The organism is Pseudidiomarina sp. (genome assembly GCF_033722695.1).
Lineage (GTDB): Bacteria > Pseudomonadota > Gammaproteobacteria > Enterobacterales > Alteromonadaceae > Pseudidiomarina.
Genome location: NZ_JAWVYM010000001.1, coordinates 115343 through 173013, shown reverse-complemented (window position 1 = coordinate 173013; position 57671 = coordinate 115343). Strand labels below are relative to the sequence as shown.

Annotated in this window: 53 protein-coding genes (2 of these 53 running past the window's edge); 18 read left to right on the top strand and 35 right to left on the bottom strand. The window is 52.1% G+C overall.

All coding sequences use genetic code 11. The annotated features are described in order from the left end of the window. The 5 genes from R3196_RS00830 to ttcA form a co-directional block, all read left to right on the top strand. Nucleotides 1–1400, top strand: the 3' portion of a protein-coding gene (locus R3196_RS00830) for a heavy metal translocating P-type ATPase (RefSeq protein WP_318934708.1). The gene continues 1033 nt to the left of window position 1, outside the view; 1400 of the gene's 2433 nt are visible here — the last part of the coding sequence; its start codon lies beyond the left edge, outside the window; its stop codon occupies nucleotides 1398–1400. After that, nucleotides 1400–1600, top strand: a complete 201-nt coding sequence (gene ccoS, locus R3196_RS00825) for a cbb3-type cytochrome oxidase assembly protein CcoS (RefSeq protein ID WP_318934707.1) — start codon at nucleotides 1400–1402, stop codon at nucleotides 1598–1600. Before R3196_RS00830 ends, ccoS begins: the two co-directional genes overlap by 1 nt. Beyond that, nucleotides 1590–2249 carry a sulfite exporter TauE/SafE family protein gene (locus R3196_RS00820; RefSeq protein WP_318934706.1) on the top strand — a complete coding sequence of 220 codons (660 nt, stop codon included), beginning with the start codon at nucleotides 1590–1592 and terminating at the stop codon, nucleotides 2247–2249. The genes ccoS and R3196_RS00820 overlap by 11 nt, the downstream gene beginning before the upstream one ends. Nucleotides 2250–2334: 85 nt before the next feature. Beyond that, on the top strand, nucleotides 2335–3264 hold the full coding sequence (gene uspE, locus R3196_RS00815) for a universal stress protein UspE (RefSeq protein WP_318934705.1): 930 nt from the start codon (nucleotides 2335–2337) through the stop codon (nucleotides 3262–3264). 37 nt (nucleotides 3265–3301) lie between these two features. Beyond that, nucleotides 3302–4225, top strand: a complete 924-nt coding sequence (gene ttcA, locus R3196_RS00810; RefSeq protein ID WP_318934704.1) for a tRNA 2-thiocytidine(32) synthetase TtcA — start codon at nucleotides 3302–3304, stop codon at nucleotides 4223–4225. Here the strand turns inward: ttcA and R3196_RS00805 are convergent. Both R3196_RS00805 and R3196_RS00800 read right to left on the bottom strand, forming a co-directional pair. Next, nucleotides 4200–5036 (bottom strand): glucosaminidase domain-containing protein, encoded by an 837-nt coding sequence (locus tag R3196_RS00805; RefSeq protein ID WP_318934703.1) that lies wholly within the window; start codon nucleotides 5034–5036, stop codon nucleotides 4200–4202. The genes ttcA and R3196_RS00805 overlap by 26 nt on opposite strands. Before the next feature lie 29 nt (nucleotides 5037–5065). Then, nucleotides 5066–5866, bottom strand: a complete 801-nt coding sequence (locus tag R3196_RS00800) for a hypothetical protein (RefSeq protein WP_318934702.1) — start codon at nucleotides 5864–5866, stop codon at nucleotides 5066–5068. Nucleotides 5867–6158: 292 nt separating this feature from the next. On the opposite strand from R3196_RS00800, the gene R3196_RS00795 reads away from it, so the two are divergent. The 5 genes from R3196_RS00795 to R3196_RS00775 are packed head-to-tail and all read left to right on the top strand — an operon-like array spanning nucleotide 6159 to nucleotide 11017. Next, complete coding sequence (locus R3196_RS00795; RefSeq protein ID WP_413242887.1) at nucleotides 6159–6695, top strand: pseudouridine synthase; 537 nt, start codon at nucleotides 6159–6161, stop codon at nucleotides 6693–6695. A gap of 56 nt (nucleotides 6696–6751) precedes the next feature. Continuing rightward, entirely contained in the window at nucleotides 6752–7867 is a 1116-nt protein-coding gene (mnmA, locus tag R3196_RS00790; protein WP_318934700.1) for a tRNA 2-thiouridine(34) synthase MnmA, read from the top strand. Continuing rightward, entirely contained in the window at nucleotides 7864–8508 is a 645-nt protein-coding gene (gene hflD / locus R3196_RS00785) for a high frequency lysogenization protein HflD (RefSeq protein ID WP_318934699.1), read from the top strand. Before mnmA ends, hflD begins: the two co-directional genes overlap by 4 nt. After that, nucleotides 8508–9881, top strand: a complete 1374-nt coding sequence (purB, locus tag R3196_RS00780) for an adenylosuccinate lyase (RefSeq protein WP_318934742.1) — start codon at nucleotides 8508–8510, stop codon at nucleotides 9879–9881. The genes hflD and purB overlap by 1 nt, the downstream gene beginning before the upstream one ends. Beyond that, nucleotides 9878–11017, top strand: coding sequence for a cupin domain-containing protein (locus tag R3196_RS00775; RefSeq protein ID WP_318934698.1), 1140 nt, complete (start codon nucleotides 9878–9880; stop codon nucleotides 11015–11017). Before purB ends, R3196_RS00775 begins: the two co-directional genes overlap by 4 nt. Nucleotides 11018–11032: 15 nt before the next feature. Here the strand turns inward: R3196_RS00775 and R3196_RS00770 are convergent, their stop codons facing one another. Beyond that, on the bottom strand, nucleotides 11033–11464 hold the full coding sequence (locus tag R3196_RS00770) for a DUF4826 family protein (RefSeq protein WP_318934697.1): 432 nt from the start codon (nucleotides 11462–11464) through the stop codon (nucleotides 11033–11035). 220 nt (nucleotides 11465–11684) lie between these two features. On the opposite strand from R3196_RS00770, the gene R3196_RS00765 reads away from it, so the two are divergent. After that, complete coding sequence (locus R3196_RS00765; RefSeq protein ID WP_318934741.1) at nucleotides 11685–12731, top strand: Glu/Leu/Phe/Val dehydrogenase dimerization domain-containing protein; 1047 nt, start codon at nucleotides 11685–11687, stop codon at nucleotides 12729–12731. A 2-nt stretch (nucleotides 12732–12733) separates the two neighbouring features. On the opposite strand, the gene R3196_RS00760 is transcribed toward R3196_RS00765, so the two are convergent. Then, a complete protein-coding gene (locus R3196_RS00760) occupies nucleotides 12734–15793 on the bottom strand; it encodes an FAD-binding and (Fe-S)-binding domain-containing protein (protein WP_318934696.1) in 3060 nt (1019 codons plus the stop codon). Nucleotides 15794–15800: 7 nt separating this feature from the next. After that, nucleotides 15801–18170, bottom strand: a complete 2370-nt coding sequence (gene ppsA / locus R3196_RS00755; RefSeq protein ID WP_318934740.1) for a phosphoenolpyruvate synthase — start codon at nucleotides 18168–18170, stop codon at nucleotides 15801–15803. Nucleotides 18171–18320: 150 nt separating this feature from the next. On the opposite strand from ppsA, the gene R3196_RS00750 reads away from it, so the two are divergent. Next, nucleotides 18321–19145 carry a pyruvate, water dikinase regulatory protein gene (locus R3196_RS00750; protein ID WP_318934695.1) on the top strand — a complete coding sequence of 275 codons (825 nt, stop codon included), beginning with the start codon at nucleotides 18321–18323 and terminating at the stop codon, nucleotides 19143–19145. Between the two features lie 39 nt (nucleotides 19146–19184). Here the strand turns inward: R3196_RS00750 and R3196_RS00745 are convergent, their stop codons facing one another. The 7 genes from R3196_RS00745 to bioB all read right to left on the bottom strand — a co-directional run bounded on the left by R3196_RS00745 (nucleotide 19185) and on the right by bioB (nucleotide 26145). Further along, nucleotides 19185–19985, bottom strand: a complete 801-nt coding sequence (locus R3196_RS00745) for a DUF1338 domain-containing protein (RefSeq protein ID WP_318934694.1) — start codon at nucleotides 19983–19985, stop codon at nucleotides 19185–19187. Between the two features lie 28 nt (nucleotides 19986–20013). Beyond that, on the bottom strand, nucleotides 20014–21372 hold the full coding sequence (locus R3196_RS00740) for a class II 3-deoxy-7-phosphoheptulonate synthase (protein WP_318934693.1): 1359 nt from the start codon (nucleotides 21370–21372) through the stop codon (nucleotides 20014–20016). Nucleotides 21373–21419: 47 nt separating this feature from the next. Continuing rightward, nucleotides 21420–22295: a protease HtpX gene (gene htpX / locus R3196_RS00735; protein WP_318934739.1), complete on the bottom strand. Its 876-nt coding sequence runs from the start codon at nucleotides 22293–22295 to the stop codon at nucleotides 21420–21422. 98 nt (nucleotides 22296–22393) lie between these two features. Further along, nucleotides 22394–23107 (bottom strand): dethiobiotin synthase, encoded by a 714-nt coding sequence (bioD, locus tag R3196_RS00730; protein WP_318934692.1) that lies wholly within the window; start codon nucleotides 23105–23107, stop codon nucleotides 22394–22396. 12 nt (nucleotides 23108–23119) lie between these two features. Then, nucleotides 23120–23914, bottom strand: a complete 795-nt coding sequence (locus tag R3196_RS00725; RefSeq protein WP_318934691.1) for a methyltransferase domain-containing protein — start codon at nucleotides 23912–23914, stop codon at nucleotides 23120–23122. Between the two features lies 1 nt (nucleotide 23915). Further along, nucleotides 23916–25091: an 8-amino-7-oxononanoate synthase gene (locus R3196_RS00720; RefSeq protein WP_318934690.1), complete on the bottom strand. Its 1176-nt coding sequence runs from the start codon at nucleotides 25089–25091 to the stop codon at nucleotides 23916–23918. Between the two features lie 10 nt (nucleotides 25092–25101). After that, the gene (bioB, locus tag R3196_RS00715; protein ID WP_318934689.1) at nucleotides 25102–26145 is read right to left on the bottom strand and encodes a biotin synthase BioB; all 1044 of its coding nucleotides are present in this window, start codon (nucleotides 26143–26145) and stop codon (nucleotides 25102–25104) included. A gap of 137 nt (nucleotides 26146–26282) precedes the next feature. Between bioB and bioA the strand changes: the two genes are divergently transcribed. Continuing rightward, a complete protein-coding gene (bioA, locus tag R3196_RS00710; RefSeq protein WP_318934688.1) occupies nucleotides 26283–27575 on the top strand; it encodes an adenosylmethionine--8-amino-7-oxononanoate transaminase in 1293 nt (430 codons plus the stop codon). An 82-nt stretch (nucleotides 27576–27657) separates the two neighbouring features. Further along, nucleotides 27658–29058, top strand: coding sequence for an asparagine--tRNA ligase (asnS, locus tag R3196_RS00705; RefSeq protein WP_318934687.1), 1401 nt, complete (start codon nucleotides 27658–27660; stop codon nucleotides 29056–29058). A 7-nt stretch (nucleotides 29059–29065) separates the two neighbouring features. Here the strand turns inward: asnS and R3196_RS00700 are convergent, their stop codons facing one another. Next, entirely contained in the window at nucleotides 29066–29611 is a 546-nt protein-coding gene (locus R3196_RS00700; RefSeq protein ID WP_318934686.1) for a nitroreductase family protein, read from the bottom strand. 153 nt (nucleotides 29612–29764) lie between these two features. Between R3196_RS00700 and sppA the strand changes: the two genes are divergently transcribed. From sppA to R3196_RS00685, 3 genes are read left to right on the top strand one after another with little or no spacing between them, the layout of a single operon-like run. After that, a complete protein-coding gene (sppA, locus tag R3196_RS00695; protein ID WP_318934685.1) occupies nucleotides 29765–31615 on the top strand; it encodes a signal peptide peptidase SppA in 1851 nt (616 codons plus the stop codon). A gap of 18 nt (nucleotides 31616–31633) precedes the next feature. Further along, nucleotides 31634–32644, top strand: coding sequence for an asparaginase (gene ansA / locus R3196_RS00690; protein WP_318934684.1), 1011 nt, complete (start codon nucleotides 31634–31636; stop codon nucleotides 32642–32644). A 30-nt stretch (nucleotides 32645–32674) separates the two neighbouring features. Further along, nucleotides 32675–34018, top strand: coding sequence for a sodium-dependent transporter (locus tag R3196_RS00685; RefSeq protein ID WP_318934683.1), 1344 nt, complete (start codon nucleotides 32675–32677; stop codon nucleotides 34016–34018). Between the two features lie 54 nt (nucleotides 34019–34072). Here R3196_RS00685 and R3196_RS00680 read toward each other — a convergent pair whose 3' ends face one another. The 19 genes from R3196_RS00680 to R3196_RS00590 form a co-directional block, all read right to left on the bottom strand. Then, nucleotides 34073–35557: a bifunctional 2-methylcitrate dehydratase/aconitate hydratase gene (locus tag R3196_RS00680; RefSeq protein ID WP_318934682.1), complete on the bottom strand. Its 1485-nt coding sequence runs from the start codon at nucleotides 35555–35557 to the stop codon at nucleotides 34073–34075. A gap of 30 nt (nucleotides 35558–35587) precedes the next feature. After that, complete coding sequence (gene prpC, locus R3196_RS00675; protein ID WP_318934681.1) at nucleotides 35588–36715, bottom strand: 2-methylcitrate synthase; 1128 nt, start codon at nucleotides 36713–36715, stop codon at nucleotides 35588–35590. Between the two features lie 254 nt (nucleotides 36716–36969). After that, on the bottom strand, nucleotides 36970–37749 hold the full coding sequence (locus R3196_RS00670) for a TatD family hydrolase (RefSeq protein WP_318934680.1): 780 nt from the start codon (nucleotides 37747–37749) through the stop codon (nucleotides 36970–36972). A gap of 33 nt (nucleotides 37750–37782) precedes the next feature. Continuing rightward, nucleotides 37783–38109: a PilZ domain-containing protein gene (locus R3196_RS00665; RefSeq protein WP_318934679.1), complete on the bottom strand. Its 327-nt coding sequence runs from the start codon at nucleotides 38107–38109 to the stop codon at nucleotides 37783–37785. Nucleotide 38110: 1 nt separating this feature from the next. Then, nucleotides 38111–39064, bottom strand: coding sequence for a hypothetical protein (locus tag R3196_RS00660; RefSeq protein WP_413242886.1), 954 nt, complete (start codon nucleotides 39062–39064; stop codon nucleotides 38111–38113). 28 nt (nucleotides 39065–39092) lie between these two features. Continuing rightward, nucleotides 39093–39713, bottom strand: a complete 621-nt coding sequence (tmk, locus tag R3196_RS00655; protein ID WP_318934677.1) for a dTMP kinase — start codon at nucleotides 39711–39713, stop codon at nucleotides 39093–39095. Then, on the bottom strand, nucleotides 39710–40726 hold the full coding sequence (gene mltG, locus R3196_RS00650) for an endolytic transglycosylase MltG (protein WP_318934676.1): 1017 nt from the start codon (nucleotides 40724–40726) through the stop codon (nucleotides 39710–39712). Before mltG ends, tmk begins: the two co-directional genes overlap by 4 nt. Continuing rightward, nucleotides 40702–41493 (bottom strand): aminodeoxychorismate lyase, encoded by a 792-nt coding sequence (gene pabC, locus R3196_RS00645; protein WP_318934675.1) that lies wholly within the window; start codon nucleotides 41491–41493, stop codon nucleotides 40702–40704. The genes mltG and pabC overlap by 25 nt, the downstream gene beginning before the upstream one ends. Before the next feature lie 49 nt (nucleotides 41494–41542). Continuing rightward, entirely contained in the window at nucleotides 41543–41782 is a 240-nt protein-coding gene (gene acpP, locus R3196_RS00640; RefSeq protein ID WP_034774275.1) for an acyl carrier protein, read from the bottom strand. A gap of 132 nt (nucleotides 41783–41914) precedes the next feature. Continuing rightward, nucleotides 41915–42655: a 3-oxoacyl-ACP reductase FabG gene (gene fabG / locus R3196_RS00635; protein ID WP_318934674.1), complete on the bottom strand. Its 741-nt coding sequence runs from the start codon at nucleotides 42653–42655 to the stop codon at nucleotides 41915–41917. Next, complete coding sequence (fabD, locus tag R3196_RS00630) at nucleotides 42652–43575, bottom strand: ACP S-malonyltransferase (protein WP_318934673.1); 924 nt, start codon at nucleotides 43573–43575, stop codon at nucleotides 42652–42654. The genes fabG and fabD overlap by 4 nt, the downstream gene beginning before the upstream one ends. 13 nt (nucleotides 43576–43588) lie before the next feature. After that, on the bottom strand, nucleotides 43589–44548 hold the full coding sequence (locus R3196_RS00625) for a beta-ketoacyl-ACP synthase III (protein WP_318934672.1): 960 nt from the start codon (nucleotides 44546–44548) through the stop codon (nucleotides 43589–43591). A 9-nt stretch (nucleotides 44549–44557) separates the two neighbouring features. Continuing rightward, nucleotides 44558–45583: a phosphate acyltransferase PlsX gene (gene plsX / locus R3196_RS00620; RefSeq protein WP_318934671.1), complete on the bottom strand. Its 1026-nt coding sequence runs from the start codon at nucleotides 45581–45583 to the stop codon at nucleotides 44558–44560. A gap of 22 nt (nucleotides 45584–45605) precedes the next feature. Then, the gene (gene rpmF, locus R3196_RS00615) at nucleotides 45606–45776 is read right to left on the bottom strand and encodes a 50S ribosomal protein L32 (protein WP_084694024.1); all 171 of its coding nucleotides are present in this window, start codon (nucleotides 45774–45776) and stop codon (nucleotides 45606–45608) included. Between the two features lie 19 nt (nucleotides 45777–45795). Next, nucleotides 45796–46320: a 23S rRNA accumulation protein YceD gene (gene yceD / locus R3196_RS00610; RefSeq protein ID WP_318934670.1), complete on the bottom strand. Its 525-nt coding sequence runs from the start codon at nucleotides 46318–46320 to the stop codon at nucleotides 45796–45798. A gap of 68 nt (nucleotides 46321–46388) precedes the next feature. Next, nucleotides 46389–46994, bottom strand: a complete 606-nt coding sequence (locus R3196_RS00605; protein ID WP_318934669.1) for a Maf family protein — start codon at nucleotides 46992–46994, stop codon at nucleotides 46389–46391. Nucleotides 46995–47009: 15 nt separating this feature from the next. Next, nucleotides 47010–47651, bottom strand: a complete 642-nt coding sequence (locus R3196_RS00600) for an HAD-IA family hydrolase (RefSeq protein ID WP_318934668.1) — start codon at nucleotides 47649–47651, stop codon at nucleotides 47010–47012. Further along, nucleotides 47648–48610: a 23S rRNA pseudouridine(955/2504/2580) synthase RluC gene (gene rluC, locus R3196_RS00595; RefSeq protein WP_318934667.1), complete on the bottom strand. Its 963-nt coding sequence runs from the start codon at nucleotides 48608–48610 to the stop codon at nucleotides 47648–47650. The genes R3196_RS00600 and rluC overlap by 4 nt, the downstream gene beginning before the upstream one ends. A gap of 43 nt (nucleotides 48611–48653) precedes the next feature. Continuing rightward, complete coding sequence (locus tag R3196_RS00590; protein ID WP_318934666.1) at nucleotides 48654–50396, bottom strand: hypothetical protein; 1743 nt, start codon at nucleotides 50394–50396, stop codon at nucleotides 48654–48656. 531 nt (nucleotides 50397–50927) lie between these two features. Between R3196_RS00590 and rne the strand changes: the two genes are divergently transcribed. Beyond that, nucleotides 50928–53903: a ribonuclease E gene (gene rne, locus R3196_RS00585; protein WP_318934665.1), complete on the top strand. Its 2976-nt coding sequence runs from the start codon at nucleotides 50928–50930 to the stop codon at nucleotides 53901–53903. Nucleotides 53904–53966: 63 nt separating this feature from the next. Here rne and R3196_RS00580 read toward each other — a convergent pair whose 3' ends face one another. The 3 genes from R3196_RS00580 to R3196_RS00570 form a co-directional block, all read right to left on the bottom strand. After that, nucleotides 53967–56453, bottom strand: coding sequence for a S9 family peptidase (locus R3196_RS00580; protein WP_318934664.1), 2487 nt, complete (start codon nucleotides 56451–56453; stop codon nucleotides 53967–53969). Between the two features lie 133 nt (nucleotides 56454–56586). Next, complete coding sequence (gene maiA / locus R3196_RS00575; RefSeq protein ID WP_318934663.1) at nucleotides 56587–57228, bottom strand: maleylacetoacetate isomerase; 642 nt, start codon at nucleotides 57226–57228, stop codon at nucleotides 56587–56589. An 11-nt stretch (nucleotides 57229–57239) separates the two neighbouring features. After that, a protein-coding gene (locus R3196_RS00570) for a fumarylacetoacetate hydrolase family protein (protein WP_318934662.1) crosses the window boundary here: on the bottom strand, nucleotides 57240–57671 show its end. 591 nt of this gene lie beyond the right edge of the window; only the last 432 of its 1023 coding nucleotides appear in the window; its start codon lies beyond the right edge, outside the window; the stop codon is at nucleotides 57240–57242.

The following is a 57671-nucleotide window of genomic DNA, read 5'->3' as shown; positions in this document are numbered from 1 at the left end:
TCATCCGGGTCGCCCCCGGCGCCACCTTGCCCGCCGACGGTATTTTGCTGGATCATTCCGCGACTTTAAATGAAGCTATACTGACCGGCGAAAGCCGGCCGGTACAAAAACCTGCCGGCACTACTGTTTTAGCCGGTAGCATTAACCAACAGCAGCCGCTGCGGATTGAAGTGACCGCAGCCCAACAGGAAACCGTGCTGGCCAGTATCGTAGCGCTCAAAGATCTGGCGCTGTCGCGCAAACCGCGTCTTGCGCAGGCGGCGGAAAAGCTCGCCAGCACCTTTGTTATCCGGCTGCTTATCGTCGCCGCGATAACCTTCCTGGTGTGGTCCTTTATTGATCCGCAGCAGGCCTTCTGGGTTACTCTGGCAGTACTGGTAGCAACCTGCCCCTGCGCCTTAGCACTAGCCGCGCCCACCGCGGTAACAGGGGCTATCCATAATCTTAATACCCGCGGCGTGGTTCTGCGTAATGCCGACGTGCTCAATATCATTCAGGACATCAAAACCGTATTCGTTGATAAAACCGGTACCCTGACCACCGGGGAGTTCTCGCTCCAGCATGAACATATTATCAGCGGCCGCTTCAGCGAGGACACCATCCGGGCGCTGGTACAGGCCCTGGAACATCACTCAGAGCATCCGCTGGCACAGCCGCTGCGGCAACTGACCGCCACCCCTGCCAATGTAAGTGCTGTGGTGAACCATACGGGTCAGGGTCTGAGTGGAGTCTGGGCGCAAGACAACGAATCGCTTAACGTTCGGATCGGCAGCTTGTCGTTTATCCGCCAATGGCATCCTGAATTTACGCCAGCGACTGCGGCAAGCCAGATTTTTGTAGCCACAGAACAGGATTTGCTGGCGGAATATCATGTCGGCGATCAAATTCGCAGCGACGCCAGGGCCAGTATTGAGCAGTTGCAACAGGCGGGTATTGAAGTGGTTATGCTAACTGGTGACCGCGCCGAACTGGCGCAGCCGGTGGCTGAGCAGCTGGGTATTAGCAAAGTCTATGCCGATAGTCTGCCGGATACCAAGCTCAGTGTGGTCAGCGCTGCCCAACAGCAACATCCGGTAATGATGATCGGCGATGGCATTAACGATGGTCCGGTACTTGCTCAGGCAGATATTTCGATCACCTTTGGCCACGCTGCCGATTTAGCCCGGGTTACTGCGGACGTCATGCTGATGCGCAATAATTTTGGCGCCGTGCTCGAATTCCGGCAGGTTGCACTTCGTAGTCGCGGTATCCTGCGCCAGAACATCATCTGGGCATTAGTCTACAATATCGGTATTCTTCCCGTTGCCATGGCCGGTTTTGTTACTCCTTATATCGCAGCTATCGGCATGTCGCTCAGTTCACTGATTGTGCTGGCTAACTCGTTGAGGTTATACCGCTGATGGACAGTCTCTATATCCTGATCCCTATCGCTGTATTGTTTGTCATCATCGCTATTGGTGTGTTCTTTTGGGCGGTCCGTAGCGATCAGTTTGAAGATCTTGAGCGTCAGGGCATGAACGTGCTACTCGACGATGATGACCCAAAAGAAAGCCCGGGCAAAGAACCAGCGCAACGCAAGCGGGATACTGATGTCGATTGATGCCCTGGCTGCTCTGCTGATGGGACTGGCCGGATCAGGCCACTGCCTGATGATGTGTGGCGGCCTGGCCGGCGCATTGGGTCAGCAAGCTTCCGTACCACGACTACTCATTTATAACCTTGGCCGGATAGGCTCCTACACCATCGCTGGTGCCTTGATCGGCGCTGCGGCCGCCAACATTACTCAGGTCACTCCTGATGGCTTCATTTACCTGCGCCTGCTGGCCGCGCTGCTGTTGTTCTGCCTGGGCCTGTATTTTGGTGGCTGGTGGCTGGGCCTGCAGCGCATCGAGCGGCTCGGCCGACCGCTATGGCGGGCCATACAACCGCTTGCGGTTAAGTTCCGCTCAACCCGCAGCCTACCCGCCACCGCGGTCGCTGGTATGCTCTGGGGCTGGCTTCCCTGTGGTCTGGTCTACAGCGCGCTCAGCTGGGCGGCGGTGAGTGGTTCAGCCTTCAATGGCGCGCTTTATATGGCATTATTCGGGCTGGGTACCCTGCCCGCGATGTTCGCTTTTGGCTGGTTCAGCCGGGCCCTGCAAAGTTTTCTCCAAGCCCGCGGGTTTCGCCAGTTGATGGGCTGCTTTCTGATTGTTTATGCTCTCTGGGTGGCGCTGATCGCGATACGGCAGCTGCCACTACTTTCCTGACGCTTTTTTCCCACATGCAATAGTTATCACTTTGTCCGGGAATTAGCTAGACTGGATTAACAGGCTAGTCATTAACGAGGTTGATATGGGTTGCGTGAATAAAATTCTGGCTGTGCTCGACGCTGACAGTCAACAACAAAAAGCTCTGAACCGGGCGCTGCACCTGGCTCGACTCAGCGGAGCCAAGCTGACTCTGTTGCTTTCAATTTATGACTTTTCCTATGAGATGACCACCATGCTGGCCGCTGAAGAGCGCGATACCATGCGGGACAGTCTGATCAACGACCGCAAGGTATGGATCGAAGATTTACTGGAAGACTACAATACCCGCGATATTGGTATCGAAATCGAGGTGATCTGGCATAACCGCCCTTTTGAGGCCATTATCGAAACCGCGATCAAGGGCGACTACGATGTCATTATCAAAGCCACGCATCAGCGAGAAGGTATCGCCAACCTGTTTTTCACCCCTACCGACTGGCATCTGCTGCGCAAAGCACCTTGTCTGGTATTACTGGTGAAGGAGCATGACTGGCCTGAACATGGAAAAGTCCTTGCCGCAATTCATACCACCGGCGAGCAGGAACACCATCAGTCATTGAACCAGCGCATCACCGAAGCTGCTCAGCAATTTGCTGGCTGGCTCCAGAGTGATGTCCACCTGGTTAATGCTTACCCCGGTGCGCCAGTCACCATTGCGGCCGAAATCCCCGAATTTGACACCGGCAGTTACCGCGAGTCACTTAAAGAAAGTCATCAGCAGGCATTGGCAGAGCACGGTGTGAAATTTTCCATCCCGGCCGAAAATCAGCATGTTCATGAAGGACTACCCGAACAGGTTGTGCCTGAACTTGCAGAAGAGCTTGATGCCGAACTGGTGGTGCTGGGAACTATCGGCCGTACCGGCTTCAGCGCCGCACTGTTGGGCAATACCGCCGAGCACGTTATTGAGCGCCTGAACTGCGATCTGCTGGCGGTAAAACCAGAGGGATTTCAGTCTCCGGTTAAGGTATAATCGCCGCGTTTTTTTTGTAGACGGTATTCATAACATTATGACAGTTCAGAATTCTGCTTTTATTAAGCTGCAAAAACGCCTGCGCCACCATGCCGGTCAGGCTATCCAGGACTTCGGCATGATTGAAGATGGTGACAAGGTCATGGTCTGTCTGTCGGGCGGAAAAGATAGCTATACCATGCTTGATATCCTTCGGCAGTTGCAGCAGCGAGCTCCGATCCGGTTTGAACTGGTAGCGGTGAATCTTGATCAGAAACAACCTGGCTTTCCGGAGCATATATTGCCCGAGTATCTCAGCGCTCAGGGTGTGGATTTCCGCATAATCGAGGAAGATACCTATAGCATCGTTAAGGACAAAATCCCCGAAGGCAAGACCACTTGCTCGCTGTGTTCACGGCTGCGTCGGGGTATCCTGTATCGGGTCGCCAGCGAGCTTGGCGCCACAAAAATAGCCCTTGGGCATCATCGCGATGACATGCTCGAAACCCTGATGCTGAACATGTTTTATGGTGGCAAAATCAAATCCATGCCACCTAAACTAGCAAGCGACGATGGCCAGCATGTGGTGATCCGTCCCCTCGCCTATGCCCGCGAGAAAGATATTATCAACTACTCCGAACACGCTGGTTTTCCCATTATTCCATGCAATCTCTGTGGCTCACAGGAGAACCTGCAACGGAAAATGATTAAAGAGATGCTTAACCAGTGGGAACAACAGTACCCGGGCCGTATTGAGAGTATGCTGACGGCGCTACAGAACGTTGTTCCGTCCCACCTGGCCGACAATAAGTTATTTGATTTTAAAGCAGTGAAAGCAGAAGGGATTGCCAATAACGAAGGAGATACTGCTTTTGACCACAGTATCCCCACGGACTTTGTCAGCTATCAGCACCGCACTACCGAAACTGACTCAGAACACATCAGCGCTAACGGCGTTATTCAGGTGGTGAATCTGGGGTAGCCTCAATAACATCAACAATGATTGGCCGGTTTACCCGAATCATTGCATTAAGTTCTTCGATATACTCTTCACCTCGCTCAGAATAACTTAGCAGGCCGGCGGTTAAGTCCACGGCCCGCAGTTCTGACGCCGCTGCCCGCCGCTGCTCCCGCAACAGCCGCAACTGCAAATAAGCTGGATGCGTATTGATGTTGCGCAAATAACTGCGTACTGATGCGTTGACTGAATTAAAGCGACGAACCTCATGATTCGCGCCTTCGTTACGGCTTTCCGGCACCAGACCACAGCCTTCCGAGAAGCACCACTGACCAAAGAAATTCAATGCATCAAGCGCAAACCGTGAGGTCCCCCAGGCCGATTCGTTGGCTGCCTGTACCAGTACCAATGTCTCCGGAACCACGTCGACGCGTCTGAACAACACGCGGAACATTTCAGAGTTTTCCGCCAGATCAAATTTAGCACGATAACGCAACGCGAGCTGACTGAGCCATTCCGTTTGCTCAGGCGACAAAGGCAAGCCTTCGCTCCAGCGCTCGGAAAGTTCCGCCAGCTTGCGACGTTCCTGCTTTATCCGGGCGTTTTCTGCCTGCACTAAGGGCGCGAGAAAACTAAAGAATGCTTCTTTTTTTTCCCGAACATCAGTGTATTCGCTGAAGTCCGGAACTTCGGTGATCACCGGCATTTGCATCGGGCCCGGAGTGAGCTGATCAGCCTGAATTTGCTCATCGGTGCGCAGGTCAAGCGAAACAGGCCACCATACTATCGCCGCCACAGCTACCGCGACTATTGCAAAAAAAAGTACGCGCAACATAGGTTCTCCTAATTTAGTGAGCGTATACGTTAATCATCATTAAGATCTCGTTCTGAGCTCTCATCAGACGCGCTACTATTTGATACTAAGGGGTTTCTTTTTACGCCGATCAGCGTGTTATAGATCACGCCAGTCACATTAAAAGTCAGTGGCAAGGTAAATATCAGCCCGAGCAATAAAGGCAACATACTAATGAGCACAATCAGCAACAGAATAAAATAAATCGCGAAAACCGGCAGCATTTGTTTGTTGATGATGATAAACGAAGCCAAACAGGCGCGGTGAGGAACCATGTTGCGGTCGAGCACCAGCGGCACCGCCAAAATGAAAGATAACTGGATATAGATACCGACAGCGAAAATGACTGCCATACTCAGTGCTTGTGAAATAACCCCCAGCATCAGGGCTAACACCACAACTACTGTCAGCAGTATGGAGGGATAGAATGTTGCCAGAATAACTTGCGGAGCACGGCTAAGTGCCCGGCCAAAATCAGCAAAGTCCGGCTTGATATCGCCAGCGTTTAGTATACCAAGATAAATCAGAATACCGCTGAAAGGCGCAACAACGAACAACGAAATAAAAGAACGCAGCACAACATTAACGGGGTCGGGATCAGTTTGCTCAAGCGGAAACCAGTTATCCAGAAGCATTGAAAGAAGACTATTCACCACGAACAAAATCGCCAGCCCGACCAGCATCACAGGCAGCGCCCGCAAAGTGATTTCCCAGCTTCGCTGCAACACTTCCCCAACCGGTAGTTTGATTTCACCACGCAGCGCTTTACTGAAATCCCCTGCTTCCAGAACGACTTTTTCCTTATCACTCATCCTTGTTGTTCTCCGCCAGTTAATAAAACCCTTCAATGCTATTAGTCTAGCATTATCAGGCGGCGCTTCGAAATCACAATATGCGACTACGGGGCCACAGTACTGGCAGTGGCAGACTTATGTGGTAATGACTGATTAATAACGCGATAATGACCAACCAGAACCGGTCTTCTAACCAGTTAGTCAGGACGTCACCATGACAACAAAATCCGCTAGTCCCGGGCGACCTTTTCGTCGCCGTTCGCGCAAGCCGGAAACCGAATCTCGTCCGCGCCCGGCTAACCCTCGTTTAATCCTGCTTAATAAGCCTTACGGCGTGCTGTCACAGTTCTCCGGGGACGCTGATGAAGCAACCCTGAAAGGCTTAGTGCCATATAACGACATTTATCCGGCCGGCCGCCTTGATAAAGACAGCGAAGGCTTGCTGGTATTAACCAACGATGGCGTTATTCAGCATAAGATTAGCGATCCCCGCCATAAATTACCCAAAATGTACTGGGTTCAGGTGGAAGGCATTCCCGATGAGGCCGCACTTACCGCGCTTCGCACCGGCGTTGAGCTGAACGACGGAATCACCCGGCCGGGGGAAGCTTTCCTTATGGACGAACCTGCAAATCTTTGGCCCCGCAACCCACCAGTACGGGAACGGCAGACAGTACCGGATACCTGGTTATGCCTGAAGATAAAAGAAGGCAGAAACCGGCAAGTGCGACGCATGACGGCGGCGGTCGGTTACCCTACCTTACGTCTGATCCGTGCCGGCGTCGGCCCATGGCTGCTGCGCTCTCTGCAACCGGGCGAGTGGCGCGAAGAGCCCCCGGTGTGGTAAAATCCGCGGCCATTAACTAAATCCAGATTTTTGTCAGAAGAGACTCATTTTTGCCCATGCCGAATACCGCTAAAAAAGTTATCGTCGGGATGTCCGGCGGCGTTGATTCGTCTGTGTCAGCCTACCTGTTATTGCAGCAAGGCTACCAGGTCGAAGGCCTGTTTATGAAGAACTGGGAAGAAGACGACACCGCCGAATACTGTGCTGCCGCAACTGACCTTGCCGACGCCGAGGCTGTTTGTGCCAAGCTGGGCATTGACTTACATACAGTGAATTTTGCGGCCGAGTACTGGGATAATGTGTTTGAGTATTTTCTTGACGAGTATCGGGCTGGCCGCACCCCGAACCCCGATATCATGTGCAACAAAGAAATTAAGTTCAAAGCCTTTCTGGAGTTTGCCGCAGAAGCTTTAGGGGCTGACTATATCGCTACCGGCCACTATGTCCGCCGTCGTGAGCAGGCTGGCAAGTTCCAGTTATTACGGGGCCTGGATGCCAATAAAGATCAGAGCTATTTTCTTTACACCCTGGCTCATCGTCATATCGCGCAAACCCTGTTTCCGGTCGGCGAACTCGAAAAGCCAGAAGTGCGCCGCATTGCTGAAGAGCAAGGACTGGTGACCGCTGATAAAAAAGATTCAACGGGCATTTGCTTTATCGGTGAGCGCAAATTCAAAGATTTTCTGCAGCAGTACCTACCAGCCCGCCCCGGAATCATTGAATCCGTTGACGGCCAGCAGTTAGGTGAGCATGAAGGCCTGATGTATCACACCCTTGGCCAGCGCAAAGGGCTGCATATTGGCGGCCTGGCTGATGCCAGTGACGATCCCTGGTATGTGGTCGATAAAGATGTCGCACGAAATGTGCTGGTGGTTGCCCAGGGCAAAGACCACCCTCGCCTGTATTCCGATGGCCTTATCGCCGGACAGCTGCATTGGGTTGACCGCGCAGGCCCTCAAGCGCCGTTGCGTTGTGTAGTGAAAACCCGTTATCGCCAGCAAGACATCCCCTGCCTGCTGACACCTCAGGCGAACGGTCAATGCCGGGTTGATTTTGACGACCCGGTGGCGGCAGTTACACCTGGCCAGTCAGCCGTCTTTTATGACGGCGAGGTCTGTCTGGGCGGCGGTATTATTGAGCAACGCCTGAGCGATCACGAGGTGTTGCTTTGAACCAACTGCAACAACGCATATTAGCTCTGGCAGCAGTAGCACTGGCCGCTGCCGCTGTGAAGCAAATCGCACGCGAAGGCAGCCTGCGCAATGCGGCTCATAGCCGCGTGCTTTTTAGCAGTGTACTGAATCAGAATCCCGCAAACTTTACTGACGTATATAATGACCTGCCGGCATTATGCTGGGGGCTTGAGCAGCTGCTCGACCAAATTGGCGCAAGCAAACAAAAAGATGTTGAAATAACCCGCTATATGATTGGCCTGCTGGCTCTTGAGCGTCGCCTCAGCAAACGCCCTGCCGTGCTGGAACAGCTGGGCCAGCGGCTTAATAAACTAAACCGGCAGCAGTCAGAGTTCAGTTTCAGCCAGGATACCATTATTGCCGGCATGGCAGGAGTATACAGCGATCTGATATCGCCACTTGGTCAGCCTATCCAAATAAATGGCAAGCCTGATTACCTGCAACAACCAGCTATACAGAATCAAATCCGCGCGCTGTTACTAGCGGGGATACGTAATGTTGTCTTATGGCGACAGCTAGGCGGTAAACGCCGTCATTTTATATTTTCCCGGCAGCGTATGGTAAGCACTGCCCAACAGTTATTGCGCAACCTGCGTGAGCAATCGGAGCCTGAATTATGATGAACCTGACCTCTCTTACCGCCTTATCTCCCGTTGATGGCCGTTATGGCAGTAAAACAGCCAGCCTGCGCCCGATATTCAGTGAATATGGTTTGATCCGGAATCGGGTAATTGTAGAAGTAAGATGGTTACAACTATTGGCCGCCACGCCCGAAATCAGTGAAGTGCCGGCATTCAGCGATACCGCAAATGAAGCCCTGGAAGCTATCATTAATGATTTCAGTGAAGCCCATGCCGCCCGCGTGAAAGCAATAGAAAGCACTACTAACCATGACGTAAAGGCAGTTGAGTACTTCCTCAAAGAAGCTGTCGCCGACCACGCTGAACTCGCCGCAGTAAGCGAGTTTATTCACTTTGCCTGTACGTCAGAAGATATCAACAACTTGTCGCACGCGTTGATGCTGCGTGAAGCCCTGCAGGACGTCATGCTACCGGTTATGCAGGAACTGACGTCAGCGGTTAAAGGTCTGGCTATTGCGCACAAAACAGTGCCGATGATGGCGCGCACCCATGGTCAACCAGCCACGCCTACCACTATGGGCAAGGAAATGGCCAACGTCTATGTGCGTTTGAAACGTCAGTTGGAACAATTGCAGGCGGTTCCCCTGCTGGGCAAAATCAATGGTGCCGTTGGCAACTATAATGCACATCTGGCAGCCTACCCTGAGGTTGACTGGCATAGCTTGTCTGAGCGTTTTGTCACCTCGCTGGGCCTGAGCTGGAATGCCTATACTACTCAGATTGAACCCCACGACTACATAGCAGAATTGTTTGATGCCGTCGCTCGTTTCAACACCATCGTCATCGACTTCGATCGTGACCTCTGGGGTTACATTGCACTGAATCATTTCAAGCAGCGTACAGTCGCCGGCGAAGTTGGCTCATCAACGATGCCGCATAAAGTGAACCCGATTGATTTCGAAAATTCAGAAGGCAATCTGGGTCTGGCTAATGCGGTTATGGCGCACCTCGCGGCAAAACTGCCAATCAGCCGCTGGCAGCGCGACCTGACCGATTCCACCGTACTGCGTAATATTGGCGTTGGTTTTGCCTATGCTTTAATTGCCTATCAGGCAACGCTTAAAGGCATCAGCAAGCTGGAAGTTAACGCAGATAACCTGGCTCGCGAGCTGGATCAAAACTGGGAGCTGCTGGCCGAACCAGTACAGACGGTAATGCGTCGCTACGGCATTGAAAAGCCGTACGAAAAACTCAAAGAGCTGACTCGCGGTAAGCGCGTTAACCAGCAAGCCATGGCCGATTTCATCAATAGCCTGGAGCTTCCTGAAACCGTTAAAGCAGAACTCAAGCGCCTGACACCGGCATCTTATATCGGTGATGCCATTCGTTTCGTTGACGATCTTGACGCATGAGTAGTTCGCTGCAGTTCGACCGGGCCCGGTTTCTTGACGAATACTGGCAACAGAAGCCCCTGCTCATCAAGCAGGGGTGGCCAGGCTTTACCGACCCATTAGCTCCGGAGTTACTGGCGGGGCTGGCGCTTGAAGAAGGGGTGGATTCACGGGTTATTGAACATCAGCAACAACAATGGCTGGTTACCCACGGCCCTTTCGAAGATTACGAAGCTTTCGGCGAAGAAGACTGGACGCTGCTGGTACAGTCAGTTAACGAGTGGTTTCCTGAAGTGCAGCAACTACTTGAACCCTTTCGCTTTCTGCCCGACTGGCGCACCGACGATGTTATGATAAGCTTCGCGGTGCCCGGCGGTAGTGTCGGCCCGCATCTTGATCAGTACGATGTGTTTATCATTCAGGGCGCAGGCCGCCGTCACTGGCAGGTCGGTCACCGGCTCGCCAATGCCACGGAACATCGCCCACACCCTGACCTGAAACAGCTAAAAGAAGACTTTAAGCCCTGTATTGATGAAGTGCTGGAGGCCGGCGATATCCTGTACATTCCTGCCGGCTGTCCACATCACGGTGTCGCGCTTGAACCTAGCCTGAACTATTCAGTGGGCTTTCGTGCCCCAAATACCGCTGAACTGGCGGCCCAGGCAGCAGATATGTTGCTGGCTACGGAACGCGAGTTACCCCGCTACCAGGATCCACATGCACAAAGCTATGGATCTGCCTGGCAAGTTTCTCCGCAGCAGCTTAATCATCTGAAACAATTTTTGCTTGACAGCCTTGCGCGAGATAACCAGCTGGACGCCGCTTTGCTGCAGGTTATGTCGCAAAGTAAGCGCCCGTTACCGCAGCCTGAGCATGAAATCGACGTAACTGAACTGCTGGCCTATTCGGGTACAGATATGCTGCTGTGCCGCACGCCGGGAGCACGTATGCTGATAGGGCCTGACCATATCCTTTATGCTAACGGTGAGCGCTTTGCGGTGGATGCTGAGATGCTGGGCTTCGCACAGCAACTGGCAGCTTTGTGGCAGGACCAGCCATTGTGCGAATTGTCGCAGCTGAGCCGCCCGGCGGCGGCGCAATTGGTATGTGACTTATTAAATAACGGGGTTTTTCATCTCATTCAGGAAGCAGACTAAAGCCCGCTGAACGATCTAGCCCTGCGGCTGATCTTCCCAAAGGTCTTCCACCTGTGTGGTCTGATAGAGATTCTCTGCGCTTTGGATCAGGTATTTGGCATATTTCTGCTGTTCCGGATCCTGGCTTAGCTTCTCGTCGGTGAGAATTTTATCCGCCTGAATTTGCCACTGCAGTGAAAAGTGACGCAGGGCTTCGCGCGCGGTCTTGGCTGCGCCTGCACCGACCACGTCACTCGGGACGTCGCCGTTCACGACCCATACGTCAACCTGATCCTGTGTTGAGAACTTCCAGACTGCGACGTGAGGCACCAGATAACGGGAGTCTTTGGTCAATACCCGGTCGGTCAGGATCCCTTTCTCAGCCAGAAACTTATTCGCGCGCTGAAACTGTAGTCGAACCCATTCAGAGGCTTCGGCCTCGGTCATTTGTGGCTGCTGTTCTGCCATAATACTGGTACACCCTATGTCTGTTTTTAATGAAAGTTAGCCCATTATACTATCGCGAAAGGGGCGCGAAAGGAACTGGGCGCAAAACACCAAATGCTGTAAACTTAGCTTGCAGCAGTTTACGTTTACGTTAACTGCTTATTTCGTATATTGACTGGCGCAAAAATTCGCAAAATGCTAATGTGCGCGCAATTTTGGTATGAACGAGGATACACTGCAAATGTCGCTGTTTGAGCACAAAGAATTCGACCAACACGAACAAGTCGTGTTTTGCCACGATAAAGAAACGGGTTTAAAAGCCATCATTGCTATTCATGATACAACGCTTGGCCCTTCTTTAGGTGGAACCCGCTTGTGGAACTATGCATCGTCGGCTGACGCTTTGACCGATGTCCTTCGTTTATCACGCGGCATGACTTACAAAAGCGCTTTAGCCGGCCTGCCCCTCGGCGGCGGTAAAGCGGTTATTATCGGTGATGCTAAAACCATTAAAACGCCTGAGTTATTTCGTGCCTATGGCCGTTTCGTTAACTCGCTCAGCGGGCGTTACATTACCGCCGAAGACGTCAATATCCGTACCACCGACATTGAGATCGTGGCCGAAGAAACCAGCTATGTTGCTGGTACCACCGGTAAAGCAGGCGATCCTTCACCACATACTGCCCTGGGAACCTATCTTGGCCTTAAAATTGCGGCTAAGCATAAGTTCGGCAGTGACGATCTGAAAGGCATTAAAATTGCGGTTCAGGGCCTTGGTTCGGTTGGATATGACTTTGCTAAATACTGTGCCGATGAAGGTGCGAAGCTATTTGTCAGTGATATCAATGACGAAGCCTGTGCGCGCGCGGCGAAAGAATTAGATGCCACAGTAGTCGGTCTTGAAGAGATCTACGGCCTGGATGTTGATGTCTACGCGCCGTGTGCGCTGGGTGCTACCATTAATGATGCCACCCTGGAACAAATGAAAGCCAAAATCATTGCTGGCAGTGCTAACAACCAGCTGGCAACTAAAGCCCATGATAAGATTGTCAGTGACATGGGCATCTTATATGCCCCTGACTACGTTATTAACGCTGGTGGTGTGATTCACGTGTGCAGTGAAGCCGCTAACATGAGCCGGTCAGAAACGGATCAACGGGTTCGCGATATATACAATACCCTGGATACCATCTTTACCCGTGCCGAAAAAGAGAATCGCCCGACTGGTGAGATTGCTGACGAGCTGGCTCGTGAAGTAATCGCTAAAGCCAAAGCCAAACAGGCGTAATCTTAAAGCTGTTCCGCTAGCACCTGCAGCGGGTGTCGTGCCCGCTGCAGATTCCCCTTCTCCACGGCAGTCATCCGCTTCACCTGCGAGCGACATGAAAATCCGGTCACCAGTAATCGTTCAGCCTGCACCTGCGCCACTTTATCCGCCCAACTTAATTCGTATAGCTTTTTACTATTAGCCTGGTTCGGCAATTCATGACCATAGGTGCCTGCCATTCCGCAACATCCCGTTGCCTGTGGCTGCAATCGCATGCCCACTGCACTGAACAGACGCTGCCAGTTATCACTGGCCGCTGGCACGGCGGTCTGCTCAGTGCAATGTGTCAATAAAACGTATTCATGATCTGATACCGCCTCGCGCCTGAGCTCGCTAAGCGCCTCAAGATGCTGACCTAACCAGTCCTGCACAAGTTGGACACGGAAATTTTTTGCGGCCGGTACATAAGTCTGGTATTCATCCGCCAGGCAGAGCACCGTCGACGCATCCAGGCCCACCATCGGCAGCTTCAGTTCGGCGAGGATTTGCAGCTGGGCGGTCACCTGCTCCGCGGTGTGCTGAAATTCGCGCAGGAAGCCTTTCACGTGCTGAGCTTTACCGTTACCAATAAAATCCAGCAATATGGGAGTATAACCAAGCTTTTCGGCCAACTGGCCAAAAGCTTCGACCAGCTCAGCCTCATAAAAACTGGTAAAGGGATCCTGAACAATAACCACCATCTTATCTCTTTGGCGGCTATCCAGGTCGGCTAACTGTTCAGCGCTATAGGCTGGCCAGTTGCGCTGTCGCCAGCGCATGTCGATATTCGGAACGGACAGGCGGGGGGCATCAACATAGCCCATAGTTCTCTTCATCAGCCAGCGGCTAAGCAGGTTGTGTGTCAAGCCGTTTGCCAGCCGCGGATAACGGGCCAGTAACGGCGCAGTCCATTCAATTGTGCCCACCAGGTAATCTGCCAAGGGCCGCCGGTAACGCTGGTGATACCAGGCCAGAAAACGCGATCGGAAAGCCGGCACATCAACTTTAACCGGACATTGGCTGGCACAGGCTTTACACGCCAGGCAGGCATCCATGGATTGTTTTATCTCATGGTTAAAATCATTTCCCGCGGGAGCCTTTTTACGACTAAACAGCGTGCTGTTGCGGGCCTGCGGAATGCCGGTGGCGTCAAAGTTTTCCTGTTCATTCAGGCGCAGCCATTCGCGGATCAACCCAGCCCGCCCTTTTGGCGAATAACGCCGGTCGCCCGTGGCTTTATAGGAAGGACACATCGCCGAATCAGCGGCATAGTTAAAACATAAGCCATTGCCGTTACAATCCATTGCCGCGCGATAGCTTTCCCTCACTTGCAACGGAATTTGCCGATTGTAGAAACCACGCTTGGTTTCATCAATGGATAACAGTGCTTCGTCCGATTGCCAGGGCGTGCAAATTTTGCCAGGATTCAGTCGGTTGTCAGGGTCAAATGCGGCTTTAATTTTTTGTAACTCCGCATAGAGAGTGGCACCAAAAAATTTCGGGCTATATTCAGATCGATAGCCTTTGCCATGCTCCCCCCAGAGCAAGCCGCCATATTTCATGGTAAGCGCGACCACTTTGTCGCTGATCACCCGCACTAAAGCTTCATCAACAGGATTAGTCAGATCCAGCGCCGGGCGCACGTGTAACACGCCCGCATCAACATGGCCGAACATACCGTAATGAAGCCCGTGATCATCGAGGATCTGACGAAACGCCATAATAAAGTCCGCGAGGTTTTCCGGCGGTACCGCGGTATCCTCAACAAAAGCCACCGGTTTGCGCTGGCCTTTGGTCGCTCCTAACAAGCCTACCGCTTTTTTGCGCATCGCGTAAATCGTTTGAATACTGGCGACATCGCGGCAGATCTGATAACCCAGCACACCGGTTTGCGCAGTGCTGGAAATAGCCTGGTCGAGACGCGCTGTCAGCTGCTGCAGCTTATCCTCAATTTCGCTGCTTTCGGCAGCGGTGAATTCAACGATATTAATACCATCCATCAAGGCGCCGCCAGCCACTTCGTGCAGCTGTTCTTTTACCTGGTGCCAGATAATGTCCTGCCGCGCCAGGTTCAGCACGTTACTATCGATCGTTTCAACCGATGTTGCCCGGGCACGCACCAGCTCCGGAGCATGGCGCAAAGCTGAGTGGAAATCACTGTATTTAACCGTAACCAGCAACTTGTGACGCGGAATAGGCGTTAAATTCAGCCGGGCTTCAGTAATAAACGCCAGGGTACCCTCAGAGCCAGCCAGCAATCTCGACAAATCGATCGTGTCCGCATCAGGGTCATAACAGTGCTTCAGATCATAACCGGTGAGAAACCGGTTCAGCGGCGGGAATTTCTCTTCAATGGTGTCACGCTGACCAACCGCAGTGGCCAGTACCTGCCGGTAAATAGCGGCCTCGGTGGTACTGCCCCGGGCCCGCTCTTCTGCTTCGGCTATGGGCAACGGCCGTGTATGAAGCACTTCACCATTAATCAGTACTGCGGTGAGTTCCAGCACATGATCGCTGGTTTTGCCATATACCAGCGAACCCTGCCCGGACGCGTCGGTATTAATCATCCCACCGATAGTGGCACGATTACTGGTGGATAAATCGGGAGAGAAAAACCAGCCGTCCGATCGAATGGCATCATTGAGCTGATCTTTGATCACGCCCGCCTGGCAGCGCACCCAGCCCTCGCTGGCGGACACTTCACTGATGCCCTTAAAGTAGCGACTCAGATCTACAATCAGGCCGGCAGACAGAGCCTGCCCATTAGTACCTGTACCACCGCCGCGGGGCGCAAAGCGTATACCTTTAAAAGCAGTCTGATCGGCCAGCCTCAGTGCTTCGGATAAAGCACTTTGGGTGCGCGGATAGAGCACTGCACGAGGCAGGTTCTGATAGATACTGTTATCGGTTGCAGCAATCAGCCGGCCAGCATAACTGGCATCAATATCACCGTCAAAGCCAGCGGTTTTTAACGCAGCCAGATAACGCTGATAGTCAGGGTCTGGCTGGTTAACCCGGTCATGCACCGGCATTGACGTTGTCACAGAATAGTTACCCGTGTTGTTCGGCCAGATACAACCAGGTTTCCACCACAGTATCCGGGTTTAACGAAACTGAATCGATACCCTGCTCGACCAGCCAGGCAGCAAAGTCAGCATGATCTGACGGACCCTGACCACATATGCCGACATACTTGCCTTTCTTCTTGGCAGCTTTAATCGCCATTGACAGCATAGCCTTGACCGCTTCGTTACGCTCATCAAACAGATGCGCGATAACGCCCGAGTCACGATCGAGGCCCAGAGTCAGCTGGGTTAAGTCATTGGAGCCAATCGAGAACCCATCAAAAATATCCAGGAATTGTTCAGCCAGCAACGCATTAGAAGGCAGCTCACACATCATGATGACCCGCAGCCCGCGCTCGCCCTGGCGTAGCCCTTGTTCGGCCAGCAATTCAATTACTTTTCGGCCTTCTTCCAGGGTACGGACGAAAGGAATCATGATTTCAATATTCGTCAGTCCCATTTCATTGCGAACCCGCTTGATCGCTTCACATTCCATCGCAAAACAATCACGAAAATCTTCCGAGATATAACGTGAAGCACCACGGAAGCCAAGCATCGGGTTTTCTTCATGCGGCTCATACTGACGGCCACCGATCAGGTTGGCATATTCGTTTGATTTAAAGTCCGACATCCGCACGATTACCCGCTCCGGCGAGAAAGCAGCGCCCAGAGTAGATATCCCTTCCGCCAGTTTAGCAACGTAATATTCGCGCGGGCTGGAGTAACCTGCCATGAACTCACTGATCTGCTTCTTCAGTTCAGGCGTTTGTTTATCGAAGTTAAGCAGCGCTTTAGGATGCACGCCAATCATACGGTTAATAATAAATTCTAACCGGGCCAGGCCTACACCCGCATGAGGGAGGCTGGCGAAATCAAAGGCGCGATCCGGGTTGCCAACGTTCATCATGATTTTCAACGGTAATGCCGGCATATCGCCAACATCCGAAGTCGTCACATCAAACTCCAATTCACCCTTATAAATAAAGCCAGTATCGCCCTCGGCGCAGGATACGGTAACCTGATCCCCAGCGTTGATGCGGCTGGTCGCATCACCACAGCCGACTACCGCCGGGATACCAAGCTCACGGGCAATAATAGCCGCGTGACAAGTCCGTCCGCCGCGATTGGTAACTATGGCCGAGGCGCGTTTCATGATGGGCTCCCAGTCGGGATCCGTCATATCCGTCACCAGCACATCACCAGGCTGAACCTGATCCATTTGGGAAATATCTTTCAGGACCCGGGCTTTACCAGCCCCGATTCGCTGACCAATGGCACGGCCAGTGGCAATAAGCTCACCGCTTTGCTTGAGCGCATAGCGTTCCAGCGCCTGGCCACCTTTATTCGATTGCACGGTTTCCGGGCGCGCCTGCACTATGTATAGCTTGCCGTCGATACCATCTTTCGCCCATTCAATATCCATCGGCCGCTGGTAATGTTTTTCGATAATCACAGCCTGCCGCGCTAAGGCTTCGACTTCGCTGTCTGATAATGAGAAGGTCCGGCTCTGGTCTTCCGGTATATCAACGATTGCGGTTTGCTTGCCATGTTCATGGCTATCGGCATAAACCATCTGAATTTTCTTGCTGCCAAGATTACGTCGCAAAACCGCTGGCTTGCGAGCTTTTAGCGTGGGTTTATGCACATAAAACTCATCAGGGTTGACCGCGCCCTGCACCACCATTTCACCCAGCCCGAAGGATGAGGTAATAAATACCACCTGATCAAAGCCGGATTCAGTATCAATTGAGAACATCACACCAGAGGAGGCGATGTCGCTGCGCACCATCCGCTGGATACCTGCTGATAATGCGACACCCCGGTGGTCGTAGCCCTGGTGTACCCGATAGGAAATCGCCCGGTCGTTAAACAGTGAAGCGAATACATGTTTGATCGCTTCCATAATGCTGTCGATACCGCGAACATTGAGAAAAGTTTCCTGCTGCCCGGCAAAAGACGCATCGGGCATATCTTCAGCAGTAGCTGAACTACGTACCGCGAAACTCACTTCATCATTGCCACCGCTAAGTTTTTTATACGCTTCATGGATAGCATCATTTAAGGCAGGCTGAAATGGGGTTTCAATTACCCACTGCCGGATTTTTTTACCGGCATCAGCAAGCGCTTTGACATCATTGGTATCCAGATCGTCGAGCAAGGCGTAAATGCGGTCGTTCACACCGCTTTGATCGAGGAATTCATTGAAGGCTTCAGCGCTAGTGGCAAAGCCATTTGGCACTTCCACGCCAGCACCGGCCAGGTTACTGATCATTTCGCCAAGTGAGGCATTTTTACCACCTACCCGACTGACATCGTTCATCCCTAGCTGATCATACCAAAGTACATAGTCTTGCACTTTCTCTTGTACATTGTTCGACACACTGAATTCCTCGTGATTTTTAGGCTGGATGCGACCCGTCCGCGGTCACCTGATGCGGTTTATTTTACACATTGGGCCACCACAAGTTAACATCTCTTATGCATTTCTCTTCAAGGATTCACGTTAATGCGCACAATTTTCTATATTTCCGATGGAACGGCCCTTACCGCAGAAGCTTTTGGAAAAGCCATGCTGTCGATGTTCCCGCTTAAAGTTGAACATAAAACCCTGGCTTTTATCGACAGCACCGAAAAAGCAGAGCAAGCAGTCAGCCGGATTAACAAAGCCTATACTGACAGCGGTGAACGGCCGATTATTTTCCATACTTTTGTCAGTGTTGACGTAAAACGTGTGATTACCGGTAGCCGCGGCAGCTGTTATGACTTTCTGGATTATTTCGTTGCCCCGATGAGCAAAGAGCTGGGCATCCCTGCCCAGCCCAAAACGCATAGAACGCACGGCATTGAAGAGAACGGGATTCGCGAAAGTTATGACTTTCGTATTGATGCCGTAAACTACACCATGGCCAACGACGATGGCAGCAATGTGTCAGATTATGATGAGGCGGATATTATCCTGCTGGGGGTATCCCGTACCGGCAAAACACCGACCAGTCTTTACCTGGCGCTGCATTACGGCATCAAAGCAGCCAACTACCCGTTAACCGAAGATGACCACCTTGAAAACCTGCAATTACCCCAGGTACTCAAAGCACAACGCCATAAGATATTTGGCCTGACCCTGGATCCCCAGCGACTGCATGAAATTCGCACCAAACGGCGCGAAGGCAGTACCTATGCGTCGCTGCAGCAGTGCCGCTATGAATTAAATGAGGTTGAAAAGATGTACCGGCGCGAAGCGATTCCCTTCTTAGATTCCACCCGGTTTTCGGTGGAGGAAATCGCCGCCAAAATTCTGGCGGAAACCAACATTGAGCGGCACCGCTTCTAACTTGCCACCAACGCCCGCATTAGCGGGCGTTAGCGGGCATCACCGAGCATTAGTGCTTTCGAAGATTTTATCTGCCGAGGCAGCGACAAATCCCGTGTAGAGCTGGTTTGGCGCCACCTCGTAACGGCGGGCGAATTCATAAAAACAGCTCGGAATCACTTTTTCCATATCACTGAAACGCACCGGCGTATGGTCAGCCATAGTCGACGACTGCTCCAGGTAAACGTCCCGCGAGCCTTTGATTTCACCGCCGGAACTATTTAACCGGAAGCCAGCGTCTTTCAGAGTCTGATTCACTTCTTCCAGCGAGTCATAGTCCGTTAGCTCATTCACGTTGACGGTGAAGTGATTAGCGCGAAAACCAAAGGCTGCCATCCAGGCGGCGTACTCACTTTCCTCCAGCAATCGCTCATAGTCAGTGCTGCTCAGTTGCCAGTGGGTGCCAGAATACAGGAATTCAGGCCGGGCAACCTGTTCGGGCTTAATTTGTCCAACTAATTGCTTAATAATCGTCTGCAGTTCGGGCGAAAACTCCTCAACCAGCAACTCACTGATAAAGATTTTGGGCAGCCGTGGATCACGGTGTTCAAAATGTTTGGCGATGAGCTTCTTTTCAGTAAACTCGTAATCGCCTTTTGCCTCATAGCCCATGCTTTCAAAGTGAGCCGCCAACGCTGCCAAGCGAACCGGCGCGATATTGAAGGTTCTGAATGCAACGTGGTCGTTAATAATTGGCTGCCCTTGACCCAGCACCTGATGTACTTTAGCGGCCGAAGGCGTCAGTCGGATGTAATCCTGCCATAGGTTTTCAAAAAACTGTTCAACTTGATGCTGTGACATATACTGCTAAAACCTCGAAAAATGTCAGTTAACCGCGGCCATGCCGCGCGTCCCGCAGAGAATCTGCGACTAAAAATGCTAATTCCAGAACCTGATCGGCATTCAGGCGCGGATCGCACTGAGTGCGATAGCGCTGAGTCAAATCCTGCTCGCGTATCTGATAGGCTCCGCCGGTGCACTCAGTCACGTCTTCCCCAGTCATCTCCAGATGGACCCCCCCAGGGTAGGTGCCTTCAGCCTGATGCACGGCAAAGAAGTGACGCAGTTCCTGATGAATGGCGTCAAAATCACGAGTTTTCAAGCCATTTTCAGCCTTTACCGTGTTGCCGTGCATGGGATCACTGGACCAGACAACTTGCCGGCCTTCAGCTTTCACCCGGCGCACGATTCGCGGCAGATTATCCGCCAGCTTATTGGCTCCCATCCGGGTTATCAGCGTGATCCGCCCCGCTTCGTTCTGTGGATTCAATACGTCCAGCAACTGAATCACGTCGTCAGGCTGTGTGGTCGGCCCGATTTTCACACCCAGCGGGTTATGAATACCACGCATAAACTCAACATGGGCATGATCCAGCTGGCGGGTCCGCTCACCGATCCAGACCATATGCGCTGAGCAGTCATAAGGCAATCCAGTCAATGTATCCGTACGCGTTAAGGCTTCCTCATAAGGCAACAACAGTGCCTCGTGAGAGGTAAACAGCTGAGTTTCATGTATGGTTGCATTGGTTTCAGCGGTAATGCCCAAAACTTCCATAAACTTCAGTGCTGACTGAATTTGTTCAGCCACCCGCTGATACTGCTCCTTCAGCGGATTCGCCGCGACAAAACTCATATTCCATTTATGAACTTTATGAAGATCTGCAAGCCCGCCCTGAGCAAAGGCACGCAGTAAGTTGAGCGTTGCCGCCGAATGATGGTATGCCTGGATCATCCGTTCCGGGTTGGGTTGCCTTGCCGCTTCAGTGAAATCAGCCGCATTAATGATATCGCCGCGGTAGCTCGGCAGCGACAAACCGTCAAGGGTTTCAGCGTCACTCGAGCGGGGCTTGGCATACTGACCAGCCATCCGTGCAACCTTAGTCACCGGACAAGAACCGGCAAAGGTCAACACAATAGCCATCTGCAGAATAACCTTAAAGGTATCGCGAATTTTAGGCGCGTTGAAATCTGCAAAAGTTTCTGCGCAATCGCCACCTTGCAGCAAGAACCCTTTACCCTGACTTACTCTGGCCAGTTGTGTGCGCAGCGCCCGAATTTCTTCAGCAAAAACCAACGGCGGAAACTGTTTAAGTTGATGCTCTACGCGCTGCAACTCTGCCGCAATCGGATATGCAGGTTGTTGCTGAATTGGCTTGTCGCGCCAACTCCGCGAACTCCAGGTCGTCATAACTATCCTTATTAATTTACTTCAAGTTATTTACTTAAAGACTTATTTCACAGGCGCTGCAAGGCTTGGATCCGCTTTTCTAAAGGCGGGTGAGTCAGAAATAATTCACTGAATTTGCGTGATTCGCTCTGGATACCAAAGGCCATCATAGAGCCGTCCAATTGTGATTCCTGACCTTGCTGTAAACGGCGCAAGGCAGCGATCATTTTGTCGCGGCCAACCAGCGCTGCTGAACCGGCATCGGCGCGGAATTCGCGCTGGCGCGAGAACCAGAACACAATGATACTGGCGAGAATGCCAAATACCAACTCTAAAACCATAACAATGGCAAAATAAGCCATGCCGCCAAGCCCTTGTCCACTTTGCGAACTGCTGCGGGTGGCATTATCGATCACGCCGGCAATAACCCGGGCAAAGAAAATAACAAAGGTATTCACCACGCCCTGAATCAGGGTAAGGGTGACCATGTCGCCATTAGCGATATGCGCGATTTCATGGGCTAATACGGCTTCGACTTCGTCCTGGTTCATATGGCGCAACAAACCCGTGCTAACAGCAACCAGGGAGCTCTTTTTGCTGGCCCCGGTGGCGAACGCGTTCGGCGCTGGCGAATCAAAGATAGCAACTTCTGGCATAGGGATACCAGCTTGACGAGTCAGACGCTCTACAGTCTGCATCAGCCAGGCTTCAGTGTTATTACGCGGCTGGGTAATAACCCGAGCACCGGTTGTTCGTTTTGCCATCCAGCGTGAAATAGCCAGCGATATAAACGCGCCGCCAAAACCAAAAGCTGCGGCAAATAATAACAAGCCCCCGTAGCCTGATGGGTCTACCCCAAGAGCCGGCAATAACAGGTTCATAACCAGGCCCAAAACCAGCAAAATAGCCAGGTTCGTAGCTAAAAAAAGGGCAATCCGGAACATAAACGACATACCTCTTAAGTAACCAACAGATAGCGGCTAATGATATGAGGTTTACCCCCGCCATTCTCAATAGCCTGCTGCTTATATTTTACTGAAATCTAGCCATTTGAGCCGAATATTTTTTTGATCCCGGTGAGATAATCGCCGGGCTGTTGTTGCTCAAAATTTTCAATAAATGGTAATACGCCCAGACAAGGTGCCGGGATCCTTTGCTTCAGGTAGCTCAGGTTTTCTTGCTGCAGAGTCATTGGCAATGCCAGCGGCTGGTTAGCTATCCAGCCCGCCAGACGCAAACCGCGGCGCTCGATGTCAGCAACGGTAAGTAGCGCGTGATTCAGACAGCCGAGTTTAAGCCCGACTACCAAAATTACTGACGCCCCCAGTTCCTGTACAAAATCAGCCATGGTTTCGCTGTCATTAAGCGGTAGCAACCAGCCGCCAGCCCCTTCGATCAGCAGACAATCAGGCTGCTGCCGGGTCAGCTTGGCAGTGTGCTGTAATAATTCGCTGATCCTGATGCTCTGCTCGTGGCGAGCCGCCGCCAGGTGCGGCGCCACCGGCTCAGCAAAGCATATGGGATTCACGTCGGTATAGGACGGCAGCCAGTTGTCAGCTTGCCGGGGATGCAAGTTAGCAAGCAGCTGCAGCGCGTCATCGTTTCGAAGACCAGCGCCGTCATCAGCAGCGCCAGCGGCCACAGGCTTCATAGCCAGACAGTAATAGTTAGCGGCTTGCAGGGCTTGCAAAAGCGCCACCGCGGCCACCGTCTTACCGGCGTCGGTGTCAGTTCCAGTAACAAAATAGCAATTCATGATGCCTCTTAATCAACTCCGTTTACGTATGGACACCAGCCCGATATGCCAGTAAAGATAAAGCTTTCCGTCGGTTTCCCGGTGCTTTTCGGTGGCAGCTACCCATTTCGAAAAACGGCGCCGGGTGAATAATCCCTGCGGATCTCTGGCGGTGTAGTTGGCGCCGATACCCTTGAGGTCGCGCAACATATCAGTGAGGCTGTCATAACTCACCCGCAGTGGCAATTCACTGAGTTCGCAATCGCAGTCGGGTAGCCTCGCCAAAATATTGCGAACACTATCAGTACTAAGAAATGAATTAATGTGTGGCCGGTTATCGACCTCAGCGAACACGCTGTTCAGTGGTGCCATTGAGCCCTGCAGAATCGTAGAGAAAAGCAGTATGCCGCCGGGCCGAAGTGCATGCAGGGCGCCAGTGAGCGTCGCATAAAGATCATTGCTCCACTGCAGCGTCAGGTTCGAGAAAATCGTATCCACGCTACCCTGTTGCAGCGGCAACTGATCCATATCAGCGCCGGCAAAGGCTGCCTTTTCCTGAGTTTGTGCCTGCCGCAGCATCCCTGTGGCGATATCCAGGCCCAGATAATGATTACAGCAGCCTTGCAAGGCGCTGGTCATACTGGCGGGGCCACAACCAAGATCGATAAGAACGTCGCTCTGTGCCGGCAACTGCTGCAATAGAGCTGCACCGCAGCGCCGCTGCAAATAATCATGCTGACTATAGCTGGCAGCGGCTTTGCTGAACTGGCGTGCGACCCGGGCCTTGTCGAATGATCGGGCGGCGTCATGGCTAAACGAGTTCTGCATTTCAGGTCTCCAGACTCTGCTGCAGAGCCCGCAACAACTGATTGATATCATCGGCACTATGCATGGCACTCAGTGCAATTCGTAAGCGGGCCTGGCCTTCAGGAACCGTTGGTGGCCGGATTGCCGTGCACCATATGCCCTGCTCACGCAGCCGTGAGCTCACCTCAAGGGCACGTGCGTCGCTACCTAGCTGAACGGTCTGGATAGCGGTATCAGTAGCCTGCAGCGGTAAATTCAGCGCAGCAGCCTGTTGTTTCAGTAACGCGATATTGTCACTAAGTTTTGTCCGCAAGCTGGCCCCTTCAGCACCTTGTAATAGCTTAACTGAAGCGCTGATCGCTGCCGCCTGAGCGGCGGGAAATGCTGTGGAATAGATGAGTTCCCGGCAATGATTAACCAGATAATCAGCGATCTCCGAAGTGGTTGCGATGGCCGCCCCCGCGACACCGACAGCTTTACCAAAAGTCAGCGTCAGCAAAGGAACTTCAGCCTGTGAAAACTCACCGCCGACGCCTTTCCCATCTGGCCCGGTAACACCAAAACCGTGGGCGTCATCTACCATCAGATCGCACTGATCACGGTAGCCATTGTCATCGATCAGGTTCAGTATGGCCCGTACCGGCGCACGGTCGCCGTCCATACTGAACACGCTTTCAGTCAGGATCAAACCGTTGCCGCTCTGTTGCTGCAAGCGCTGCAGCAAATCAGCCATGTCGTTATGGGCAAAACGCTGCAACCGCACGCGACTATGGCGGATCCCGTCAATCAGTGAAGCGTGTATCAGCCGATCGCTTACCAGGCGATCATAAAAAGGCGCCATGGTTGTCACGCAGCCATGATTAGCGGCAAAGCCTGAATTCATCAGCAGTACCTGCTCCCGCTCCAGCCATTCAGCCAGTTGCGCGCTCAGATAGGCATGGGGCACCTGATAACCAACCACCAGTGATGAGGCGCGGCTGCCGGCACCATAACTCGTCACCGCCTCGCAAAAAGCAGCAAGCACGCTCGGGTGATTGCTCAGGCCCAGATAATCATTGCTTGAGAAATTAAGATAGCTGCCAGAATCATCGGCTATAGTACGCGCAGATACGCTGGTGCCGGTGTTTAAGGTGCGCCAGCGCTGCAACCCTTTACGGTCGCTGTTCGCTTGCCGGAGCCGAGCCGCAATAACCGCCATAAACTATTAGTCAGGAAACTTCATAATAACGAACAGGTTGCTGCTGTTCGCTGACCGCATCGTGGATCACTGCTTCATATACTTCGTCGCTATAACCGTCAATTTCAAGCGGTTTCAGGCCCAGCCGATCAAACAACTGGCGGTCTTTGTCCGCTTCCGGATTAGCTGTAGTTAGCAATCTTTCACCATAGAAAATGGAATTGGCACCGGCCAGATAACATAGCGCCTGCATCTCATCATTCATATCTTCGCGGCCAGCTGACAAGCGCACGAAAGATTCCGGCATCAGAATACGGGCAACCGCGATGGTTCGCACAAATTCGAAAGGATCCAGATCATCAATTTCCGCAAAAGGCGTGCCGGCAACTTTTACCAGCATATTTACCGGTACACTTTCCGGATGCTGTGGCAAATTCGCCAGTTGCTGCAGCAGACCAGCGCGGTCGCGGCGGCTCTCACCCATTCCGACAATACCGCCGGCGCAAACCTTCATACCAGCGTCACGGACATTCTGCAGTGTGCTCAGACGATCCTGATAGGTCCGGGTACTGATGATCTCACCATAAAACTCCGGCGAGGTGTCCAGGTTATGGTTGTAATAATCCAGGCCAGCTTGTTGCAGCATCTTCGCCTGCTCTACCGATAACATTCCGAGCGTCATGCAGGTTTCCAGACCCAGTTCTTTTACACCCTTTACCATTTCGATCACATAAGGCATATCACGCGCTTTCGGATTACGCCACGCAGCGCCCATGCAGAAGCGGCTGGCACCCTGAGCTTTAGCTGCTTTGGCTTCCTCCAGCACTTTATTAACCGCCATCAGCCGCTCGCGATCTACGCCAGTATGATAGTGGGCACTTTGCGGGCAATATTTGCAGTCTTCGGGACAAGCACCGGTCTTTATCGACAATAAGGTACTAACCTGTACCGCATTAGGGTCAAAGTGCTGGCGATGTATTTGCTGAGCCTGAAATAATAAGTCATTAAAGGGGTGGGCAAAGAGATCTTCGATCTCGGCAACAGTCCAGTCGTGGCGAAGCGCGGTATCAGTCATGGGGGATCCATTGTTAGTCGTTAATTATACTCGACTAGATTACGGGTAATACGTACACTGTCAACTTTTAAAGCCAGCAAATAATAACGACTGGTCAAATTTCATACTGTTGATTGGCGACAATTTGGTTTCAACCTATGACAAATTTCTTGCAGCCTGACGATCTGACCTTTGATCGCGAACATATCTGGCATCCCTATACCTCCTTCCGAGAGCCATTGCCGGTTTATCCGGTTGCCGCAGCCGAGGGCTGCGAACTCATTCTGGACGACGGCCGGCGACTGATCGACGGTATGTCATCCTGGTGGGCCGCCATTCACGGCTACAATCACCCGCGACTCAACCAGGCTGCCCATAGCCAGATCGACCACATGAGCCATGTGATGTTTGGTGGGGTTACTCATAAGCCAGCCATTGATTTGTGCCGGCGGCTGGTCGAATTGTCCCCGGCCCCGCTGCAGCGAGTGTTTCTGGCGGATTCAGGATCAGTTTCTGTAGAAATTGCGATAAAAATGGCCGTTCAGTACTGGGCCGCCCGCGAACAACCAAACAAGAACCGCATCGCCACCGTTCGCGGTGGCTACCACGGCGATACTTTTGCCGCGATGTCGGTATGTGATCCGGTAAACGGCATGCATGCCCTGTTTCAGGGCTCGCTCCGCCAGCAACTTTTTGCCCCGGTCCCTGATGTACGCCCGCAGGACGAGTGGGACCCGCAGGCACTGGAGCCTATGAGGGAATTACTGGAGCAGAATCATCATGAAGTTGCCGCCGTGATCGTTGAACCTGTCGTTCAGGGGGCTGGCGGCATGCGTTTTTACCACCCTGAGTATCTGCGCGGCTTGCGGGCATTATGCGATCAGTTCGATGTACTTTTAATTGCCGATGAAATCGCTACGGGTTTTGGCCGCACCGGCGCCCTCTTTGCCTGCAATCATGCCGACATCAGCCCTGACATCATGTGCCTGGGGAAAGCCCTGACGGGTGGTTACCTCACCATGGCGGCGGTATTGGCCACCAGCGACCTTGCTGATACGATCAGTGCTGGTCCCGCTGGCGGGACTTTTATGCACGGCCCTACTTTTATGGCCAACCCGCTGGCCTGCGCCATAGCCAATGCCAGCATCGGGTTAATCATGACCGGCGACTGGCAAGAGCAAGTTGCAACTATTGCCCGCCAACTAGCGGCTGAACTCGAACCCGCGCGAGGCCTTCTCTCTGTAGCTGATGTCCGTACCTATGGCGCCATCGGCGTAATTGAGATGAAGCAACCCGTGAATGTGGCGAAGCTGCAGCAACGCTTCGTGGAACTCGGCGTCTGGATCCGCCCTTTTGGCCGGCTAATCTATGTAATGCCACCCTATATCATTACGCCCGGGCAACTGACACAAATCACTCAAGCGATGTGCAAAGCCGCCGAAGAGGCATGATTTTCGCTTGAGTCTTAGGCAAAGCAAGGTAACATAACAGCCTTTATTATTTCCCATTTATCCTATTGGAGTTTGCAGGTTCATGTCCTTCGCTACAGTTGTCGACGTTCTATCAGGAAAAACTGCGGTCGGTGAGCAGGTTACCGTGCGCGGCTGGGTGCGTACCCGGCGTGATTCAAAAGCCGGTATCTCATTTATTAATGTGCATGATGGCTCATGCTTTGATCCGGTTCAGATCGTCGTGCCGAATGAACTCGATAATTACGACAGTGAAGTACTCCGCCTGACCACTGGTGCCAGTGTCGCCGTTACCGGCCGCGTGGCCGAATCTGCTGGCAAGGGCCAGAGTTTTGAAATTCAGGCTGAAAAAGTTCATGTCTACGGTTTTGTCGATGATCCGGACACTTATCCGATGTCGCCAAAGCCTCACTCAATGGAATACTTGCGGGAATTTGCCCATCTGCGCGCTCGCACCAATGTTACCGGCGCGGTGATGCGGGTTCGTAACTGTCTGTCTCAGGCGCTGCATCGGTTTTTCCATGAGCGCGGCTACCTGTGGGTCGCTACGCCTATTATTACTGCCTCCGATGCTGAAGGAGCCGGAGAACTGTTCCGCGTATCAACACTGGATCTGATGAACCTGCCACGTACCGATAAAGGCGACGTTGATTTCAGCAAAGACTTTTTCGGTAAAGAAGCCTTTTTGACGGTTTCCGGGCAGCTCAACGTTGAGACCTACGCTTGTGCCCTGTCGAAAGTCTATACCTTTGGCCCCACTTTCCGCGCCGAAAATTCAAACACCAGTCGCCACCTGGCGGAGTTCTGGATGGTTGAACCTGAAGTAGCTTTCGCTGATCTGAATGACATCGCCTACCTGGCAGAAGATATGCTCAAGTACGCCATCAACGCGGTGCTTGAAGAGCGCGCTGACGACATGGCGTTTTTCCAGCAACGCATTGATAAAGGCGTATTAGATCGTCTTAACCATGTCGTTTCCAACAAGTTCGTTCATATGGATTACACCGATGCGGTGGAAATTCTGCAGAATTGCGGCCAGCAATTTAACTATCCGGTTAGCTGGGGCACCGATTTACAGTCAGAGCATGAGCGCTATCTGGCTGAAGTTCACGTCGGCGCGCCGGTGGTACTGAAAAACTATCCGAAAGATATAAAGGCCTTCTACATGCGCCAGAATGACGATGGCAAAACCGTCGCGGCGATGGATATTCTGGCCCCGGGCATCGGTGAAATCATTGGCGGCAGTGCCCGCGAAGAGCGGCTTAACCGGCTTGATTCCCGTATTGCTGAAATGGGTCTTAATGCTGACGATTACAGCTGGTACCGCGATTTACGTCGCTACGGTACGGTTCCACATGCCGGTTTTGGTCTTGGCTTTGAGCGTCTGGTTACCTATGTGACCGGCATGACCAACATCCGGGACGTTATCCCCTTCCCTCGGGCACCGAAGAGCGCAGAGTTCTAACAGAGAATTACTCTTCAAACTTAGTACTGATGGCTTTCATCGGTTTAATGGGCGTGGGTACCACCGGTGTACCCACGTATAGAAAAGCCACTATCGCATCCTCCGGCTTACAGTTCAGGCCCGCTTTAACTACTTCGTCTTCGGCAAACCAGCCGGTTCTCCATATGGCACCCAGCCCTTGCGCAAAAGCTGCTTGCTGCAGTAGCAAGGTGGCACAGGCTGCCGCAGCAAATTGTTCATCGCGCGGCACTTTTTCGTGCGGCTGATAATCCATAATAACGGCAATCACCATCGGTGCCCTTAGCGGCACCTCGGCCGCCTTAGCTTGCGCTTTGTCATCCAGCCCCCGCGCAGCCGCAGCCTGCTGAAACAGCTCGCCAAGACTCTTCCGCTTCTGGCCTTGATAGACAATAAACCGGTAAGGCATCAGAGCCTTATGATCAGGCGCCCGGCTCGCGGCTTGCTGCATAATCGTAAATTGTGCCGCTGACGGCCCGGGTTCAGCCAGCCGGGGCATCGAAGAGCGGGTTGTTAATAATTCAAGTGCCTGCATATAAAAATAACCTCATCCTTATCGCTACTGGTGATCTGCACTGTAAAAGCGTAACAGGGATCATCCTCTGTTACATTGTCGCACTGGTTTATTCGTTCATTCTTCAGTATTCTTCACTGCCTGATAAAAATCCTACGCTGAGATGGAGCTGTGATGAGCGGAGTTTCGACAGTATTTAAAAAACTATTCGGACTAATCAACAGTATCCGGAAAATTATCGTTAACCTGGTTTTCTTTCTGGTACTGGCAATTATTGTGGTTTTCATCTTCGCCGAAGAAGAGCCTATTATCGTACCCGATAAGGGTGTGGTTGTGGTAAAAATTGACGGTATCCTGGTCGAAGAAAAAACCTGGGTTGACCCTGTTGATGAATTTCTCGGCGACACCTTTGGCTCTGGCTCAGAGCAACCAGAAACCTTGCTCCCCGATGTCGTGCGGGCGATCGAACTGGCTGCTGAAGACGAGCGTGTCAGTGGTATCTACCTTGATGTCAGCAAAATGGCCGGCGGCGGTCTGAACAAGCTTGAACAAGTCGGTGAAGCCCTGCTCAATTTTCGTGAAAGTGGAAAGCCCGTCGTCACTTACGGCGACTATTTCTCTCAGTCCCAGTATTATCTGGCGGCTTACAGTGATTCGATTTATCTGAACCCACTGGGCGGTCTGATGTTTGAAGGTATGGGCGCATATCGCTTGTACTACAGTGAAATGCTGGAAAAGTTGAAGGTCTCAACTCATGTTTTCAAAGCTGGCGCCTATAAGTCAGCGGTGGAACCTTATACCCGCAATGACATGTCCGAAGAAGCCCGCGAGGCGGCAGCTGAACTGTACTCGTCACTCTGGTCTAATTTTACTGAAGACTTGCGCCAACTGCGTGAGATCGATCCACGGGCATTAAGTGGCTCACTGGACGATTTACAACAATTACTTTCGGAAAACAATCATGACCTGGCGCGCTTTGCTGTCGCGAGCGGACTGGTGGATGAGCTGCAGTCGAGGGAAGCGTTCCGGCAGCGAATGATTGATTTAACCGGCCTTGATGAAGACGAAAAGTCGTGGCGTCGCATCAGCTTCCAGAACTACCTTACATCAGCCGAACTGATGACAGCTGAAACTGAAGATGCAGCCAATGAAATTGCCTTAATTGTGGCTCGCGGAACTATCCTTGATGGATACCAGAAGCCCGGTATGATTGGCGGCGACAGCACGGCAGCGCTGCTGCGTAAAGCACGACTGAATGACAAAACCAAAGCTGTGGTGCTGCGTATCGACAGCCCCGGTGGCAGCGGTTTTGCTTCCGAAGTTATTCGTCAGGAAGTACTGGAGCTGCAGGAAGCTGGCATCCCGGTAATCGCCTCAATGAGCACAGTTGCGGCTTCCGGCGGCTACTGGATTGCCGCCAGCGCCGACCAGATCTGGGCTTCACCTGATACTATTACCGGTTCAATTGGCGTTTTTGGCCTGTTCTTCACGATTGAAGATTCACTGGCAGCCATAGGCGTATACAATGACGGTTTTCATACCACTGAAATACCGGTTATTGATCCGACCCGTGAACTTCCGGAGGCTGCCGGTCGCTTCATTCAGCAGACCATAGATAAGTTCTATCGTGACTTCGTAACTATTGTCGCTGACGCTCGCGGCATGAGCTACGATGCTGTCCATGAAGTGGCTCAGGGACGCGTCTGGACCGGTGCCAAAGCACAAGAGCTGGGGCTGGTTGATTCTCTGGGTGATTTGGAAGATGCCGTTGCCGCTGCCGCACAGCTCGCCGGCACTGAAGATTATAAACTGGTCAAAGTAGAGCCTGAACTGAGCCCGCGCGAACAGTTCTTGCAGAACCTTTTTGGTAAAGCCATGGTGCTATTACCGGAGAACGATAACCAACCCCGTCTGGATCCCATTCAGCAACAGCTGATGCGCATCTGGGGTGACCTGCAGATCAGTTCTAAGTTTAATGATCCGCAAGGTGTCTATGCGCTCTGTGAACTTTGTCCGGTAAATTAAATGGTAACAGCAAAGAATATGAATTCGCGTAAACGCATCTATGTCGCATACACCGGTGGCACCATAGGCATGCAGAAATCGGCACAGGGCTACGTTCCCGTGCCGGGCTTTCTGTCCAAGTGTGTCGCTGAAATGCCGGAGTTTTTCCGCGATGAAATGCCAGTCTTTACCATTAATGAATATGACCCGCTGATGGACTCCTCCGATATGTCGCCGGCTGACTGGCAACATATCGCCGAGGACATTCGCAATCAGTATGACGACTATGATGGCTTCGTGATCCTGCACGGCACCGATACCATGGCCTATACTGCGTCTGCCCTGTCCTTTATGTTTGAGAACCTGGGCAAGCCGGTGATTATTACCGGTTCGCAAATCCCACTGGCGGCATTACGGTCCGACGGCCAGACGAACTTGCTCAACGCACTCTATATCGCCGCCAATTATCCCATCCATGAAGTATCACTGTTTTTTAATAACAATCTTTATCGCGGTAACCGGGCCACCAAAGCTGACGCAAACGGTTTTAATGCCTTTGAATCACCCAATTGCGTACCCTTGCTGGAAGCTGGAATTCAGATCCGTCTTAAAGCCGGCTCGGTTCAGCCATTGCGCAGCGAGCCACTACAGCTGACCTCTATCGCCCCGCAAGCGATCGGCGTGGTGACCTTATATCCCGGTATATCGTCGGCCATCTTTGACAATATCCTCCAACAGCCGGTCAAAGCGCTTATCCTGCAAAGTTACGGCGTGGGTAACGCGCCCCAGGATCCACAGCTGTTAAATAGCCTGCAACGGGGTATCGACAAAGGCACAATAGTGCTAAATTGCACGCAGTGCTTTAAGGGTAAAGTAAATATGGGCGGCTACGCCACTGGCAATGCCCTTGCTAAAATCGGCGTTGTTAGTGGTCAGGATATGACGATTGAAGCGGCGCTGACCAAGCTGCATTATTTACTGTCACAGAACTTGCCCCAATCCGAGATTCAGGCCCTGCTGGAAAGAAATCTGCGCGGCGAATTAACTTAATAAAAATAAATAATAACTTGTAGATTGACTATGGCCCCTAAAACTCCTGCTTTCTCTTCCCGAATTGGTTTTATTCTTGCTGCCGCTGGTTCTGCTGTTGGCGTTGGCAATATATGGGGCTTCCCGACCCAGGCCGCCAGCAACGGTGGTGGTGCTTTCTTACTGGTTTACCTGGTTATGATAGCCATACTGGCTTATCCGATGCTGGTGGCCGAGCTGACAATTGGTCGGATGCGTCAGCGCAACTCAGTTGAAGCCTTGCGCTCACTCAGTACCCGACCCTTCTGGCGAAAATTTGGGGCATTAAGCGGTATAGTCGGCCTGATCGCTTTATCACTGATCCTAAGCTTTTACGCTATTGTCTCCGGCTGGTTGCTGTCTTATATGCTGGCTGCTGTCGCCGAACTGGCTGGATTGCTGGCGCTGGCAGAATGGTTGGTGGCATTTACTTTAGAACGCAACCTGGTAATGATGGCGCTGTTTATGCTGGTTACTATCCATGTTATCCGCTCAGGTGTAACCGACGGCATAGAACGCTGGTCACGGCGCCTGATGCCGGTCCTATTCATGCTGCTTATCGCCATGGTCATCTACATTCTGACGTTGCCGGGCGCGACTGACGGATTGCGCATGTATCTGCAACCCGACTTCAGCCAGGTGACCAATCCCGATCTCATCATCAGTGCCATGGGCCAGGCTTTCTTTTCATTATCCATCGGTGTGTGCAGCATGATGACTTATGGTGCCTATTTGTCCCGCGACGAGAACCTGCCACGCACCGCAGGCTGGGTTGCGATGCTGGATACCTCCGTCGCGTTTTTAGCAGGACTATTAATTCTACCAGCCATGTTCGCCGCACAGAAACTTGGCGTCATCATATACAACGATGCTGGTGTATTGCTTTCGGCTGATACCCTGGTATTCACGGTCTTGCCGGCTATGTTCGATTCTATGGGCAGTGCTGGTTTATGGGTCGCGTTCGCGTTCTTCACCCTGATGGTTATCGCTGCCATCACCTCTTCCATCTCCATGCTGGAGGCGCCGGTGAACGCCTTGCGTGAAGAGTTAGGCCAACCCCGTTCGCGTATGGCCTGGTTGGTAGGTATTGCTATCAGTGCGATCTCAACTGTAATTATTTATAATTTTGCCGCACTTTTCGGGGCCGTAATAACGCTGACCACCGTTTACATACAGCCGCTGCTGGCACTGGTATTCGGGCTACTGTTGACCTGGATCCTGCGCCAGCATCTGTTACTCAAAGCACTACAGGATGGCGCCCCGGATATGGAACGTACGCTATTCTGGAAGATATGGCCCTGGTACGTGAAGTTTATCTGTCCGATTCTTATATTGCTGGTAATCTGGCGCGGTTAATCCGTTCAACAAATAAAAAAGAGCCCGCAGCGACTTGCTGCGGGCTCTTCTCGTTTAAATCACCAGTAAATCCATAAATTCATTAACTGGCATCGACTGTAAATGATGTTTGTCTTTACAGAGATCAAAGATGAGCTTGCTGCGGCCGGCCGGGAAACGGGTAGCCAGATTCTGCCGGAACTTGTTTTCCAGCACCGGAATCCCTTCTTTCCGCCGGCGACGATGTCCAATCGGATACTCGACTTCAACTTGATCCGTGCAGCTACCGTCTTTAAAAAAGATCTGCATCGCGTTGGCAATCGAGCGTTTTTCCGGGTTGTGGTAGTCCTCACTGTATTGCTTGTCTTCCACCACTTCCATTTTTTCGCGCAGCTCATCGATAATCGGATTAGCCCGATGGAATTCGTCCTCATAGTGATCAGCTGTCAGATTACCAAATGCCAGCGGTACCGCAGCCATGTACTGCAGGCAGTGATCGCGATCTGCTGGGTTAGCCAGGTTGCCTTTCTTCGAAATAATGCGAATTGCTGACTCATGGGTGGTAATAACGATCTTCTCAATCTGATCAAGTCGGTCTTTAACCTGTTCATGCAAGGTGACCGCTGCTTCACAGGCCGTCTGCGCATGAAATTCTGCGGGAAAAGAAATCTTGAATAAGATGTTTTCCATTACATAACTGCCATAGTCACGCTGAAATTTGAATTTTGCATCCTCCGGCGCTTTGATCTTCTGATCCTTATTGGTCTTGTTAAATAGAACGTCATAGAACCCCCACTGGGATGCTGTTAAGGCACTGGGTATGCCCATCTCACCCAGTAAGGTCAGATCAGCCAGGCGAACCGCTCTTGAAGTCGCATCGCCGGCCGCCCAGGACTTACGTGATCCGGCGTTCGGCGCATGCCGGTATGTCCGTAATGACTGGCCGTCGACCCAGGCCTGCGATACCGCTGCCATTATCTGTTCTCGGTTGCCGCCCATTAACCAGGTCACCACTGCTGTCGAGGCCACTTTAACCAGCACCACATGATCAAGGCCAACCCGGTTAAAGCTATTTTCCAGTGCAATAATTCCCTGGATCTCATGGGCCTTAATCATTGCCTCAAGCACTTTGCGCATACTCAGCGGTGACTGTCCCTGGGCAACGCGCCGCTGAGAAATAAAATCGGTGATGGCCAGAATACCGCCCAGATTATCAGACGGGTGTCCCCACTCCGCCGCCAGCCACGTATCATTAAAATCAAGCCAGCGGACAATGCAGCCTATATCCCAGGCTGCTTTGACCGGATCGAGCCGGAACTGCGTACCGGGGACCCGTGCGCCATGTGGCACTACAGTTCCTTCGACCAGCGGTCCCAGGTGTTTTGCACATTCCGGAAACCGCAATGCCAGCAATCCGCAACCCAGTGTATCCATCAGACAGTTGCGGGCAGTATCCCAGGCTTCTTCACTGTCAATCTGATAGTCGATTACATAATCTGCTATGTCCTGAATGACCTGATCATAATCCGGCCGTTCGTTTACGTCGTAATTCGCACTCATTAAGGCACTCCTTTACGCTGTAGTACGGGCTTAAGATCGCTCCGATAATGGCGGTACTTCGCGCGGTTTCTCACCAACATATTCGGCAGAGGGTCGGATAATGCGATTGTCGGCACGCTGCTCAAATACATGGGCGGCCCAGCCAGTCAGCCGTGACATCACAAAAATTGGCGTAAATAACTTAGTTGGAATTCCCATAAAATGATAAGCCGAGGCATGATAGAAATCAGCATTCGGGAATAGACCTTTTTCCCGTTTCATTACCGCATCAACCCGCTCTGATACGGCAAAGAGCGTGGTGTCGCCAACATCGTCAGAGAGTTTATCGGCATACCCTTTGATTATTTCGTTACGCGGATCGGCTTCGCGATAAACCGCGTGTCCAAAGCCCATTATCTTATCTTTGCGCTCCAGCATAGCCTGGATGCCCTGTTCAGCTTCCTCAGGCGACGACCACTGCGCCAGCATCTCCATGGCAGCCTCGTTAGCACCTCCGTGCAGTGGCCCGCGCAATGAACCAATTGCACCAGTTACACAGCTGTGCAGATCCGACAGCGTCGAGGCACATACACGTGCAGTAAAGGTAGACGCGTTAAACTCGTGTTCGGCATAGAGAATAAGGGAAACATTCATAACTTCAGCATGCAGTTTTTTTGGTGCTTCCCCGTGCAGCATTTTTAGAAAATGCGCACCCACTGAATCATCGTCAGTTTTGGTTTCAATGCGCTTGCCATTATGGCTAAATTGATACCAGTAGCAGATAATACTCGGCAGTATCGCCAGCAATCTGTCAGCAGCGCCCTCCTGGTTACTAAAATCGCCTTCCTGTTCGAGATTGCCAAGCATCGAAGTCCCGGTCCGCATGACATCCATCGGATGGGCATTGGCCGGAATCCGTTCCAGAATATCTTTCAGCGGCTGGGGAAGTCCGCGCAATCCTTTCAGTTTAGCTTTATAACTACTTAGTTCTGATTCATTTGGAAGCTTACCTTTAAGAATCAGGTAGGCCACTTCTTCAAAGTGGCAGGTTTTTGCCAGATCTTTTATATCGTAGCCACGGTAAGTGAGGCCCGAGCCCGATTTACCTACAGTGGATAGCGCTGTCTTACCAGCAACCTGGCCGCGTAAACCGGCAGCACTGTTCTTGTTATCGGCCATGTCATACTCCTTCTGTAAACCGCTTAAAGGATCGAAATTGGTCAGTAAAAATCTTTTGAATTTAAAGCATAGCAAAGGAAAACTATTGGGCAAAAAAAAGGCTCGGGACAAATGGGGGGTGTCCCGAGCTCAGGGGAATGGCTCAAAGGTTTGAGCCGTGCGCTAACTCATAAAAACGAACCAGGATAAATAGTGTAGACAACAAAAAAAAAAACGCCTACTTTTTCTACAATTTTTTTTTAATCTGGTCCAACTTAGCTCGCACGCTTGAAAACTTCATAGAAATTAGCCGTGGTTACTTCAGCGACCCGCTCAAGGGAAACCCCTTTCACATCGGCAATACACTGTGCGACGTGACGAACGTAAGCCGGTTGGTTTTGCTTGCCACGGTTTGGCACCGGTGCCAGCCAGGGGCTGTCGGTCTCGATCAACAGCCGTTCCAGCGGTATGGCCCGGACAACGTCCCTCAGTTCAGTCGCATTACGGAAGCTGACAATTCCCGAGATGGAAATATAAAAACCAAGTGACTCAATAGCGCGCTCTGCCATCTCCAGTGACTCGGTAAAACAGTGAAGTACCCCACCACAGCGCTCTGCCCCGCCGTTTTGCAGGATATTCAGGGTATCTTCCTGCGCATCACGGGTATGAATAATAAGCGGCTTATCGAGGTCCGCAGCTACTTCCACATGATAACTGAAACTATCCTGCTGTAACGGCTTGCTATCGGCATCATAGAAGTAATCTAGTCCGGTTTCGCCAACAGCTACGACATTTTCCTGGCTGGCATAGCGCCGCAGCAATTGTCTTTCGAGCGGGTTTTTTGCGATATAAAGAGGATGGGCACCGCAGGAAATAAAAACATCCCGGAACGGCGCGACTTTCGCTTCCATTTCGGGAAAATCAGCCAGCGTCACGCCGATACAGAGCATCCGGCTCACGCCGGCAGCCCGGGCAGCGGCGACCACGGCACTAAGATCACCATCAAAATCAGTTAAATCGAGTTTATCCAGGTGACAGTGTGAATCGATAAACACAGGTACTCCTGCTCTGTCGAGTGTTTTAGGATTTTACATGGTCGCGGTTGGCGATGCCGATTCACCCAGACTCCCCAGTTTAGTCTCAATACGATTACGTAAATGGGATTTATCGTCCTTAAACTGAACCCCAATACCGCGCAGGTCCGATCTGCTGGTTGTAGCTGGAGATAGCCAGACTACGACCCCTTTTACCAGGGTATCCTCGGTATCTTCTGGCAAACGCACAACCAACGTCAGCTCATCCCCTAGTTTATAGGAGTCTTCTGTTGCCAAAAATAAAGCCCCTTGCTTGATAAAAGGCATATAAGCACGGCGTAGTTGCTCTTCAGAATCGAGATTAAGACGTTTTGTCGCCATATCAGTGCCACCTTGACCATAGTTCTTCGATGAGTAGTGGCCCGTTCAAACCACTTTGTTCACTCAGCATGCGGCGCATAGCATAACACGATTGTAGCCATTGATTGAGCTGGTCGCCATTTACGTTATGCTGCTCGAGCCAGTGTTGGGCCTGCTCGCTAATCAACCCACAGCGCAAGCGCATCTGCGGCAACCGCTGCCGTAGCCTGATCAAATCCTGCAATATCAGTTCACTGGCGGCCAACCATTCGGGCCAGTCGCCTTTAGCTGGCTGCGGCCAGGGCCCATCGTCAAACCAGGCTGAGGTTAAATCTGCAATACAGTCACGCGGGAACTTATCAGCCGTTATCCAGTTATAGACTGATACCGGAGCCTGAGGATAACGCTGAATCAGTGCCACTTCATCGCTGCTCAGGACCCGGCCGAGCTGGCTGGCCAGCCATTGCTCAGCTTCCGCCACCGTAGGTGAAGTGATCTGGTGTAACTGCATCCGGCTGCGCAGGGTCGGCAACAGTAAACCAGTGCGGCGCGGGCTCAAAATGAAATAAGTATCTACCGTCGGCTCTTCCAGTGTTTTCAGCAAGGCGTTTGCGGCGGTAACGGATAACCGGTCGGCGTGGTTTACCCAGGCCACCTTAGCCCCATGCTGATTAGCGGTATTCTGTAACTTACTGATAAGATCGCGCACAGCGTCGACGCCGATAACCTTATCGTCAATACTCTCGAGGCTATAAAAGTCGGGATGATTGCCGGCCGCCGCTAACAGACAGCTTTTACAACTGCCGCAGGCTTTGGTGGTCGGTTGCAAACATAGTAGCAGCCGCACAGTCTGTTGTAGTAGCCGGTCACTGCCAAGCTCAGGCTGCCAGCAGATACAATGTGCATGGCTGAGTCGGCCGGCCTGCATATCACCCAACAGATTTCGCCAGACTGGCCTTAACCAGGGAAGATGCATAATGTGCCTGTATTTCTTAGAAGTAACGTCATGTAAATAGTTGCTGTTCCACGCACTGTACCAGATCCGCGTGAACCTGTTCCAGGCTCGCTTCCGCGTTGATCACCTCAATGCGCGGTTCATTCGCCGCAATATCCAGATAACGCTGGCGGGTACGCTCAAAAAATGCCAGGTTTTCCTGTTCAATACGATCCAGCTGACCACGTTGTCTGGCCCGCTCTAACCCCACTTCCGGGCTGACATCCAGCACCAGTGTCAGATCAGGGCTGAAATCGCCCAACACCAGCTGTTTAAGCTGCTGTAACTTTTCATCGCCAAGTTGCCGGCCGCCGCCCTGATAGGCGCGTGATGACAAGTCATGCCGGTCCGCAAGCACCCAGGATCCTTTAGTTAACGCCGGCCGGATGATGTTCTCGACCAACTGAGAACGACTGGCGTACATCAGTAACAGTTCGGTTTCCGCAGTCAGGCGCTCATCCCAGTCACGCTTCACTAATTCACGCAAAAACTCAGCTAACGGCGTACCGCCGGGTTCTCGCACATTCACTACGGAAATGCCTTTTTGCTGCAGATGAAGGGCGATAGTGGCAATGGCGGAACTCTTTCCCGCCCCTTCAAGACCTTCAACAACGATGAATTTTCCATTCATGGGTTGGTTTGCTTCCGTTGATAGCGGTTCACCGCTTTATTATGTTCGGCCAGAGTCTTTGAGAATACATGACCTCCTGAGCCATCAGCAACAAAATATAAGTAGTCACTGGTAGCCGGATGCGCTGCTGCGCGTAAACTTGCAGTACCGGGCATAGCAATGGGAGTCGGAGGTAAACCACTAATTTTATAAGTATTATATGGGGTTGCTTCGCGCAGGTGCGCACGAGTCAGATTGCCGTCAAAATTAGCAATCCCGTAAATAGTAGTGGGATCTGACTGCAGCCGCATACCCAGTCTCAGCCGATTTACAAAAACTGACGAAACCAACGGTCGTTCACCCGCGTATCCTGTTTCTTTTTCAATAATCGATGCCATAATCAGCATTTCATAAGGGCTCTTATACGGAAGATCCTCGGCTCGCTCGCGCCAGAACTGATTGAGCAATTGTTGCTGCTCCTGATAGGCTTGGCGTAGCAGCAGCAAGTCAGTGCTGTAGGCTTGGTAGCTATAGGTGTCAGGCGCCAATAGCCCCTCCAGTGAACTGAATGAGGCCGACCCGGTTACTTCAGCCAGCAACGCTTGCTCACTAAGATCCCGGGTTACTGACTGCAGGTAGGGTTGCTGGTGCAGCCGTTGCAGCCACTGGGCGAGGGTCTGACCTTCCACCAGAGTGACCTGAAACTGGTACTGATCGCCATGCTCAAGCTTCGTCCATAGCTGCTCAAGGGTTAGGCCAGGTTCGAGCTGATAAACGCCCGCCTTCAGCTGTCCGCCCACCTGCCATAAACGGCTGGCCAGGTAAGTCAACGAGAGATCGCCAACAAGCTGCTGATGATTGAGTCTTTTTAAAATAATGCGGGCATGTGAGCCGGGCTCAACCTCAAATAAAATCGGCCGCTGCAGACTTTTTACTGGCTGATGCAGGAGCCATTGGGAGCCGGCCACTATCGCTGCCACCGCGACCAAGCCCAACAGGATCAGACTAATCAGAAATCCTTTGATTTTAACCACCACTGCTGAACCGCCTCAGGCAAATCGGGTACTGTTAGCCTATGATGACCTATGGCGGCTACCGGGCGCAACCCCAGCACGCTGTTACAGAGAAATAGCTGCTCAGCGGCTCTCATATCTCCAGGCCCACTGGCACAGACCTGTACTCGCCCAAGCACTTTTTCTGCGAGCAGACGTTCACGCACAATGCCGGCAATGCCAGCTTGATTTAACCAAGGGGTATACCACTGTTTGCCCGAGCGCCAGAAAATGTTGCTACTGATTGCTTCAACTACGGTGTTGCGCGAATCAAGCACAATGAGTTCGTCCACACCACGACGGTCCCGCTCCTGACTCAGCATGACCTGTTCCAGGCGATTAAGCGTTTTCAGCCCCGCAAACTGTGGTTGGCAGGCCAGACGAAATTCAGCGAAGTCGGTTACCAGCGGGCTACTGTCCCGTTCCGCCAGCTCGGTGGCGGTAACATACCAATTGCAACTCTGCGGATTTGCAACACCGTAACCTCGTGCGCCATAGCCACGGGTAACAATAATTTTGATGATGGAGTTGGGATTTGTACTGGCAATGCTGCGGAGCAGTCTAACTACAGCTTTTTCGTCGGGTAGTTGGCTGTTGAGCTGTCGGGCGGCAGCTTGCAAACGGCGCCAGTGAGAAGCCCACCAGCGTATGTGACCCTGTTCAATGGTCAGGGTCGTAAAGTGCCCATCGCCAAACTGCAATCCGCGGTCTAACGGGAGTGACTCTGCTTGTTTACCATTAACCCACATAGAAAAAAGGCGGAATTTTCATTCCGCCTCCTCGCCGTCTTGCTGTTGCTTAGTCGTTTGCGTGATTGGTCACGTAATCGATAGCAGACTGCACGGTCTTAATCTTTTCGGCTTCTTCATCTGGAATCTCAGTTTCAAACTCTTCTTCCAGCGCCATTACCAGCTCAACTGTATCCAGTGAGTCTGCACCCAGGTCATTTTCAAAAGAAGCTTCTGGTTTCACTTCTTCTTCTTTAACGCCCAGCTGTTCAATAATGATTTTTTTAACGCGTTCTTCGATAGTACTCATTGTATATAGGTCCCTTAATTTAGGTCACGAGTTCAGATTTGCGCTTAGTGTAGTGAATGCAACGTCATTAATAAAGCAAAAATTGGTATTAACCTCAGAGGTCATACCCCTTAATTCAGCGTTGCTTTTTACTTACACCATCGCCATTCCACCATTTACATGGATTGTTTCACCAGTAATATAGGCAGCTCCCGGCGATGCCAGGAATACTACTGCTGCCGCTATTTCATTCGGCTGCCCCAGACGCGACGCAGGAATATTAGCAAAGATAGCCTGCTTCTGGTCGTCTGTCAGCGATTTCGTCATATCCGTATCAATAAAGCCCGGTGCGACACAGTTAACCGTAATACCCCGTGCCGCAATTTCTTTGGCCAGGGCTTTGGTAAAGCCGACTAAGCCGGCCTTGGCCGCACAATAGTTTACCTGCCCCGGGTTACCGGTAGTGCCAACTACCGAGGAAATATTAATGATCCGGCCACTGCGGCGCTTCATCATGCCGCGCATGACGCCTTTACTCAGACGGTAAACCGATTTGAGGTTGGTATCCATAACGGTATCCCATTCCTCATCTTTCATCCGCATTAACAGATTATCCTTGGTGACCCCTGCGTTATTTACCAGGATGTCTAACTGCCCGTAGGTTTCGTCAATATGTTTCAGGGTTGCGCTGATGCTATCTTCCTGGGTAACGTTCAAGGCAATACCTTCACCTTTGTCACCTAAATAATCCGAAATTGCTTCCGCACCCTTCTCGGTGGTGGCAGTCCCTATTACGGTAACGCCCTGTTCTGCGAGCTGCAATGCTATAGCCTTACCAATACCGCGGCTCGCCCCGGTTACCAGGGCAACTTGTCCTTGCATAGTAGTGGTCATAGAGAATCCTTCGCTGTTAATGAATCAGTAGTATTCAGCGCTTCGCCCTCAATGGCTTTATCAATGCGCTTGTTCAGGCCGGTCAGTACTTTACCCGGGCCAACTTCATAGATGTGCGTAACGCCTTCGGCTGCCAGCTTGCGCACCGTTCCGGTCCAACGCACCGGTGAATATAACTGCCGGATCAGCGCGTCACGAATTTGCGCTGGATCTGTGGGCGCAGCAACATCCACATTATTGATAACGGGGATACGCGGTCGGCTGATAGTAACATCGGCCAGTTCCAGCTTCAGTTGCTCGGCAGCGGGATGCATCAGAGCGCAATGAGACGGAACACTCACCGGCAGTGGCAATACCCGTTTTGCTCCGGCTTCTTTACAGGCCTCACCAGCCCGTTCAACCGCCGCGACATGGCCGGCGATAACAACCTGCCCGGGCGAATTAAAATTTACCGCCTCGACCACTTCATCATTGGCCTGTTCAGCGCACAGGTTACTGACGATATCGTCCTCAAGTCCGATCACCGCCGCCATCGCACCTACGCCAGCCGGCACCGCTGTTTGCATAAACTTGCCGCGCTTGGCGACCAGGGCGACTGCATCGGCAAAATCCAGTGCGCCGGCACAAACCAACGCGGAATACTCACCCAGGCTGTGCCCTGCCATATATTCAGGTTCACCGTGGCCCGCTTGCTGCGCCACACGATATAAGGCGACGCTGGCCGCCAGCAATGCGGGTTGAGTACGGTGGGTTTCATTTAAATCTTCGGCCGGGCCATTCTGCACCAGCTGCCAGAGATCGTAGCCAAGCACGGCACTGGCTTCGGCAAAGGTCTTTTCAACAATCGGATACGCTTCAGCAACATCGGCCAACATGCCAACGCTTTGAGAACCCTGTCCGGGAAAAACATATGCTCGCATTAACCTGTCCTTCTTAATATTCAATCAACGCCGAACCCCAGGCAAAACCGCCGCCAAAGGCTTCCAGCAATAATTTTTGTCCGCGACGGATACGACCATCACGGATTGCGACATCCAGTGCCACCGGTACTGAAGCGGCTGAGGTGTTACCCGTGTAATCAAGGGTAGTAACGACCTGCTCCATCGGCATATTCAGTTTTTTCGCGGTTGCCTTAATGATCCGCATGTTCGCCTGGTGTGGCACCAGCCAATCCAAATCTTCGGGCGTCATATCATTAGCCTGCAGCGTTTCAACGACCAGTGAACTAAGCTTGCTGACTGCCACCCGAAACACTTCGTTGCCCTTCATATACATCCAGGCCTCGCTTAATTGCTCAGGCTGGTTGCGCGACAGATGATTCACCCCTAACAAATTGGCAAATTCGCCGGCACTATGCAAATGCGTAGAAATAATACCTGGTTTATCAGTAGCTTTCAGCACTACAGCACCGGCAGCATCACCAAACAGAATAAGCGTATTGCGGTCATCCGGGTGACAGAGTCGGGATAGTACATCAGTTCCTATGACTAAAACGGTGCGGTACGTACCACTGCGAATATATTGATCTGCCACGCTCATTGCAAAGATAAAGCCCGAGCACGCAGCGGCCACATCAAAGGCAGGCACGTCGGTATCAGTAAGGCCGGCCTGAATTTCACAGGCGACACTGGGGAAGGCGCGGTCACCTGAGGTGGTTGCAACCACTATAAGATCAAGTTCGTTGGCATCAACACCGGCGGCCTGCAGCGCTTGCCTGGCAGCAGCGGTGCCCATAGTCACAGCGCTTTCTGCTGCGCCGGCGAGACGGCGCTCGTGAATGCCAGTTCGCTCTACTATCCAGTCATGACTTGTATCAACACGTTGTTCGAGCATGGCATTGGTCAGGCGCTGAGCCGGTAAATAGTGGCCAGTTCCTGCAATCATTGCTTGCATAATAGTATTTTATTCCTGCTCCAGAAGAACGTCTTCCACCCGATCCCGGATACGCGATGGGAGGTGCTGTTGAGTCTCTTCCAGGGCCTGCTCAATAGCGCTCAGAAAAGCACGCTCGTTAGCATCACCATGGCTTTTGATAACGACTCCACGTAATCCTATCAGACTGGCGCCGTTATAGTGGTCGGGCTTCAACCAGTCCCAACTCTTCTGCAAACGACGATAGAATAGTTTGACAAACCAGCGGGTCAGCCAGTGAGCGTGTATGTTGGTGCGGATATTGTCCAGTAAAAGCTCAGCCAGGCCCTCGCAGCTTTTTAACGCGACATTGCCGACAAAACCATCACAGACAATGACATCGGCCTTGCCGGCAAATAGATCATCGCCTTCAATGAAACCGATATAATTAATCTGCGGCGAGTGCTGCAATAACTGCGCGGCGGTTTTTACCACATCATTACCCTTGATCTCTTCTGATCCCATATTCAGCAACGCCACCCGCGGCTGCTCAATATTCAGGACCTGCCGGGCAGCGACTGATCCCATGATGCCAAATTGAAACAGGGTATCTGAGTCACATACCGGGTTAGCACCAAGATCAAGGATAAATGCTGAGCCACCTCGGGCTTGTGGGATCGCCGACATCAGTGCGGGGCGCAACACGCCGGGCAACGTCTTCAGAGTAAAATAGGCCTTGGTCATCAGCGCGCCAGTATTACCTGCACTCACGCACGCGTCAGCGGTGCCATCGGCAACGAGTTCCAACGCCACACGCATCGATGAATCGGGTTTAGCACGTAGTGAGTAGCCGGGTCTATCCGCCATAGTGACGGTCTGGCTGGCATGCTTCAGTGTGATTCGGGGGTGATTCAGCAGGTTCGCTTGGGTGAGCAGGCTGGTGAGTTCAGCCTCATCGCCAACAACGATGAAATGAACTTCGGAAACAGATGTTAGCGCCTGTTTCAGCGCGCCAATAACAACTGAGGGGCCGTTATCGCCCCCCATTGCATCCAGTGCCAGTGTCAGTGCGGCCATAGCCTCACTTCCAGTTTCCGGCTTACTGGCTAACGACTTTACGGCCTTTATAGAAACCGTCAGCTGTTACGTGGTGACGACGGTGCGTTTCACCAGAGGTAGAGTCAACCGACAGTGTAGGGCCGCTCAGTGAATCGTGAGAACGACGCATATCGCGACGTGAACGACTTTTCTTACTCTTTTGTACAGCCATCTTACGCTATCTCCTAAGTTTATTTGCGCTTTAATTCCTGCAACACAGCAAAAGGATTTTCCTTTTTTTCTGAGGCAGTATCAATTTTGCCCCACTGCATTGCATTACTATCTATTCGACATTCGCGCTCATCGTGTTTTGCAACAACTGGCATCGCTAATATCAATTCGTCTTCAATCAACTGGTGCAGATTTACTTCACCAAGTTCATCCAGCTCTACCGGTTCATAGTGTTCTGGCATATCGGTGGCCTTTTGCCGCTTTGTGACCGGCGCATAAGCGAAGTCACAAACCAAGGGTAAACGCATCGCATCACCACAGCGTTCACAAGCAACCACAACTTCAACTGAAGCCTGCCCCTTGAGATGCTTAATATCTTGTGGGTCGACATCGAAATGTACGCTCACGTCAACATCCGGACAAGGTTCAACGAGTAAGTCTTGTAAACGGACAAGGGCTGCCCCCGGAACTAATCCGAGATAACTCAACTGTTTACCGGCACTTTTAACCGGATCTGCCGTAACTGGCACTCGAACCTTTTGCATAGGGCGCGAATGTTAATGGATTCGCGGCCTGAAAACAAGTGATTTTCGCATTTTTAGTGCGTTTGCGCTTAATCGGCAGCCGCCGCCAATAATGGGTTAATGCCCCACTTTCGCAGCAAACTAAGTAACTTAATTAACGGGAGCCCGATAAGACTGTTCGGGTCATCACCTTCGAGCCCTTCAAACAGACTGATGCCCAGACCTTCGCTTTTAAAGCTGCCGGCGCAGTTAAAGGGCTGTTCAAGGCGCACATAACCTTCAATTTCGGCCGTACTCAGCTGGCGGAACTGAACATGAAACGAGTCGACCAGATGCTGGAGCTCATCACGACCCGAATGATAAACCGCAAGGCCGGTCAGAAAGGTCACACGGCGGCCGCTGCAGCGTTCTAGTTGTGCTATCGCATTGGCTTCATTACCCGGCTTACCGAGAATATCCTGCCCCTGGCCAGCAATGACGGCGACCTGATCAGAACCGATCAGAATATGATCGGCATAGTTAGCTTTCAGCGCCTGCGCTTTAGCTATTGCCAGCCGCTCAACTAACTGGTGGGCGGTTTCGCCCGGCCACCGACTTTCGTCAACCTGCGGCGCAGCGCACTCAAACTCAGGAATAACCTTGCTCAGTAACTGGCGGCGAAAGGGTGAGGTTGATGCTAATACCAATGCTGTCATAAACCTTCCTTATAGTTAAACGTGCTGTAACAGATCGCTGAGCTGATCAATAACAGCCAGCGGTTGATGGGTCATCAGCCGTTGCCGGTCATGCGCACCGAAGCTTACCCCGAGCCGTGCCATACCCATATTTTTTGCCATTTTCATATCATGTATCGAATCGCCGACCATTATCGCCTTATCAGCTCCGAGCCCTGCCTGATGAAGTATATCCCGCAGCATCTGCGGGCTGGGTTTAGATTCAGATTCATCGGCGCAACGGGAAAAATCAAAGTAATGGCGGCTTTGCGACTCATCCCAAACCCGTTCCAGGCCATGCCGCGCCTTCCCTGTCGCTACTGCTAGCAGGTGACCGCGCTGCCGCAACTCAGCAAGCACATCATGAGCTTTATGAAATAGCGGGCTCGGAGTGGGATCATTAACCACGTAACACTCTCGGTAATAATTCATGAACTGGTCATATTGCTGAATATCGAGCTGCCCGAATAGCCGTTCAATGGCAGGGTTCAGACTAATCCCGATTATATCCCGCACCGCCTGTTCCGTTGGCACTGTTAGTTTAAGCTGTCTGGCGGTTTGCTGCATGGATGAAACAATCCGCCCGATGGAGTCCATCAAAGTGCCGTCCCAGTCGAATATAATAAGCGGGTACTTCATGAGAATTTTTTGCTGCCCAGGCGCGTTAAGGTGGTCCGCAACTCATAATCCATGGGTGCGTTCACGGTCAGCTTCTCACCGGTCTGCGGGTGCGCGAATACCAGTTTATGAGCGTGCAGAAATAACCGCTGCAGGCCTAACTGTGCCATCGCCTGGCTGAACTCCTGGTCACCATACTTAGGGTCCTGCGCAATCGGATGGCCGGCATGCAGCGCATGAACCCGGATTTGGTGCGTCCGTCCGGTAATCGGCGACGCCTCAACCAGACAACACTGGGCGTAGCTTTCCAATACCCGGAAGCGGGTTTCGGCAACCTTTCCTTCGGCATCAACGCGAACCATGCGCTCACCTGACTGCAGCGTATTTTTCTGCAATGGCGCCGCCACAAACTTAACATGCGATTGCCACTGGCCACGAACCAACGCCAGGTACTGCTTATCCATAGTCTTCTCGCGCAGTTGTTCATGCAGACTGCGCAGCGCTGAGCGGCGCTTGGAGATTAGAATACAACCACTGGTTTCACGGTCCAGCCGGTGCACCAGCTCCAGATGTTTGGCATCCGGGCGCAGCGCCCGCAAACTTTCAATCAGCCCAAACTGCAGGCCTGAACCGCCATGCACCGCCAGACCCGAAGGTTTGTTCAGTACCATGAGTACATCATCTTCATAAAGGATCTGATCCTGCAACGCCTGCACGCGATCCAGTTTTGCCGACGGTAGCGCATTGGCCTCGGCAACCCGTACCGGCGGAATCCGCACCAGATCACCCGGCTGGAGTTTGTAGTCGGGTTTAACGCGTTTTTTATTTACCCGTACTTCACCCTTGCGCACAATCCGGTACACCAGTGATTTAGGTACGCCTTTTAATTGCGCGAGCAAATAGTTATCTATGCGCTGACCCGCGTAATCCGCGGCAACGGTGTGGAAGCTTACTTGTTGGGGGGATGATGTCTCAGTCATGGGCGCAAGTTTATCATTAAACCTGCGCCCTTTGCTGCAAATTTTAAGGGTTATTGGCCTGCATTTCGGTGGTCATTATCAGGCCATGTTCATTTACATCAACGCTAAAGGCCAGATTCATATCTGTTGTCATCAGGCCCTTCAGCTCGTCAGGGATTTCCTCGCCCGCCGCCGCCATGGTCTTAGCAAGCATCGAGAAGAGCTTCTCGTAATTCATGCCCATCGCAAAAATACCATTTTTTGTGAGTGGCTCACCCGCGATATCTTTGGCTTGGCTCTCAGCCTGCCCCTGGCTGTGGATCAGCAGCTGATTCTCACCGCGCAGCAGATAGTACTGGCCTGGAATACCACCTAGCATCACCACGGTCTGGGTAATATCTGTTGCTTCACCAACTTCCGGCAATGGCGTGTTCATCAGTGGTGGCAGCGAAGCCTGGATAACATTATAAATTGCCTGAATATCGCTGGCAGCGACACTGACGACTGCGTCAAGCGCGGCAGAGCCCATGCCATTCTGCATTGCAGCCAGATCGAATTCGTTAACTATTAGTGCAGCGCCCTGCAGTCCGTTGCCCATGGCGGTAACCGCAAGCGCCGCTAACGGATTATTCTGCTTCATATCCTGCTGCATCTGCACTAACGGCAGGCAGCTGTATTCGGCATCAGCAATCCCAACCCATAGCTTGCTCAGGTTAGGTGCCAGTTGCCCGATATCCGAGCCTAATGCCAGGTAAGCCATGGCTTCGGTAAGCTTGCCGTTCAGGCTCGACGGAATAAAGCCACGCAATCCCTGCAGATTAGCAATTGCATCTTTGTCGCTGGTGGGTATCAGGAAATTGCTGCGTACCCAGACTCCGCTGGCCGCGTTTTGCTCAATGGCTAAATCAAAGACCATTCCGGGCCAGCGCTCGGTAATACCTGCCAGGTCCTGCTGACAAGCCGGTGTTTGCCAGTCGGAGCTGTCCGCAATGAGCTCACCTTCGCTAATCTTGACTAAATCGCGCCCCAGTCGGTTGCTCTCCGGGTTGGTGAAGGCTGCGGCAATGACGGCGGAACTGAGATAACCGACCCCATGGGTATGTAAATCGTATTGTTCAATCAATTTGCCAACTTTATTACTGGCGCGCAGGTTGTCCGTCGGCTGGCTGATAGCTAGTCGCGTTGCCAGCTCGTCGGCTGCCAGGCTGCTACTATCGAGAGTTAATGTGGCCCACTGCGCGTCAACACGCACCAGCAAATCGATTTGTACCTCGCTGTCGCTTTCAGTTACCAGCTTATACCGGCGATAGTTTTGCCCTTCCAGGGTGTCTTGCTGATGACTGAAGCCACTGTCCTGCTCGGCGGCATCGAACATGGCCCAGAATTTCGTTTCATCACTCACCTGCAGACGCATAACCGGAGCGACACCAACCATATACATAAGACTCTGACTCTTATCGCTCAGGCCGGTAATCTGACTAAAGTGTTCAGGCTGTTCAAGGGCACCGAGGAACTGTTCGAAAAGACTGAATGCGAAAGCCGCCGACGGTGTTTCATCGATAGCTAATTCGCCACGCGCCTGCTCAAAGTCCGCGCGCATCTGACTGACAGATGCCGGTGGCATCATGCCAACACTGGCAAGGTAAGTAGGAAGATCAATGGGTTTGATCTGCACCGATAACAGCGCTGTATCTGCTGGTATAAAAGCCAGTTCTGGCATATCAACTGAGCGTTCAGATGACGTCCAGGTATAATAACCAACCGCCGCGGCCGCCACGACAGCTGCTGCAATAAGTACCTTACGCATAGTCTTTCTCTCCGTTATTAGAGTTATTTTTGTAAAAATATTGTATGCGAGGACTAACAGCCGTACAAGCCCCCGGCTGTATATCTTGTATTAAGGGGGGCTTTTGTGGGATAATTATTTGCCGGAAAAATACCGCACCGGTTGATAGAGCGCGGTACGTGGTAACACGTTGATATACTGTAAAAAATTCGCGTGATTTGAGCGCCTTGGGGTGACAACGACCCTCCACCTCAGGATACGACTATTAAGGTCGAGATCCTGATGGCACGGAACCAACGTCGGTTTTAGCATAACCCAACCGCCTGATAATCAAATCACAATTAGCAGAGCTAATGCTACGGCATAGCACGAAGAGTATTCACAAGCGCATTTCGGCTTGGAAACCAATTGCAAGCCTCACGTTACAGTTGACGGGGGGTGTCAGTACCCGCTGCGAAAGCGCTATGACAGATCACAATTAGAACTCGGAATCGCGACGGCTATAAGCCTTTCGTGCTGTGTTGTGGCTAAAATATTGAAGAGTCACAACAAATGAAAAGAATGTTAATTAATGCCACGCAACAAGAAGAATTGCGTGTTGCACTGGTCGACGGGCAGCGCCTGTACGATCTGGATATTGAAAGTCCTGGTCACGAGCAGAAAAAAGCCAATATCTATAAAGGCAAGATTACCCGCATAGAGCCAAGCTTAGAGGCTGCTTTCGTCGATTATGGTGCTGACCGCCATGGCTTCCTGCCACTTAAAGAAATCGCCAAAACCTATTTCCCATCTGGTTATACCTTCTCAGGGCGCCCGAATATTCGTGATGTGGTCAAAGAAGGCCAGGAAGTTATTGTACAGATTGATAAAGAAGAGCGCGGCCAGAAAGGCGCAGCCTTGACCACCTTTATCTCGCTGGCTGGTAGCTATCTCGTATTGATGCCGAATAATCCTCGAGCGGGTGGTATTTCCCGCCGCATCGAAGGCGATGAGCGTACCGACCTGAAAGAAGCGCTGAGCGAGCTTAATGTACCCGACGAGATGGGTTTAATTGTCCGCACCGCGGGCGTCGGCAAATCCACCGAAGAGCTTGAGTGGGACCTGAACGTACTGATTCACCACTGGCAGGCTATCGAAAAAGCAGCCAAAGAGCGCCCGGCTCCGTTTCTTATCCACCAGGAAAGCAACGTTGTATTCCGTGCCATCCGTGACTACCTGCGCCGCGATATCGGCGAAGTCATGATCGATAACAAAAAGATCTATGACCAGGTTCGCGAGCATGTCAGCCTGATCCGGCCTGACTTCCTGAACAAAGTCAAAATGTATCAGGGTGACGTTCCACTGTTTAATCATTACCAGATTGAAAGCCAGATCGAGTCGGCTTTCCAGCGCGAGGTGCGCCTGCCTTCAGGTGGCTCCATTGTTATCGACCCTACAGAAGCGCTAACTTCCATTGATATTAACTCGTCACGCGCTACTAAAGGCGGCGATATTGAAGAAACCGCGTACCAGACCAACCTGGAAGCGGCAGAAGAGATTGCCCGTCAGTTGCGCCTGCGTGACGTTGGTGGACTGGTCGTTATCGATTTCATCGACATGACGCCGGTGCGTCACCAGCGGGAAGTTGAAAACCGCCTGCGCGACAGCCTCAAGCAAGACCGTGCCCGTATCCAGGTCGCTCGCATTTCACGCTTCGGCCTGTTAGAAATGTCACGGCAGCGTTTGCGTCCGTCATTAGGTGAGTCCTCTAATAATGTCTGTCCTCGCTGCAGCGGCCATGGCACCATCCGCTCTTCCGAGTCGCTGGCATTATCTATCCTGCGTCTGATTGAAGAAGAAGCGCTGAAAGACAACACCTTGCAGGTACAGGCACAGGTTCCGGTTACCGTTGCGACTTACTTATTGAACGAGAAGCGTAACGCTATTGTGGATATCGAGAAACGCCATTCGGTTTCCTTGCTGGTTATTGCTAATCCACACCTGGATACGCCACATTTTGATGTAAAACGCCTGCGTTCTGACGAACAGGAAGAAGCTCATAGCTTTACTCTGATTGAACGTCCTGAAGATACCACTACTGAAGTGGTGCTTAACCGTGATAAGCCTGCTTTTGAGGAACCAGCACTGAAAGGACTGCAGGCCCCTGCTGCCCCTGCACCGACACCGGCACCTGCCGAAGCACGCGAAGCAGCCTTTAAAGGCAAAGCTAAAACTGCTGAACCCTCTCTTGTTGGTCGCCTGTTCAAGTGGCTGGGAAGCGTGTTCGGTGAAGAAAAGCCGAGCGCAGCTGAAACCAAAGCCCGTGAAGATAAACAACGTGAACAGCAGCGCCGCAGCGGCCAGCAGCGTCGGCCGCAAGGTAGCCGCGGTGGCGCCAACCGTCGTCGTGGTGGTCGTGGTCGCCCGCGTGATGACGAGGCAACTGCAAGCAAGTCTCCAGCACCTGCTGATCGTAAAACTGCAGCAGATGATAGCCCGAAAGAACCACGCGGCAACCGCCGTGGCGGCCGCGGTCGTCAGCGTCCCGCTCGTGGTGAGCAACCACAGAAGCCTGCCGATAAGGCCACTGAGAAAACACCAGATCAGGCCCCAGCGCAGGAATCACGACACGAAGCACCTGCTGCCGAGCGCAAGCCAGCCCAGCCTAAACAGCGTCGTCAGCGCCGCAAGCTGGAGCAATCGGTACGAATCGGTACCGAATTACCGCAGGACGCTGAGCAAACGAGTGAAACCAAAGCAGCAGCTGAGCAGCAAACAGCAAAACCGCAGCCGGCTTCCGGTCGCAAGGTTGATCCGCGCATGCAAGCAGCTGCCGATATCATTGCTGCCGAACAATCGACCGCACAGCCTGCAGAGAAAGAGAAAGAAGAAGTCGCTACAACTAATACGACTACAGCAGACGCTAACGCTACGCCGGCAGCCGATACTGAAGTGACAGAGGCTAAGCCAACGCGAAACCGTAGTCGCCGTTCGCCGCGTCACCAACGAGCAGCTGGTCAGCGCCGTAAAGCTGAGCAGGATGCAGAGTCAGCCGAAGCTCAATCACCTGAAACCGCTGAACAGAAAGAAGTGACAGCGAAGCCCGAGGTGACAGCGGAACCTGCTGCGGCGGAAGTTAAAACAGAAGCTGTTGAGCCAGCTGAAGCGCCTGCAGCAGAGCCAAAGGTCGCAGCTGAACCTGAAGCAAAGGCCGAAGTAAAAGCTGAGCCAGAAGCAGAAGCACCTGAAGTTGAAGCGAAGCCTAAAGCCGAAGTGCAGCCCGAAGCGGAAGCCAAGCCCGAACCAGCAGCTAAGCCTGCAAAAGCTGAGCCAAAAGCCAAACCGGTGAAGGCTAAAGCCAAAGCCAAAACCTCTGGCGGCGTTTCTGCGCCGATGGCCAAGGCTGCGCCACAAGCACGCTCTGGCGACTTTAGTCCCTTGCCAGCAGCTGACAACAGCAAGCGCCCTGCCCCTGCCAGCGCAAGCCGCACCGCAGGTCTGCAGCACGCCCGCTCAGTGGTCAGCGCAGAAATGACTAAGTGCGACTAATTTAGTCGGAACATAAAAAAAACCGGAATCATCTGATTCCGGTTTTTTTATGCCTGCTGGTTTTTATTTCAGGTTTTCTTCAAATAACTTAAAGATTCTGCGGTATTCATCCAACCAGCTGGACGGCTGGCGGAAGCCGTGTGGCTCGACCGGATAAATCGCCGTTTCAAAATCTTCTTTCTCATGCTCAATCAGACGCTGTACAACCCTCACGCTGTCCTGGAAGAAGACATTGTCATCAACCATAGGAGCATTAATCAATAACGCGTCCTGCAAGCCTTCAGTAAAGTAAATTGGCGAGCTACGACGATACGCGATAGGGTCAATATCCGGCAGGTTCAGAATATTAGAGGTATAACCCGTATTATAATGAGCCCAGTCACTTACCGGACGCAGAGCAGCACCGGCTTTAAATAATCCGGGCTCGTTAAACAGCGCCATAAAGGTCAGAAAACCACCGTAGGATCCACCATAAGTGCCGACGCGGTTCGTATCAACGTTCGCATTTTCACCCATCCAGTTGACCACATCAATAAGGTCTTCTACTTCGGGCGTGCCCATCTGCCGGTAAATGGCAGTACGCCAGTCACGGCCGTAACCTTTCGAGCCCCGATAATCCAAATCAATAACCACATAGCCTTGCTGATTCAGGAAGCTATGAAACATGAATTCACGCTGATAGCCTGACCAGCCGCTATGGGCATTCTGCAGATAACCAGCGCCATGAATAAACACCACTGCCGGATAGGCTTCAGGCCGGTTTTCGTCATAGTCCGCAGGGTAATAAACCCGGGAGTAAATCGGATGATCGACATGGCTGGATGGCACCGCGACGATCGATGGCGCTGTCCAGTCCACCGCCATAAATTCATCAGTCACTGTATTGGTCAGTTGGCGGGCGTTAACCTCACCAATGTCCTGCACAAAAAGTTCTTCAGGCTTTAAGGCTGTAGAATGACGAATCAGCAGTTGCTCTTCATCAGGCGACAGTTCGTAGTTGTTGATACCACCAAGTACGGTTAACTGTTGCAGTTCACCGGTTTCTGTCTGGACCCGGAAGATCTCGTAGTTTCCAGGGTGCGGCTTGTTGGCACTAAAATAGATGTAATCACCCCGTTGATTAACTTGCGGATCTTCAGTCACGAACTGGCCGCTGGTCAACTGGCGCTGCTTACCACCTGGTACCTTGGTATAAAGATGCGCGTAGCCATCTTCTTCTGACTGGAACCAAAGCGTGTTACTGCCGGGCAGAAAGCCAAACTCGTTATGGGTATAGTTGATCCACGCATCGTCATGCAAACGATGCTGACTGACCAGCTGCTTACCGGCAAAATCCAGGGTCGCGATCCAACGATCTTTATTATCCCAGGCCTCAAGCATAACGGCAGCTTCATTACCGTCGTCGCTCCAGCGAATGGCTCCACCATCCCAGCCCCAATCCTGCATCAGGGTAATTGGCCGTGGGTTCTCTTCAGGTGTATAGGTTTTGCCCTGCGCCGCATAGTTTTCTTTCTTCACTTCTGCCAGTACGTCTTCGTTCCAGCCCGGCAGCGTGTTGTACGTTAAGGTCGTTTGTTCACCCGTCTTTAAATCCAGCATCAGCAGCGTGTGCTCAACCGGCTTCGCATCCGCTACCCTGCGGCGTACCAGCTCGGCCTTTACCCGTGCATCTTCCGCCACATAGTTGGGCATGATATCTGAATCACCGCGCCAGCTCTGCTGATCCGTTACCGCTACAATCATCTTGTCGCCCGCAGGTGACAGGTTGGCGGCTATAACTTGCTTTTTATCACCCAGATAAAACGGCTCCGGAGCAACCGACGGGTTGGCTTTGGCTAACGCCTTCTCCCGGGCCAGGCGCTCACTGCGATCCTGACGCTCTTTCTGCACAAACTTGATCAGCTCAACTTGCTCTCGTGCAATGAAATCGTCTGGCTCGGTCACGCCTTTGGGTGCATCAGCAGTTTTTAACGCCGCTACCTGATGAATAAGTCCGGTGCGGGGATCTACCGTAAAAAAGTCATTTTGCTCACGATACGCGATGCGTCCATCAGTCATAAACATCAGCTGTGACTGGCGCGCTTCATCCCGGGTTAACTGCCGGGTTTCATTAGTATTCAGGTCGCGGACAAAAATATTACCTTCGAACAGGTACGCCATCAGGCTGCGATCCGCATTGTAAACTGCATCCCGGTAGGCGTAGTTGTGCAGCTTATCCAGCGGTACCTGATGCGCTTCGTCAGCATCAAGCGGCAAGTGATACCAGTCGCGTAGCTCACTGCCTTCACGCTTCTGCGCATAAAGCACACCACTGCTATCGTGCATCCAGTAGGCGTTTTCAGGAGACCGCGCTACCCAGTCCTGATCAGCCATGATCTTGCTGATGGACAGCTCAGTACTGGCAACCGCCTCTTCATTACCTTGTAATTGCACAACTGCGGTGGGTTTATTCACCCCTTGCGTTGACTGCTGCGCATCGGAACCGTTGGTGCTAGCGCAGGAAGCTGTAAACAATGCTGCTGCTATGGCCAGAGCCAGTTTAGTTTTCATTATTATCGTCCTTTTTAAAAACAGTGGTCGAACGCGTGATGGCATTCCTGCAGGCATTAAAACAAAATGCCCGGCAAACTGCGAGCCGGGCATCAGGATATTGCGATGAAGCTAAAGCTATCTGCGGTTAAGCTTAGCTTTCAGCATCCGGTTGTTTCGATGGATGCGCGTCAGCAACCCATGGCAATTCAGCCAGGCGCCCATAAACCTCACGCAGACAGGGGTAATCGCTAAGATCAATGCCAAACCGCTCAGCGCTATATACCTGAGGCACCAGGCATATATCAGCCATAGAGAATTTATCGCCAACACAATAGGTACCAGCATTATCATTAAGGCTGATTTCGAAGGCTGAAAAACTCACCTTGAACCAATGCTGCAGCCAGGCCGATTTCTCCTCATCGCTGACTTTGAGTTCGTTAGTGAGGTATTGCTGCACCCGCAAATTAATAAGTGGCTGCAGCTCACTGGCCAAATCCAGCGACATCGCGCGGATTACCGCCCGGTTTGCCGCTTTCCCGGGCAGCAACGCCGGACCGGGATACTTCTCATCCAGATACTCCATGATTGCCAGTGACTGGTGCACCACATTGTGGCCATCCACCAGCGTCGGAACCAATTCATTCGGATTCAGCTGGCGATAGGCTTGCTTATGTTGCTCACCGCCATCATTCAGCAAGTGTACAGGCAGGTAATTGTAATCTAAGCGTTTATAATTTAGCGCGATGCGAGCGCGATAACTGGCGCTGGAGCGCCAGTATCCATATAGTTCCATGCCATGCTCCGTTATTCCGGCTGCGTGTATTGAACAACTTTTTGATCAATAGAACCAAAAATGCTGGTTCCCTGAGTATCTTTCATCTCAATGCGTATGGTATCGCCAAACTGCATAAAGCCAGTTGCCGGCTTGCCATCACGAATAGTTTCAATCATCCGCACTTCGGCAATACAGCTGTAGCCGACACCACCTTCGTCAATAGCACTACCATGCTCGGTTCCCTGTTTATTCGAAACCGTTCCTGAACCAATGATAGTGCCAGCGCTCAGGTGTCGCGTTCTGGCAGCATGAGCAACCAACTGGGCAAAGTCAAAAGTCATATCTTCGCCAGCGTTAGGCTTTCCAAATGCTTTCCCATTGTAGGTGCTTAATAGCGGCAGATGTAATTTATTATCACGCCATACATCACCCAGTTCATCAGGGGTTACCGCTACTGGTGA

Coding starts and splice junctions, on each gene's coding strand:
- ccoS (WP_318934707.1), top strand. CDS start 1,400: ATGGACAGTCTCTATATCCTGATCCCTATCGCTGTATTGTTTGTCATC.
- R3196_RS00820 (WP_318934706.1), top strand. CDS start 1,590: ATGTCGATTGATGCCCTGGCTGCTCTGCTGATGGGACTGGCCGGATCA.
- uspE (WP_318934705.1), top strand. CDS start 2,335: ATGGGTTGCGTGAATAAAATTCTGGCTGTGCTCGACGCTGACAGTCAA.
- ttcA (WP_318934704.1), top strand. CDS start 3,302: ATGACAGTTCAGAATTCTGCTTTTATTAAGCTGCAAAAACGCCTGCGC.
- R3196_RS00805 (WP_318934703.1), bottom strand. CDS start 5,036: ATGTTGCGCGTACTTTTTTTTGCAATAGTCGCGGTAGCTGTGGCGGCG.
- R3196_RS00800 (WP_318934702.1), bottom strand. CDS start 5,866: ATGAGTGATAAGGAAAAAGTCGTTCTGGAAGCAGGGGATTTCAGTAAA.
- mnmA (WP_318934700.1), top strand. CDS start 6,752: ATGCCGAATACCGCTAAAAAAGTTATCGTCGGGATGTCCGGCGGCGTT.
- purB (WP_318934742.1), top strand. CDS start 8,508: ATGAACCTGACCTCTCTTACCGCCTTATCTCCCGTTGATGGCCGTTAT.
- R3196_RS00775 (WP_318934698.1), top strand. CDS start 9,878: ATGAGTAGTTCGCTGCAGTTCGACCGGGCCCGGTTTCTTGACGAATAC.
- R3196_RS00770 (WP_318934697.1), bottom strand. CDS start 11,464: ATGGCAGAACAGCAGCCACAAATGACCGAGGCCGAAGCCTCTGAATGG.
- R3196_RS00765 (WP_318934741.1), top strand. CDS start 11,685: ATGTCGCTGTTTGAGCACAAAGAATTCGACCAACACGAACAAGTCGTG.
- R3196_RS00750 (WP_318934695.1), top strand. CDS start 18,321: ATGCGCACAATTTTCTATATTTCCGATGGAACGGCCCTTACCGCAGAA.
- R3196_RS00745 (WP_318934694.1), bottom strand. CDS start 19,985: ATGTCACAGCATCAAGTTGAACAGTTTTTTGAAAACCTATGGCAGGAT.
- R3196_RS00740 (WP_318934693.1), bottom strand. CDS start 21,372: ATGACGACCTGGAGTTCGCGGAGTTGGCGCGACAAGCCAATTCAGCAA.
- htpX (WP_318934739.1), bottom strand. CDS start 22,295: ATGTTCCGGATTGCCCTTTTTTTAGCTACGAACCTGGCTATTTTGCTG.
- bioD (WP_318934692.1), bottom strand. CDS start 23,107: ATGAATTGCTATTTTGTTACTGGAACTGACACCGACGCCGGTAAGACG.
- R3196_RS00725 (WP_318934691.1), bottom strand. CDS start 23,914: ATGCAGAACTCGTTTAGCCATGACGCCGCCCGATCATTCGACAAGGCC.
- R3196_RS00720 (WP_318934690.1), bottom strand. CDS start 25,091: ATGGCGGTTATTGCGGCTCGGCTCCGGCAAGCGAACAGCGACCGTAAA.
- bioB (WP_318934689.1), bottom strand. CDS start 26,145: ATGACTGATACCGCGCTTCGCCACGACTGGACTGTTGCCGAGATCGAA.
- bioA (WP_318934688.1), top strand. CDS start 26,283: ATGACAAATTTCTTGCAGCCTGACGATCTGACCTTTGATCGCGAACAT.
- asnS (WP_318934687.1), top strand. CDS start 27,658: ATGTCCTTCGCTACAGTTGTCGACGTTCTATCAGGAAAAACTGCGGTC.
- R3196_RS00700 (WP_318934686.1), bottom strand. CDS start 29,611: ATGCAGGCACTTGAATTATTAACAACCCGCTCTTCGATGCCCCGGCTG.
- sppA (WP_318934685.1), top strand. CDS start 29,765: ATGAGCGGAGTTTCGACAGTATTTAAAAAACTATTCGGACTAATCAAC.
- ansA (WP_318934684.1), top strand. CDS start 31,634: ATGAATTCGCGTAAACGCATCTATGTCGCATACACCGGTGGCACCATA.
- R3196_RS00685 (WP_318934683.1), top strand. CDS start 32,675: ATGGCCCCTAAAACTCCTGCTTTCTCTTCCCGAATTGGTTTTATTCTT.
- R3196_RS00680 (WP_318934682.1), bottom strand. CDS start 35,557: ATGAGTGCGAATTACGACGTAAACGAACGGCCGGATTATGATCAGGTC.
- prpC (WP_318934681.1), bottom strand. CDS start 36,715: ATGGCCGATAACAAGAACAGTGCTGCCGGTTTACGCGGCCAGGTTGCT.
- R3196_RS00665 (WP_318934679.1), bottom strand. CDS start 38,109: ATGGCGACAAAACGTCTTAATCTCGATTCTGAAGAGCAACTACGCCGT.
- R3196_RS00660 (WP_413242886.1), bottom strand. CDS start 39,064: ATGCATCTTCCCTGGTTAAGGCCAGTCTGGCGAAATCTGTTGGGTGAT.
- tmk (WP_318934677.1), bottom strand. CDS start 39,713: ATGAATGGAAAATTCATCGTTGTTGAAGGTCTTGAAGGGGCGGGAAAG.
- pabC (WP_318934675.1), bottom strand. CDS start 41,493: ATGTGGGTTAATGGTAAACAAGCAGAGTCACTCCCGTTAGACCGCGGA.
- acpP (WP_034774275.1), bottom strand. CDS start 41,782: ATGAGTACTATCGAAGAACGCGTTAAAAAAATCATTATTGAACAGCTG.
- fabG (WP_318934674.1), bottom strand. CDS start 42,655: ATGACCACTACTATGCAAGGACAAGTTGCCCTGGTAACCGGGGCGAGC.
- fabD (WP_318934673.1), bottom strand. CDS start 43,575: ATGCGAGCATATGTTTTTCCCGGACAGGGTTCTCAAAGCGTTGGCATG.
- R3196_RS00625 (WP_318934672.1), bottom strand. CDS start 44,548: ATGCAAGCAATGATTGCAGGAACTGGCCACTATTTACCGGCTCAGCGC.
- plsX (WP_318934671.1), bottom strand. CDS start 45,583: ATGGCCGCACTGACACTGGCACTGGATGCAATGGGGGGCGATAACGGC.
- rpmF (WP_084694024.1), bottom strand. CDS start 45,776: ATGGCTGTACAAAAGAGTAAGAAAAGTCGTTCACGTCGCGATATGCGT.
- yceD (WP_318934670.1), bottom strand. CDS start 46,320: ATGCAAAAGGTTCGAGTGCCAGTTACGGCAGATCCGGTTAAAAGTGCC.
- R3196_RS00605 (WP_318934669.1), bottom strand. CDS start 46,994: ATGACAGCATTGGTATTAGCATCAACCTCACCCTTTCGCCGCCAGTTA.
- R3196_RS00600 (WP_318934668.1), bottom strand. CDS start 47,651: ATGAAGTACCCGCTTATTATATTCGACTGGGACGGCACTTTGATGGAC.
- rluC (WP_318934667.1), bottom strand. CDS start 48,610: ATGACTGAGACATCATCCCCCCAACAAGTAAGCTTCCACACCGTTGCC.
- R3196_RS00590 (WP_318934666.1), bottom strand. CDS start 50,396: ATGCGTAAGGTACTTATTGCAGCAGCTGTCGTGGCGGCCGCGGCGGTT.
- rne (WP_318934665.1), top strand. CDS start 50,928: ATGAAAAGAATGTTAATTAATGCCACGCAACAAGAAGAATTGCGTGTT.
- R3196_RS00580 (WP_318934664.1), bottom strand. CDS start 56,453: ATGAAAACTAAACTGGCTCTGGCCATAGCAGCAGCATTGTTTACAGCT.
- maiA (WP_318934663.1), bottom strand. CDS start 57,228: ATGGAACTATATGGATACTGGCGCTCCAGCGCCAGTTATCGCGCTCGC.